Source organism: Raoultella sp. T31, from assembly GCF_002806725.1.
In the GTDB taxonomy this organism is placed as follows: domain Bacteria; phylum Pseudomonadota; class Gammaproteobacteria; order Enterobacterales; family Enterobacteriaceae; genus Klebsiella; species Klebsiella electrica.
In genome coordinates this window covers 1-57,671 of sequence record NZ_PIBO01000005.1, presented here as the reverse complement: position 1 = coordinate 57,671, position 57,671 = coordinate 1, and the positions used below count along the sequence as shown (strand labels likewise).

The following is a 57,671-nucleotide window of genomic DNA, read 5'->3' as shown; positions in this document are numbered from 1 at the left end:
GTGTCCTGTTGCTGATTACCGCTGCGGAACTGTCCCACCGTGGCGGCGTATTTAACCCGTCCTTCACGCTGCAGGACCGGCACAGAAGACCACGGCACGCTGAACACCTGCGTGGAGCCATTGGCTTCCTGCACGGTCACCTGCAAATCACCGCTGTTCCCCGCCGCATAAAGATCACCGATAGTGAACGGACCCGGCGGTACGGTGGTCTGGTAAATCTCATACCCGTTTTGTTTAATGCTGACCCGCGCCGTTCCCCTGGCGACACCATGAATAACCGGGGCGAACCCCCGCAGGCTGTCTGCCAGCATGTTATCGTCTGAAGCTATCTGCACACCGCGGAAGTTCAGCCCATCGAAAACATCTCCCGGGGTGTAGCTGTCCCCGAGCGTCAGCCGCGAGCGCCAGGACGCAATGTCACGCTCGGCATAAGTGTTCACATGCGTCCATTTATTCTGCGCCCCGGTGTTGCCACCGCTGCTGTAATTCCAGGTACTGTTGTCGCGAAACCGCCAGGCCCCAAGATTGAAACCACCATCCAGGCTCAGGTAGGCATAGTTGCTGTTTGTCCCCTGTGAGGTCACCGTGTTGCCATTGAAGCTGTAATTCAGCAGGGCGGCATTAATCCCGTTATCCCACAGTTCAGGCGGTACGGCGCCCCGCGCGCTGGCGGACATAAATGTCTGGGGAACGCTGACATACAACCGTTGCCGGCCGACATCAAAGCGTGTCGATGCATCCGCTATCAGCGTCGTCAGCGGTACACAGGCATCCGCCGCCAGGGCGGCTATCCCCGGAACCGCCGCCGTTTTCACCCCCATCGCCATTATCTGGCCCCGCGTCAGGCACGGCTCCAGGTGGCCGCCTTTCGCCGGTGCGCTGAACGTCACATCCCGGGTAGTGAAGTAACCGTCATTGATGTAGATATCCACCCGGTAACGTCCCGGTGGAGCCTCCAGTCCTTTTTCAAATGCCGACAGGTCAGCCACCGCCGACGGGTCATCAGACAGAAAGCGTGGGTTAAAATAACTGTCAGCGCGGACAGGCTCACAGCCTGCAGCCATCATCATCAGCACCAGAGGCGCTATCAGAAAACGAGGGGATCTCCCCGTCACTCCTGCGATTCTTCGTTGTTTTTTCATTCTTTCGCCCTGCGTACCTGCTGACTGTGTAGAATTCATCTTTCATGCCGGCCGGACCGTCTTACTGCATGATGCCCCGGGTCTTCGGCGTCAGCGCACCGTAATCATTAATGGTCTGGAATGTGATGTCCTGCCCGGCATCCGCCGGCAGCTTCACCGTACTCTCCCCTTTCGGGGCGACCATGGTGTTTCCCAGGATGCGTGTGCCTGCATTCAACTGAACCACTGTCAGAAAATAGGGAGTGGGGTTGATCACCGTCAGCACGCCCGCACTGCGGCGAAAGCGTAGCTGTTCCCATGCTTTATCCGGTGCGGGGTTCAGCCCCAGCGGCCGGTAAAACAGCTTGATACGGCTGGTGATAGCCAGTTGCAGGGTGTTAGCTTTCATCTGGCTTTTGTCCACAGATGGAATGGCTTTAACGTTGACCCAGAACAGGCTTTCCCGATCCGCAGGCAGACTGTGGTTTGTCGCGTCAATAATCCGCAGGGTGTTCTCTTTTTTACCCTGCATCACGAACAGGGGTGGCGTTATCACAAACCGACCATCTTTCTTCCCGTCACTGTTTTCCACCCATGACTGGATGAGAAAGGTGTTGCGGTCATCACTGTTGTTCACCCCCAGAGAAACCTGCTTCTGGTCTGCCTGATAAATCACCCGTGTTGCGCCCAACGCTACACCAGCCTGCGCCTGTGCCGAAACGGCCACCATCAGAGCGGCTGCGACTCCTGCCACTGTCCTGCGTATTGTCATTGTGATGTTCTCGTCCTGCTCTTTTAATCCGGACAGGCGGCGGCCCGAGCCATCCCCTGCGCCACTCACCGGTATCACCGGTCATTTATTCATATGTGAGATAAAACCATGCCTGGGCATTCGCCTGACCGCCGGTTACGACCCGCCCCGTCGCCCGGTATTTCGCCACCAGGTCAAGCGTCACGGGTCCCGCCTGTAGTTTCTGCCGGGTTGTTGGCACCGGACTGTTGACGGGAATAAGCACCCCCTGACGATCAAACAGCGCCACCCCCACGTTGGTGGCAATCCCCGGCCCCTCTCCGATGGAAAGCACATCCGGCTGTTTGCCATCACCCACTCCACGAAACTGAATAGCCACATAGCGGCTGACGTTCGTATTACAATTCAACAGCTGAATATGAAAAGGGACCGGATCAGTATCCTCACCAACCCGATGAAAACGGTTGCTGCTGACCTGTCCCATTGAAACCGTCAAAGTCCGGTCACCGGCCTGTACCTCGCAAGCGTCAGCAATGACTTCCCCCTGAAAACGCATCTGCCCACCAGGCAGATAAACATGCCAGCCTCTGGACATGGCGGTGGAAGAAGCCAGCAGTAACAGCAGTGCCATTCCGGCACTGTTTCGTAGCTTTAGCATCATTCACTCCCCCGACGAGTTGCGAAACGGGCACTCCCTTGCCCGGCATATTTTTCGCTGGATAAATTACTGGTACTGCACTTTGAAGTTTGCCTGGCCGTTGGCGTTACCTGCCGTCGCCGCGCCGGTCGCATAGTACTGGGCTTCAAACGGAATAAGGTTAGTGCCGGTGCTCAGCGTGGTGGTCGCGCTGAAGGTGTTACCATCCAGCCCCAGAGCAGCGCCGGTACGGTCAAGGATCTGGATACCTACGTTGGTGGCATTACCCGCTGCAGAGCTGTCCAGCGACAGCACCGTCGGGTTGGCGCTGTTAATGGCCACGCCGCTGAAGCCGACGGATGCCAGAGTGGAAACAGTAAGGTCGCAGTCATCCAGTTGGATATTGAACGGAACTTTGGAGCTGGTTTTACCGGCTGAGCCCAGAGTGCTGGATTTAACCTGTCCCATCTGGACGGTCTGGTTCACGGAGTTAGCGTCCACGGCACAGGCAGCGTTTACCACCGAACCAGTGAAGTGCACAGTACCGCCATTGACGATGTTTGTAGCCGCCTGCGCAGAAACTCCGGCGAAAGAAAGGGATGCCATCAGAGCGGAGAGCGCAATAATTTTTTTCATACTGTTTTCCTTGATTAAATTAACGTTTCATGAACATGAAATGCGTGACGGTCGCACTTCGTCCTGACAGCCTGTCAGAGTCCCCCGGACTTTTTTCGCAGCCCGTTTTACCCCTTCAGCTGGACCGCCATATTCCGTTCAGTTTTCACCCAACAATGAAACAGTTAGGACCAAACTGTTTACTGTTATTCCATGCTAAGGAATAGAAAAATTTAAAAATTAAATACTATTAAAAAGATAAAAATTTATTATTTAAGGAATAAAATGCTGACAAAATGGAATGAAATGGAAATGGACGGAGGTGCGATGATTTAAAGTCCGGAAAAACATGGCGAGATGTGGCTGAAATGTAAGGTCTGTGTAAATTCAGTGGAAATTTAATTTGTTAACATTCATATAGTTAAAGTTAGTTTCTGAAGAAATACTGAAATGACTATTGCAAAATTTTACAGTTCAATCCAGACTGTAGACAGTTTGGTCCTAATTGTTTACACCTCGCCTTTTTTTTATACGAAATATCAATCACTTATTCCTCCTTTTTTTCTTGTGTAAATCAATGTCAAGACGGTTTTCTCGCTCCCATAATCCGGTAAAACGCGCAGCATTGCTGGCCGTATAGCGGACCGTGTGGCGTATATTTCTGTGCCCGAGATAGTCCTGAATCAGCCGGGTATCAGTGCCCCGCTCTGCCAGTTCGTAACCACAGGCATGTCGCAGCATATGCGGGTGAGTGGCGGTATTCAGCCCGCTACGCTCGCCGCTATTGCGGACAATGCGCCACGCCTGCTGGCGCGACAGCGGCGTTCCACGAGTGGAGATAAACACGATTTCCGGCAGGATCGGCTTCTGCCAGGTCTCCCTGACCCGCATCCAGGCCTCCAGAGCCCGTCGTTCATCGGGCATCAGCGGGTGAACAGTGGAAAAGCCTTGTTTGAGGCGGCTCACGATAATGCGACCTCCCTGCAGATCAAGATCCCGGAACCGTAGTCCAAGAAGTTCACTGATGCGCAAACCATGACGGAAGGCCAGCAGTATAAGGCAGCAATCGCGGGCGCCGGTTTGCCCGCCGGAGACGGCCTGCATCATGTGGCTGACTTCACGCCAGGTTAGAAATTTACGTTTGCTCATGGAGCACCTCCGTGACGGTCGCTGACCGTCAGATAAAAAACATTAATAAAAACATGGAAATATCCATTCTGATACTGGACGGGGCGCATAATACACCAGACGGCGTATTTTTCAGGAAAGTATCCAGGCGCGGAGAACGGGTCAATGACCTGGACAGAAGAAAGGTCAGGCAGCAGGAGAAATTAGTCAGTAAAATGCTATTCCGTTTATTCAAGTATTTCGAACAATGCTTCCCAGGGACAAGCAAACTTGATACGCCCCCTTAAGGAGCGAATTTTTCTCTCCATGTCATGTCAATCCTGGCTTTTTCCTGGAGGTATTTTTGAGCGTATCCGGTGTGAGATGAAATGCATTGAAATCCCGCGATGCTATTAACCGCATCCGGTCTGAGCATCTGCCCCTGAAATACAAAACGCCTGATGATATTCATCAGGCGTTTTACAGGCAGAAAACTGTCAACCGATATCAGGACTAGCCACGGCAAAAATTAACATCAACACGGAAATATGTACGCCAGGTACGGGACCGTGAAGGCGCCGTTCTCCGCCGATAACGGTCACGATATTAACGATCCGCGCAAAGTTATCCGGCAAGGCTTGCTGCCCGTGCGCGAGATGGTCGCCCGCCGGATCCCGCTATTTGGCTCTCAGAACCGGGGCTAAGCCCGGCATATCGTTGATGCGTCATCAGATGGTCGCGCTACGCACTCCCCCGGAGTCTCGCCGGGGGAGTGCGCTAACCTGTCAGAGGCTAAAACGCGAAGCAGGAGCAGCCCATCACGCCCCGGAACGCCTGCTCGTCCGACACCGGCAGCGACGACTGACGGGCAATATCATGCTGATGACCGTGCGCGCCGCAGCTGCCGCAGCACTGGTGCATCTGGGCTATCGCCCCGACTTTCGCCGCCGCAGGGTCCCCAGTCCCACCGGCACCTCCAGCGCCAGCATTTTCGCCACCGGTGGCGTATGCTTAAGCGCCTCTTTGCCATAGCGATCGACAAAATATTCGCCCTGGAAAGCCATTCGGTGCTGCACCGCGATACCGCCGCCGAGCGCCTTCACGCGCTCAATATTCCGCTCGGTAATGGTCTCCGCATGGTCAAAGAACCAGTGCAGGCCGTTAAACGGAATATCGCGGTTCACCTTCTCAAAAACATCCAGCATCCGGCTGATGGATTCATCATAGGTGGCATGCAGGCGGAACGGCCAGCGGTGCTCCACCCGCTCCAGCTCATCGTCCATCCCTTCCGGCAGGTCAGGGCGCGATTGCAGGAAATCTTCAAAATCCGCCGCCGGGAAGACCAGCATTTCACCAGCGCCGTTGGCGCGGAAAAAATCGGTCCCCTGCCCCGGTTTCAGCATATCGGTCCAGCGTTCGAAATCATCCAGCTCCTGTTTTGGCCGCTGGGTAAACAGGTTATAGGCAATACGCACGGTCATCTGCTGTTGCGCATGCAGCTGTTCAATAATTTCATAATCTTTCGGATAGTTCTGGAAACCACCCCCGGCATCAATCGCGCTGGTAAGGCCAAGCCGGTTCAGCTCACGCATAAACTGGCGCGTCGAATTGACCTGCTGCTCCAGCGGCAGTTTCGGCCCTTTCGCCAGGGTCGCGTAGAGGATCATCGCGTTAGGTTTAGCGATCAGCATCCCGGTGGGGTTACCGCGGCCATCGCGCACCCACTGCGGAGACGGCGTGCGATCGGCCTGATCTTTCAGCGTCCGCAGCGCGTCCGCCAGCGACGGAACCCCCTCCCAGCGCAACTCGAGATTATAATTCAGCCCGCCGCGGATCAGGTGCAGGTGGGAATCGTTGAGACCGGGGATCACCGTATGGCCTTGCAGATCGACTATCTGCGTCCCCTGGGCAGCAAAACTCATGATCCGATCGCTGCTGCCGGTAGCGAGGATCTTGCCGTAGGCGATCGGCCTCATTGAGCAACGCCGCAAAAGATCTGGAAAAACAGTCCGTACAGCTAGGAGCTGGCTGGAGCCAGGGAAGAGCGGACCGGCGCAGATATGATTCTCGGCGCCATCAACAAACCACCACCTACGCCCTACGGTCGTTGAATATCGCCTGGCGTAGCGATAACGACGGCCTCGCCCAGCGCTGGTGGCGGGAGGCGATTCTCCACGACCCGTTTCTGAACCCGCTCTACGGCTAACGGCTAAACCAGACGCAGGCGGAAATAGCGGCCAGGCTCAGGACGCCATCATGCAACGCGCCGACGCCCTCTTTCACCTGCCACTCGCCAACGTCCAGCAGCGGCGAATCCTCGACAACCACTTCGCAGGCCTCGCCGCGGTTGATGGCGACCAGCACGCGCAGCTGCTTATACACGCGAACAAAGACCACCGCGTTCTCTTCGGCATAAATCACCTGACAGCCGCCGTATCGCAATGCCTTACTGGCTTTGCGCAGCTTCGCCATTCGCTGATACAGCCCCAGCAGCGCGGTATCCTGCAGGGCGGGATCCCACGGGAAGGGTTTACGACAGAAGGGATCGTTGTTGCCATCGACGCCCACTTCATCGCCGTAGTAGATGCACGGTACGCCCGGCCAGCAAAACAGCCACACGACCGCCAGCGGCAGGCGGGCGATATCTTTGCCCAGCAGCGACTTAAAGCGCGCGGTATCGTGGCTGTCGAGCTGGTTAAACATCCGCAGCTGCTGTTGATGCGACAGCCCGGCGCGATAGTTATCCATCCAGGCGACGCAGGTCTGCGCATCAATCTTCTGCGGGTCGTAAGAGATATCGGTATTGGCGAGGAACCCCCACAGCGGGAAGGTAAAACCGCGGTAGTTCATGGCGGCATCTTCAGCGTCCGCCTGGAGCCACTGGCGGGCGTCGCCAAAATGTTCGCCAAAGACAAAGGCGTCGGGCTGGGCCTGCTTCGCCGCTGCGGTAATACCGGCAATATGGCGCAGGTTGTTGCGCGCCCCGCCGCCTTCGCCCAGCATATGCACCACGTCCAGCCGCCAGCCGTCCATGCTCCACGGCGCCTTCAACCAGTGGCGGACAATGCTGTCTTCTCCGGCGTAGATTTCATTCACCAGGCTCGCGGACTGGTAATCCAGCTTAGGCAGACTGGCGTAGCCCAGCCAGCTATGCGCTTCCCCTTCTGGCGAGAGGGTAAACCAGTCGCGCCACGGCGAATCGGCATGGTGACACGCCCCGCTGCTGCTGCGCTGGTGGCGGTCGAACCAGGCGTGCGAATCGCCGGTATGGTTAAACACGCCGTCGAGGATCAGACGCATCCCTTCCCGCTGCGTATTGTGGCGCAGACGCAGCAGCGCGCCATCGCCGCCGAATTGCGGATCGACGCGGCGGTAATCTTCGGTATCGTATTTATGCACGCTGGGGGCGACAAATACCGGGTTCAGATAGAGCGCGGTCACGCCAAGCTGTTTGAGATACGGCAGCTTCTCGCTGATCCCATCCAGGTCGCCGCCGTAGAATGTCGACCCGCCCGCTTCGCCGGTTAACGGCTGATCCCACGATTTCCGCACGATGTCGTGCCCGGCGGCGTGATGATAATAGACCCGATCCTGCTCCGCTTCTCGCGGCTCGCTGCGCGCAAAACGGTCAGGGAAAATTTGATAAAAGACCTGATCGGCCACCCACTGCGGGCCGCTATCCGGTAGATCGACGGCGAACTGTTCCAGTCGCGCCGGCGGGAAACGGTTAAAGCCCTGCGGCGTAAACCAGCGCTGACGATCGGCCCACAGCAGCTTAAAACTGTAGCGCCGACGCGGCTGACCGCCTGCAAGATTGAGTTCGCCCCGCCACGCTACGACGCCCGGATACGGCTCCTGGCGCAGTCGGCGCATCGGCAGCGAGAGCTCTTCATTATCTTCTTCCGCACGCAACGTCACCAGCTGCGGCAGATTATCGCCGCTGAGCCATAAAGTGATAAAGAGTCGTTCCTGCTGCTCCTTGATAAACGGAGCCACAGGCAGGTGCCATGCCTTCAACATCGTCATTCCTCTCTCTTTAGAATGGGCACACCTTGCCACAGCCCACAGGCGTATGACTCATCATCACAGAAATTATTGGGGGAGGATAACGGGGGTGGAGAACGCGCCTGCCAAATCCGGCAGGCGCGGGGACGCGTTACTGCACCTGCGCCAGCTGACGGTCGCGGCGAGTTTTCAACTGCCAGCCAGCCAGCAGCAGCACAATCCAGGCGAAACCGACGTACAGCGAGATACGGGTATCCGGATGGTAGCCAATCAGCGCAATAATAAAGACGAGGAACACCAGGCCCACGGCGGTGGTGGTTATGCCGCCCGGCACTTTAAACTTCAGCGCTTTCGCCTCTTCCGGCGACAGACGACGGCGGAAAGCAATCTGCGACAGCAGGATCATTATCCACACCCAGACGGTGGCGAAAGTGGCCAGCGACGCAATCACCAGGAAGACGTTTTCCGGCATGATGTAGTTAAGATAGACCGCAAACAGCAGCGCAACGGTCATCACCATCACCGTCACCCACGGGATCCCGCGACGCGAGGTTTTGGCGAAAATCTTCGGCGCGCTGCCCTGCTCGGCCATCCCGTGCAGCATACGCCCGACGCCGAATACGTCGCTGTTAATCGCCGACAGCGAGGCGGTCAACACCACAAAGTTAAGGATACTGGCAGCAAACGCGATACCCATATGCTGGAAAGTCAGCACGAACGGGCTGCCGTCAGTACCCACCTGACTCCACGGATAAATGGACATAATCACGAACAGCGTGCCCACATAGAACACCAGGATGCGCATCGGAACCGAATTAATCGCGCGCGGAATGGATTTCTCCGGGTCTTTCGCCTCGCCGGCGGTGATGCCGATAATCTCTATCCCGCCGTAGGCGAACATCACCATCTGCAGCGACATGACCATTCCCAGCCAGCCGTTGCTGAAGAAGCCGCCATTGCTCCACAGATTATGGATGCCGGTAGGCTGCCCGCCGTTACCGATACCCCAGATAATGATGCCGAAACCGGCAATAATCATGATGATGATGGTGGCGACTTTAAAGAACGAGAACCAGAACTCCAGCTCGCCGAAAACCTTAACGCTCATCAGATTGACGGCGCAGATAACCAACACCACGCTGAGTACCCAGATCCAGTGCGGGACCGTCGGAAACCAGACGCCCATATAAATCCCGAACGCCGTCACGTCGGCAATCGCCACAATCAGAATTTCAAAACAGTAGGTCCAGCCGGTGATATAGCCCGCCAGCGGGCCGAGATAATCCTGCGCATAGCGCGAAAATGAGCTGGCGGCAGGGTTATGTACCGACATTTCGCCCAGCGCGCGCATAATGATATACGCGGCCACCCCGCCGATAATATAGGCCAGCAGGACGCTCGGGCCGGCCATTTTAATGGCGTCGGCTGAACCATAGAACAGGCCGGTACCAATCGCGGATCCCAGCGCCATAAAGCGGATATGCCGGGTACTTAGCCCGCGCTTAAGTTTGTTACTACTTTCCATCGTATTCCATGCCGTTTTTCTCTTCAGGTCTTCAGCGGAGCAAGCCCTAAAAGAGGATTACCTGAAAAACAAAAAACCACGGGACCCAAAGCCCCGTGGCTTAACACTGATTAAAACCGCCGCTTAATGCGCGCTGGAGGTCACCTGCCGTCCTGCCGCGCGGTCCCAGATCGCCGCCAGAACCATCATCACCGCGGTAGGCATCAGCCAGGCCAGACCCTGTTCAGCCAGCGGCAGACGCGAGGTCCAGGCCGGTAACATGTCGGCGAACGCCGACGATTTAATACCGTCGATGATACCAAACATCAGGCTGATAAACATGGCCGGCGCAATGACGCGGGACGAATTATGCCACCAGTTGCGGGTAAAGCTTAAGACCACCAGGGCGATACAAGGCGGATAGATAGCCGTCAATACCGGAATCGAAATCTGAATCAGATGGCTCAGACCGAGATTGGAGACCGCCATCGAGAAAATACCGAGGATAAACACCAGCGTACGATAGGATAACGGCAGGTACTGCGCAAAGAACTCTGCGCAAGCGCAGGTCAGGCCCACCGCGGTCACCAGACAAGCGATGAAAATCAGCGCCGCCAGCATAAAGCTCCCCGCGCCACCGAAGGTGTGCTGGACATAGGCATGCAGAATCGCCGCGCCGTTGGCGGATTGCTCCACCAGCGTTGCGCTATCAGACCCGAGGCGGAACAGCGCCAGATACAGCAGCGTCAGCCCTACGCCGGCCATCAGCCCGGCCCAGACGGTGTAGCGAGTCAGCAGGCGCGCTTCACTTACGCCGCGGGAACGCGCGGCGTTAACAATGACGATACCGAAGACCATTGCGCCAAGCGTATCCATGGTCAGATAGCCGTTGACGAAGCCGTTAGAGAACGGCGCGGTGCGGTAAGCTTCCAGCGCATTGCTGATTGGGCCAGCAGGCCAGATCATTGCCGCCACGGACAAAATGATCAGGGCGATAATTTTCAACGGAGCAAGGAAATTGCCCACCGTATCCAGCAGTTTGCCCGGATAGAGCGAGACGAGGATGACCAGCGCGAAGTAGATCACGCTGTAAATCATCAGCGGCATCTCGCCATCGCCGGTCAGCGGGGCAATCCCGACTTCAAAAGAGACCGTTGCGGTACGCGGCGTCGCAAACAGCGGGCCAACGGCCAGATAGCAGACCACGGCCAGCAGGATGCCGGCCACTTTGCCGATCGGCGTACTCAGGCTTTCCACGCCACCGCCGACTTTCGCCAGCGCCACCACCGTCAGCACCGGTAAACCCACGGCGGTAATCAGAAAGCCAATAGCGGCGGTCCAGACGTGTTCACCAGCCTGTAAACCGACCATCGGAGGGAAGATAATGTTGCCTGCGCCAACGAACAACGCGAAGGTCATAAAGCCCAACGCGATAATGTCGCGAGATTTTAACTGATGGGTCATAAATTCATTACTGCCTGTGGATGTGGTGTTGTTAACAAACGGAAAAAAACCGTGTCTTCCCCTGAGGGAGGATACCGCGGTGGTTGCCGGAAAAATCAGCGGGATATGCTCCCGAATACGCGTGGGAAAGAATTGTTTTTTGAATTACCACGCAAAAACAGTCTGTCTGCGACAGCATGGGGGGCAATTTAAACGCTTATAACGTTTTAATGCAAGGCGGGATCGCAAAAGCAGATGATTATGCTAAGTCTACTTTAAGGAGTGGGATTATTGACCATATCATAGGAAAACCTCCGGCTAATCATGCGAACAAAAAAGCAGCGGACGTTCATTAATTACGCGGCTAAAAAGTGACGACAAACGAAAATGACCAGCCGAAGCTGGTCATTGGCAAGTCATGTTGACAACGGCGCGCTCAGGCGCTTTTTTTGGCAATTAAACGTTCCGGGAGTAAGAAGCTAAACCGCGTCCCCTGGCCTACCGTACTCTCAATTTCCAGGCGACTATCGTGATGATTCACCGCATGTTTCACGATGGCCAGCCCAAGGCCGCTGCCGCCGGTTTGCCGCGAACGCGCCTTATCCACGCGATAAAATCGCTCGGTCAGACGCGGAATATGCTCAGGCGCAATCCCCGGACCATTATCCTCAACGCTGAACAACGCGCCATGCGGCGCCCGCTGCCAACTGACGGTAATCTCCGTCCCCGCAGGCGTATGGTTGATCGCGTTATACACCAGATTGGACACCGCGCTGCGCAGTTGCTCTTCGTTACCCAGTACCAGCAACGTCTCATCGACGTGGAAGTGGATCGTCTGCTTCTGCTGGCTGAGCGTCTGCGCTTCTCGCTCCACCACCCGCAGCATCATCGGCACGTCGATTTTGTCATTCATGACCAGCGTCGGCGCCGCTTCAATCCGCGACAGCGTCAGCAGCTGTTTGACTAAGCCCTCCATGCGCTGGGTTTGTTCGCGCATCGTATGCAGCGCTTTTTCGCGCGTCGTCCCTTCCAGCTCCTGCTCCTGCATCATCTCCAGATAACCCTGCAGCACCGTTAACGGCGTGCGCAGCTCGTGGCTGACGTTGGCAAAAAAGTTGCGCCGCGCGCCTTCCAGCTGATGCATCTGCGTCACATCGCGCGCCACCATCAGCCACTGTTTGTCGCTGTAGGACATCACGCGGATCTCCAGATGACGGGAAGTATTGAGGATCAGATTGAGCGGTTTTGAGAAATTCCTGTTTTTGAGGTAGTTAGCAAATTCAGGATAGCGCAGAAGATTGAGAATATTTTGGCCGCTGTCGTCCGGCCAGCGCAGATTCAGGATCTGCTGAGCCAGGCCATTACACCAGAAAATAGCCCCCTCTTCCGTCGTCAGCACCACCGCATCGGGCAAAGATTCCGCCCCGCTACGAAAGCGTTTGATCAGATTGCCCAGCTCGCGTCGGCGCTTTTTATTGCGCATCTGCATCTGGTGAAGGCCGTAGAGCAGCGGTTCCCAGCTGCCTCGCCCCGGCGGCGGCGTCATGCTACGGTCGACCCATAGCCACCATGAAAGACGTAATAAATTCCAGAAATGCCAGATGAGAAGTCCGGTGACTGCCGCCAGCAAAAACCACGGCAGATAACCCACTACCGCCCCGAGAATCAGGGCCGGGATACAACATAAGAAAAGCTCAAGCGCCAGCCTTTTCCATGACAGCCGTTCCAGCACGGTTCACACTCCTGTCGAGATTCAGAAACGGGCGGAGAAACGATATCCCGTGCCGCGGACCGTCTGTACCATCCGGTCATGTCCGCTATGTTCCAGCGCTTTGCGCAGACGACGAATATGCACATCCACCGTTCTGTCTTCTACATACACATTGGTCCCCCAGACGTGATTCAGCAGCTGTTCGCGGCTGTAGACGCGTTCCGGGTGAGTCATAAAGAAGTGTAATAATTTAAACTCCGTCGGCCCCATGTCCAGCGGACTTTCACCGGTCATCACGCGGTGGGAGGAAGGATCAAGGCTAAGCCCTTGCATTTCAATCACTTCTTCCACTGCCATCGGCGAAATACGGCGCATCACCGCTTTGATACGCGCCACCAGTTCTTTCGGTGAAAAAGGCTTGGTGATGTAATCATCGGCGCCGGTTTCCAGACCACGCACGCGATCCTCTTCTTCGCCGCGCGCGGTGAGCATGACCACCGGAATATCGCGGGTCATCGCCTCACGCTTCAGCAGCTTGATAAACTGCAGACCCGATCCGCCCGGCAGCATCCAGTCGAGGAGAATCAAATCAGGCCAGGGTTCATTGAGTTGACTCACCGCACTGTCATAATCTTCCGCCTCGACGGGCTGAAAGCCGTTTTGCTCCAGAACAAAGCAGACCATTTCGCGGATCGGAGCTTCATCTTCAACGACCAGAATTCTTCTCGCCATTATTTACCCTGTATTTTTTAGCCATCAGTATAGAGTGCGGCGCCATTATGCGTCAGTTTTGTGACAGATTTATGAAGAAAATGACCGTCATATGATAGCGGATTTTGAATAATGACAAGGAGTAACAATCGATCCTGCCGGTGTTTAGAGGGCAACCTGCGGGATGACAGGTATATAATGCGCCAATGCTTTTTCGCCAGGGAATACTTATGCGCATCATCCACACCTCTGACTGGCATCTTGGCCAGAACTTTTACAGCAAGAGTCGCGCCGCCGAACACTCGGCCTTTCTCGACTGGCTGTTGACCAGCGCGCAGGCGCACGAGGTCGATGCCATTATTGTCGCCGGCGACATCTTTGATACCGGCTCGCCGCCAAGCTACGCCCGCGAGCTGTATAACCGCTTTGTGGTTCAGCTACAGCAGACCGGCTGCCAGCTGGTGGTACTGGCGGGCAACCACGATTCGGTGGCGACGCTGAATGAATCCCGCGATATTCTGGCCTTTCTGAAAACCACGGTGGTAGCCAGCGCCGGCCATGCCCCCTTTATTCTGCCGCAGCGCGACGGCACGCCCGGCGCCATATTTTGCCCGGTCCCCTTCCTGCGCCCGCGTGAACTGGTCACCAGCCAGGCCGGCCACTCCAGCGGCGAAAAGCAGCAGCTGCTGTTAAGCGCCATCAGCGACTATTATCAGCAGCAGTATGAAGCGGCCTGCGCCCTGCGCGGCGATCGTCCGCTGCCGATCGTCGCTAGCGGCCACCTGACCACCGTCGGCGCCAGCAAAAGCGATGCGGTGCGCGATATCTACATCGGCACGCTGGAGGCGTTTCCCGCCAGCCATTTCCCGCCCGTTGATTATATTGCCCTCGGCCATATTCACCGGGCGCAGAAAATCGGCGGCAGCGAACATATTCGCTACAGCGGCTCGCCTATCGCCCTCAGCTTTGACGAGACGGGAAAAAGCAAAAGCGTCAATCTGGTGACCTTCAGCGACGGGCATCTGAGCGAGGTCCATCCTCTGACGGTGCCGGTAACGCAGCCGCTGGCGGTGCTGAAAGGCGATTTCGCCAGCATCAGCGAACAGCTCACCCAGTGGCGGGATGCGCCGCAGGAGCCGGTCGTCTGGCTGGACATCGAAATTACCAGTGACGAATATCTCCATGATATTCAGCGCAAAATTCAGGCTCAGACCGAAGATCTGCCGGTGGAAGTGCTGCTGGTTCGCCGTAGCCGCGCCCAACGTGAACGCATCCTGGCGGGAGAGCGGCGGGAAACGCTGAGCGAACTGCGGGTCGAGGAAGTGTTTGAACGCCGTCTGGCGCAGGAAACGCTGGAAGAGGCGCAGCAGCTGCGTCTGAAGCAGTTATTCAACGAAACGCTGCATAGTCTGAATGGTGAGGAGCACCTGTGAAAATTCTGAGTTTGCGCCTGAAAAATATCAACTCGTTAAAAGGCGAATGGAAAATCGACTTCACCGCCGAACCGTTCGCCAGCAACGGGCTGTTTGCCATCACCGGCCCCACCGGCGCCGGGAAAACCACGCTGCTGGACGCTATCTGCCTCGCGCTGTATCACGAAACGCCCCGTCTGAGCAGCGTATCGCAATCGCAAAACGATCTGATGACCCGCGATACCGCCGAGTGCCTGGCGGAAGTGGAATTTGAGGTCAAAGGGACGGCCTATCGCGCCTTCTGGAGCCAGAATCGCGCCCGCAATCAGCCGGAGGGCAACCTGCAGGCCCCGCGCGTTGAGCTGGCCCGCTGCGACGACGGGCAGATCCTCGCCGATAAAGTCAAAGATAAGCTCGAACTTACCGCCTCGCTCACTGGACTGGATTACGGCCGCTTTACCCGCTCAATGCTGCTTTCCCAGGGTCAGTTCGCCGCGTTCCTCAACGCCAAACCGAAAGAACGCGCTGAGCTGCTGGAAGAGCTGACCGGCACCGAAATATACGGCCAGATATCCGCACAGGTGTTTGAAAAACATAAGCTCGCCCGCAACGAACTGGAGAAACTTCAGGCTCAGGCCTCCGGCGTTGTGCTGCTGAGCGATGAGCAGCAGCAGGCCCTACAGCAAAGTTTGCAAGCGCTTACTGATGAAGAACGCCTACAGCTTACGGAGCAAGCCCGCCTGCAGGCGACGCAGCAGTGGCTGCTGCGTCAGCAAGAGCTGAGCGCGGAAGCCTCGCAATCTCAGGTCCGGTTACAGGACGCACAGCAGGCGCTGGAACAGGCCCAGCCGCAGCTTGCCGCGCTGCTCAACGCCCAGCCGGCAGAGCAGCTTCGCCCGCTGTGGACCCGACAGCAGGAGCAAACCGCCGCGCTGGCGCAAACCCACCGCCAGGTGGAGAAAGTAAATACTCGCTTACAGGACAGACTGCGGCTGCGCGCCGGGATACGTCTTGCCGCCAGCCAGCAGATGGCGCGCTTACAGGATGCCCATCACGCCCTCAACCTGTGGCTTAAAGAGCACGATCGCTATCGCCAGTGGGCCAACGCGCTGGCGGGCTGGCGGGCCGCTTTCCAGCAGCAGGCGCGCGATGAACAGCAGCACAACGTCGTACAACAGAGCCTGACGGAAACCATCCGCCAGCTGGCGGAGCTGCCGCCTGCAACGCTGATGCTGGATGCCGACCAGGTCGCCGCCAGCCTGGCACAACATACCGCCGCCCGTCCGCTGCGCCAGCAGCTTTCGACGCTGCATAGCCGCCTGTTGCCGCTTCGCCAGCGCCAGCAGCAGCTGCAAACCACGGAGCAGGCCCGTCGCGAGGAACAGGAAAAGCTGGAAACAACCCTGGCCCAGCGCCGCCTGGCATACAAAGAAAAACATCAGCAATTCAGCGATGTGAAGACTATCTGTGAGCTGGAAGCGCGCATTGTCGGGCTGGAAGAAGAGCGCGCTCGCCTGCAGCCCGGCGCCCCTTGTCCGCTCTGTGGTTCCAGCGAACACCCGGCCGTCGCGCAATACCGGGCGCTGGAGCCCGGCGTGAATCAGGCCCGCCGGGATAGCCTTGAACGTGAAGTCAAACAGCTGGCGGAAGAAGGCGCCCAGCTACGCGGCCAGCTTGAGGCGCTGCTTAAACAACAGGTTAAAGAGAAAGAGGAGCTGGACTCACTCCTCCAGCAGGAGCAAGCGCTCACCTCGCAGTGGCAGACAACCGTCAGCGGACTGCATTGCGACCTGCAGCCGCAGGATGATATTCCCGGCTGGCTGGCGTCCCAGCAAGAGAACGAACAGCAGTTGTACCAGCACCAGCAGCGGCTGGCCTGGCAGGCCCAGCAGCAGGCGGGCGAGCAACAGCTGCGGCAACTCCGACAGGAACAGGAACAGCGTCGCACGCAGCTGGAGGCGGAACTCTCGCCCTTCGCGCTCAGCGTTCCGCAGGCCGATCGGACGGCGGAGTGGCTGGAGCAGCGGGAAGCGGAAACCCGCTTGTGGCAGGAAAAGCAGAACCAATTCGTCGCCCTTCAGGAGCCGTTGCAACAGCTGACGCCGCTGCTGGAAACGCTTCCGGAGACAGCGCCGGAACTCCTGTCGACGGACGAGGTAGCCTCCCCGGCGCCGCTGGCGGGCTGGCGTCAGGTGCATGACGACTGCCTGGCACTGCACAGCCAGTGGCGGACGCTGAGCCAACAGGAAAGCCAGCAGCAGGAAGCGCTGCACGAGACGCACGCTCAGTTCGCTGGCGCACTCTCCCGCAGTCCGTTTGCCGACCAGCAGGCCTTTCTCGCCGCTCTGCTCGATGAAGAGACGCGCCAGCGGCTGGAGCAGCTCAAACAGACGCTGGAAAATGCCTTACAGCAAAATAATGCCCTGGCGCTGCGCGCCCGCGATGCGCTCACCCGGCATCAACAACAGCCGCCGGCCGATGTCGACCTCACCCTCCCGCTGGAACAGGTCCAGGCTCGTCTGCTCCAGCTGGCGCCGCAGCTGCGAGAAAACAGCGCCCGCCAGGGAGAACTCCACCAGCAGCTGAAACACAACGCCGTGAACCAACAACGCCAGCAAACATTGCAGCAGGAGATCGCGCTTGCCGGGCAGCAGCTCGAAGACTGGGCATGGCTTAATGCGCTGATCGGTTCTAAAGAAGGAGATAAGTTCCGTAAATTCGCCCAGGGGCTAACGCTGGATAACCTGGTCTGGCTGGCGAACCATCAGCTGAATCGCCTGCACGGGCGCTATCAACTCCAGCGCAAGGCCAGCGAGGCGCTGGAGCTGGAAGTGGTTGATACCTGGCAGGCGGATGCGGTACGCGATACCCGCACCCTCTCCGGCGGTGAAAGCTTCCTGGTCAGTCTCGCGCTGGCGCTGGCGCTGTCCGATCTGGTGAGCCACAAAACGCGCATTGATTCGCTGTTCCTTGATGAAGGGTTCGGCACGCTCGATAGCGAAACGCTGGATACGGCGCTGGATGCGCTCGACGCTCTCAATGCCAGCGGTAAGGTGATCGGCGTGATAAGCCACGTTGAAGCCATGAAAGAGCGCATTCCGGTGCAGATCAAAGTTAAGAAAATCAACGGGCTTGGCTACAGCCGGCTGGATAAAGCATTCTCCGTGGAGTAAGACCGGAGCCCTCTCCCTGCGGGGAGAGGGCCTGGGCCGCTTAATATGCTACAGCGGCCACAGCCAGGCCGCGCCGCGCACGCCGCTGGAGTCGCCGTGTACGGCTTTTCGAATCGGCGTCTCGCACTCCCCGCCGAATACCCATGATTTCACCAGCTCAGGCACCGTCTGGTAGAGACGTTCGACGTTGCTCATCCCACCGCCGAGGACAATCACATCCGGATCGAGGATGTTGACCACGTGGGCCAACGACTTTGCCAGACGCCTCTCATAACGCTTTAACGCCTGCTCGGCCAGCGGGTCCTGCGCGCCGACTCGCTGCATAATCGCATTGCCCGTTAGCGACTGGCCGCTCAAACGCTGGTAATCGGTGGCAAAACCGGTCCCGGAGATAAAGGTTTCAATACATCCCTGCTTACCGCAATAGCACGGCACTTCGGCGCGATAGCGCAGTTCATCATCATCCATCCACGGTAGCGGGTTGTGACCCCACTCCCCCGCGGTGCCGTTGCCGCCAATATGGGAACGACCCTGTATCGCCACGCCGGCCCCGCATCCGGTGCCGATAATCACCGCAAACACGGTCTGCGCCCCGGCGGCGGCACCGTCTACCGCTTCGGAAACCGCCAGGCAGTTGGCATCATTTGCCAGGCGTACTTCGCGGTTTAAGCGCTGGCTCAGGTCTTTGTCAAACGGCTGACCGTTGAGCCAGGTGGAGTTGGCATTTTTCACGACCCCGGTATAGGTCGAAATCGACCCCGGGATCCCGACGCCAACGCTGCCGCGCTGCCCGGTCGCCTGCTCGGCCATCTCCACCAGCGTGGCGATATTCTCGATCGTTTGCCGATAATCCTCGCGTGGAGTCGGCAAACGGTGGCGAAATAACTGTTCTCCATGGTCACTCAGGGCAATGACTTCCGTTTTCGTGCCGCCCAAATCGATACCAATACGCACTGTAAGCTCCTCTCCCCGATTAACAATGCAAGCATAGCGACAATTCGCTATTATGCCCGCTGGATTTAACGATAACGCCGTGGAAATTATCATGCTGTGGTTCAAAAATTTAATGGTTTACCGTCTCAGCCGCGACATTTCATTGCGTGCCGAGGAGATGGAAAAACAGCTGGCCGGGCTGACATTTACCCCTTGCGGTAGCCAGGATATGGCGAAGACCGGCTGGGTATCGCCAATGGGATCGCACAGCGATGCGCTGACGCATACCGCAAATGGCCAGATCGTTATCTGCGCACGCAAAGAAGAGAAGATCCTGCCGTCACCGGTTATCAAACAGGCGCTGGAAGCCAAGATCCTCAAGCTGGAAGCCGATCAGGGCCGTAAGCTGAAAAAAACCGAGAAAGATTCGCTGAAAGACGAAGTGCTGCATTCTCTGCTGCCCCGTGCTTTTAGCCGCTTCAGCCAGACCATGATGTGGATCGATACCGTCAACGGGCTGATCATGGTGGATTGTGCCAGCGCGAAGAAAGCGGAAGATACGCTGGCGCTGCTGCGTAAAACATTAGGATCGCTGCCGGTCGTTCCGCTGGCGCTGGAAAACCCGATCGAGCTGACGCTCACCGAATGGGTCCGCTCCGGGTCCGTCGCTCAGGGCTTCCAGCTGCTGGATGAAGCTGAACTGAAGGCCATGCTGGAAGATGGCGGCGTCATTCGGGCGAAGAAACAGGATCTGGTCAGCGATGAAATCGCCGTACATATTGAAGCGGGCAAAGTGGTCACTAAGCTGGCCCTCGACTGGCAGCAGCGTATTCAGTTCCTGATGTGCGAAGATGGTTCGATCAAGCGCCTGAAGTTCTGCGACGAACTGCGTGACCAGAATGAAGATATTGACCGGGAAGATTTCGCTCAGCGTTTTGACGCCGACTTTATTCTGATGACCGGCGAACTGGCGGCGTTGATTCAGAATCTGGTAGAAGCTCTGGGTGGCGAAGCGCAGCGCTAATCAGCGCCCGACAAAGCGGGCAAAACGCCTTCCTGCCGCGGCAGGAAGGCGTTGAATCACAGATAGCGGCACAGATAAGAGGTTGGCTCAGCCACCTGCAGATGAAACTCGCTATTGCCTGGTACATTGAATACTTCACCGGCGGCATACACTTTCCACTCGGTCTCCCCCGGCAGCAGCACATTCAGCGCACCGCTCACCACCGTCATCTCTTCCGGCTGCGCGGTACCAAAGGTATATTCCCCTTCTGCCATCACCCCGACGCTCGCGCGACCGATGCTGCTGCTGGTGAAGCCAATAGATTTCACTTTTCCGTCGAAGTATTCATTGCTTTGAAGCATAAACAAGCCCTTATGATCTTTTGTTGAAGCCTCAATATAGGGGGCGCTCCTTGCCCCTGTCACGCAAAATTACGCTATCGGACCATGTTAAACTAATAGTTCTGCAGCCAGCCGGGAAACCAGCACATTTGACAGCAGAACCGGCACATCCAGCGCTTTTTGCAATACGTCGCGATGATGCTGGTGGTAACCCAGGCAGTCCAGCACCAGCACATCGGCGCCCTGCTCCAGCAGCGCCCGTCCGGCGCGTAATAAATCGCTATCGCTGATCGGGTTGGCTAACGCATAGTAAGGCGCGTGTTCTAACGACAGCCATTTTTGCTGCTGCATGGGCAGCACCTCCTCAACGGGAACGATAACCCCGACCTGATGCCCGTCTACAATCGACGCCACCAGCGGCGGAATAATCCGCTGTGGTTCCAGTAAAATAGCCTTGCGCGCCGTGAGGCCGCTGAGCATTTCGGAACTCAAAAACAGAATGACATCATATTCTTGCCTGTCGAGCATCGCGATAATATGCTTTAAATCACGCTCGACCTTCTGGCGCGAAACCTCGACCGGCAGGTTATCATTCAATAACGTCAGCAGGCATTCATCGCCGGAATCAAGGGCATAATCTTCCATAACGTCTTCACGCGTCATTTTGCCTAACAGGCTAATATGAGTGATCTGCTCTTCCCTGATATGTTCGGTTAAAAGCGGCAAAACTTCCGCCACCGGTACCACACCAACGGTTAAAATCGCCATCGTTGTACTCATATCACGTACCTTTTCACTACCACTGCTTCAGCACAGGCTTACTACATACGACATCCGCCCCCCTGTTGACTAAAAATCAACCGTCCAGAAGCGTAGCAGCTTAGCGCCGCCGTTGAATGTAAAGATTAATATAGCCTCAAGCACTGCCTGAAAAATCCGTACGTTAGGGAATCATCAGCAGCGCTGATGAATGAAAAATGTGATGGAGGCCCGGTATTCCTCTGCGCAAAGGGCATTCCGGGCGGGCGAGATTATGATTTATCCGGGTCTTCGTAGCGCTGTTTAGCATCCAGCGCTTCCTGTTCCGTAGGGTGTTCACTGATCAGTGAATCGGCAGTCGGGAAATCGGCGCGCAGCTGGTACCAGGTCTCCCCCTGGCCTGCGGGACCTTTCACAACGGCAACGATACGCGCTTCTCTCGGATAGGGAGGTTGGGTGGGCATAGCTCTTCCTTCTTCGGCCATCAGAGCTATTAAGTATAGGAGCCCCTGCGCCCTTTACCGTCAGTAAAGTCTTAACTCGCAGCGCGGGACAGCGTCCCTTACTCTCTTGCAGCCTCAGCGCACTGCGCTTCTTGCGGCGCGAAGACATTCTGCAACGTCGCCAGAATTTGCCCGACGACGTCATCCGGTGTCGCAGTGGCATCGATAATATGATGCGCGGTGGCGCGATACAGCGCTTCTCGCTGCGCCAGCACTTCGCCGACTTCATCGCGCACCGGTTTGCCGGTCAGCGTCGGACGCTGCTCGGTTTTCGGATACGCTTCAAGACGGTCAATCAGGGCCGCAACCGGCACCTGCAGGTAAATCACCACGCCGTTTTCGCGCATGAACTGGCGGTTACCTTCAGCCAGAATAATACCGCCGCCGGTCGCCACCACCGTTTGCGGCAGCGTGGCCGCTTCCAGCGCCTCTGACTCCAGCTCGCGAAAACGCGCCCAGCCCTCCTGCTCAACAATGGTCGCGACCGTACGCTGCTCACGCTCCTGCAGCGCATGATCGGTATCGGTGAACTGGTAATGACGCGCCCGCGCCAGCGCATGGCCGATTGTCGTTTTACCGCAGCCGCGCGGCCCGATGAGAAAGATTGGCAATGTCATTACCGAAGACCCCCTGGTTCCGCATATCGCGGGAAAATGAATACGAATAGTAAGCAATGGTGCCTGCAAAATCGCCGGCAATAATCGTAAAAAAAACGTTACATTAATATGAAAAATCCACGCCACTACAGATAGCAAAAGGATTTATCGCGTAAACCTATCATTGCATTAAGTGTTATTCCAGATTTACTTATTCAACAAGGTTATTTTTCAGCCGCCGGCTGGCGTAAACGGTAACACATTTATGCATAGCTTTACGCATCAACATATTTACAACATGGTACGTTCAGCCGCACTCTGACGTTAAATGACCAGTATGACAGAGGAAAGTACCATGCAATCTGAAGAACAACGCCTTATTGATGGACTGTTTTCCCGCCTGAAAGAGGCCGGGACGCAGAGCGCTTCGCGCGATGCCAGCGCCGAGGAGCGGATTGCGCAACACATGAAAGAGCAGCCCGCCGCGCCCTATTATATGGCGCAAACGATACTGATCCAGGAAGCCGCCATCAAGCAGCTCAACGATCGTATCCAGGCGCTGGAAAGCCAGGTAACGCAGCTCCAGGCGGCAAAACCGAGCAGCGGTGGGTTCCTCTCCGGCCTGTTTGGCGGCGGTCAGACCCGCGGATCCGACCCCATTCCCGGGGCCGAACAATATGGCCGCCCGCAGGCCAGCGCGCAACCGCAGTATGCGCCGCAAGCGCCGCAGCAGAACTATGCGCCACAGGCGGCGCGCAGCGGCGGCGGCTTTATGGCCGGGGCGCTACAAACGGCGGCAGGCGTGGCAGGCGGCGTGGTGCTGGGCAATATGCTGACCAATATGTTCAGCGGCTCGCATCCGCAGGAGATCGTCAATATTATTGAAGAAAAACCGCAGCCCGACCTCAGTCAGACGCAGGAGTTGTCCGGCGCCGACGATCCGTTCCGTCAGGACGATAATCAGTTCCTCGCGGATAATAACACCTGGAACTCTGACTTCGACGCCGGTATGGGTAACGACGACGATTTCGGCGGCGATGACGACAGCTGGGTTTAACCCTGCTGGCGTTTCGTCTCTGACAGCCACTTCTCCAGCGCGGCGGCAAATTGTTGCCGGTCGCGCTGCGACAAACTATCCGGGCCGCCGGTTTGTACGCCGCTGGCCCGCATCGTTTCCATAAAATCGCGCATCGTCAGACGTTCGCGAATGGTCGCCTCGCTGTAGCGCTCGCCGCGCGGATTTAAGGCTGCGCCGCCCTTGGCCAGCACTTCCGCCGCCAGCGGAATATCGGCGGTAATCACCAGGTCGCCCGGTTGACACAAGCGGACGATTTCGTTATCGGCCACATCAAACCCCTGCGGCACGCGCAGCGTGCGGATCACCCGTGACGGTGGTACCCGCAGCGGCTGGTTGGCAACCAGCGTCAGCGAGGTCTGCGTACGCTCGGCGGCGCGGAATAAAATCTCTTTAATGACGTTCGGACACGCGTCCGCATCAACCCAAATAGCCATTCCGGCTCCTGTCGACGAAAAAGGGAGGCGTCATTGTCACCTGCTTTTGTCCCCCGGGGAAGCGCTGGAGTGATAAGCTAGATAACTCACGACAAAATAAGCAAAGGGGAAAGGTGATGGAGAAGAAAATTGGCTTTATCGGCTGCGGGAATATGGGTAAGGCCATTCTGGGCGGTCTGATCGCCAGCGGACAGGTGCAGCCTGGGCAAATTTGGGTCTACACCCCGTCGCCGGACAAAGTGGCGGCCCTGCACGACCAGTACGGCATTAATGCCGCGCAGAGCGCGCAGGAAGTCGCTCAGATCGCCGATATCATCTTCGGCGCGGTTAAGCCGGGGATCATGATTAAAGTGCTCAGTGAAATCGCCTCCAGCCTGAATAAAGACTCGCTGGTTATCTCAATTGCCGCTGGCGTCACGCTCGATCAGCTGGCGCGGGCGCTGGGCCACGATCGCAAGATCGTCCGCGCGATGCCGAACACCCCGTCGCTGGTTAACGCCGGGATGACCTCTGTGACGCCTAACGCGCTGGTCACCAGCGAAGAGGTCGCCGAAACGCTGACGATTTTCCGCTGCTTCGGCCAGGCTGAAATTATCGCCGAGCCGATGATCCACCCGGTGGTGGGCGTGAGCGGTTCCGCGCCAGCCTATGTCTTCATGTTTATTGAAGCGATGGCGGATGCCGCCGTTCTCGGCGGTATGCCGCGCGCTCAGGCGTACAAATTTGCCGCTCAGGCGGTGATGGGGTCGGCCAAAATGGTGCTCGAAAGCGGAGAACATCCGGGAACGCTGAAAGACAGGGTCTGCTCGCCAGGCGGGACCACCATCGAAGCCGTGCGGGTACTGGAAGAGAAAGGGTTCCGCTCTGCGGTCATCGAGGCCATGGTCAAATGCATGGAAAAATCAGAGAAGCTCAGCCGCTCCTGATCCCCTCCTGTCGAGAACGGGTGAGGAGACTCCTCACCCGTTTTTATCGCGTCAGTTTCGATACCCGCGCCGTTAACCCTGTTTCTTCAGGCAGGCACTCATAAACTTGTTACGATCGTCCCCTTTCAGAGACTGCTGGGTCGCCTGACCGTTGCACTCGCGCATTTTTTGCTGCTGAGGCGTCAGACCCTTACTTTCCGGCGCTGGCGCTTCTTTCTTGAGACACTGACTCATAAACGCTTTACGCTCGTCCCCTTTCAGCGTTTTCGACGAGGCCTCTTTGTTGCAGGTCGCCATTTTTTGCTGCTGGGGCGTTAACGTTTTTTCCGCAGCATTCACCGCCGTCATGAAGATAAGACCAAAAAGCAGGGTCACCAACATTGTTATTTTCATCACACCATCCTTTTGTCAGTCAATCACTGTAAGCCTGGTCACTGGCGGGAAAAAAAACCAGCCGATGGCAATAATTCACCATCGGCAGCGGCTTATTTCAGGCCCAGTGCGGCTTTCATAGTGTAAAACAGATCGGTCTGATCGGTTAAGCCCACAACGTTAGCGGCATGCGGACCATAAGCGGCAATACGCAGCTGCGTGCCGGTATGTTCCATCGACTCCTCTTCCGAGTTGCCGTAGCTGATGACCATCACCGAACCGTCTTTGGTCGTCAGCGCCTGAGTCAGGCCCGGAGCTTTGGAATCAGCCGGAATAATCTGGCTGGCGTGCGCGTGGTCAGCGGTGACCACAACCAGCGTATTCCCCTCTTTTTTGGCAAACTCCAGCGCTTTTTGCACCGCTTCATCAAGGTCGACGGTTTCGCCAATCTGACCGCACGGGTTCGCCGCGTGATCCTGTTTATCGATGGAGGCGCCCTCAACCTGCAGGAAGAATCCTTTCTCGTTGCTGCTCAGAAGACCGATCGCTTTCTCGGTCATCTGCGCCAGCGTCGGCACCGAAGCGTCACGTTTGCTGTTCGGGGTACAGGTTATCGCCGGCTTATCGATATTGCCGTGGTAAGACGCTTTCGGTCCTTCCCAGCGAACCGGCATGTTGCCGTCGGCGAAAAGACCCAGCAGCGGTTTGCCCTGGTTGGCTTCGCTGACAGCGGCCAGCGAGCTGGCATCGGTAACAATCTGGTAGCCGCGGGCAATAGCCTGCTCATGCAGCGTTTTGCCCTGCCATTCACCGGCCGTCGCGGTTTCGGCGAATGTTTTTGCCCCGCCGCCTAAGGTCACATCAGCGCGGGCATTCAGCAACTGCTCGGTAATCGAGCCTTTACCGCCCTTCTCCAGCGCGTTGCCAGGACATTTTTCGCTGGTGACGCTCGGACCGTAGCATTTACGTGAAGTCACATGTGCGACCTGAGCTGCTGGCGTGGCATCCTGCAGTTCTGCCGTAGAGACGTTGCCGGTGGCAAACCCTGCGGCTTTCGCCAGTTCGAGGATGGTCTGATGATCTTTTTCATGAATATCGACCCCCAGCGCGCCGTTATAGCTTTTGACGCCGGTCGTCCAGGCGGTGGCGGACGCGGCGGAATCGGTCACGTAATCCGGTTTGCCGGTTTTTTTATCCAGAGAATAATGCGTGTACTGACCGGTCAGCGGCAGCGCATCAATGCCCTTAAAGAAACCGCCGGCGCCTTCGGCATAATTGCGCGCCGCCGTAATTTCAGAATCGCCCATCCCGTCGCCAATCAGCAGAATAATATTTTTGGCGGGTTTGTTGATTAACGAAGCCTGCAGCAGGGCCGTTTGATCGCCGGTTAAACGACGCGCGCCGCCGGGCGTCGTGATATCGCCCTGAGCGGCACGATTTTCCAGAAGCGGGGCAGTCGTGGTTTCAGCATGAATAACCGGGGAGCCCAGCAGAGGTAACAGGGCAATAAAGAGGGCGTTGAATTTCACTTTTGTCGTCTCCATGTAAAAAATACTTAAAAAACAAAACGAGGGAGACTTTATAAAAGCGAGATGACAGTAAAATGACAGCATCCATGTCCTGTCAAAAGAACTAACTACGCGGATGCCGCAACAGCTTTTTTATATATTGCTGCAACAGCTGAGCATCGCGATCGTCCACCAGCGGACCGGGGCTTGCCTGCTCAATAGCGTGCTCAATATCGTTAATTAATGCCTGCTGCGCATCCTGCGCCATATGGCGAAGCAGCGCCGTCACGACAACTTCCAGCGCCTCAACCTGCACCGTCAGTTCCTTTGCTTCTTCCTCCTTTTGCGCCAGGTTTACCAGTAGTTCAGCAATGAGATTCTTCACAGCACTGTATCCTTATGCGGGTTCCATTATTTGCTAGTTATGTCATACATTCGCCTTCGGATACCAGTATTATTTTTTAAAAATGATTGTTTGTCTCGCAATATAATAAGCGAAACGTTTTGCTCATTCGACGATCGCCACCAGGAATAAACTCAAGGTGAGAACAATACTTTTCATAACTAAATTCAATAGATAATAATAAAAAAGAATATTGCTATTGCGGTAATAATTATAACGTATCGCCATAATATATCTGATAGGCCAAATTCACGCTATCTGGCGCATCTTTCCCCGCCAGACGGGCAATCAGGATTTCACTCGCCGTTTTACCGATGTCATAACGAGGAGTAATGACGCTGGCGATTTTTTGCAGCCGCGCGCGACCAATTTCCAGCCCGTGGAAGCCAGCAATCGCTATCTCCTGCGGCACCGCAATCCCCTGCGCCTGACACTCCAGCAGCACGCCGACTGCCAGATCGTCATTGGTACAAAAAATCGCGTCAATATCCGGGTGCGATTGCTGCATTTGCAGGAACATCTGACGGCCCAGCGCCACCGAGGAGATGGTACGCGGCGTGATGTGATACGCCTTCAGGCCACAGGCCGCCACCGCCTGTTCAGTCCCACGGAAACGACTCAGATCGCGGGGATCGTCCATCGAACCAAAAAAGGCGATTTTTCGTTTGCCGCTTTCGAGAAACGCATGAGCCATATCCCAGCCGGCTTTCTCGTTATCAAACCCCACCTGGATATCGAGCGGCTGCCCGCCGATGTCCATCAGCTCCGCTACCGGGATGCCGCTGGCGCGGACATACTGGATCATGCGGTCAGTGTGCTGCTTACCGGTGAGAATCAGCCCATCGATATTGTAGGAGAGCAAATTGAGCACTTCGCGCTCTTCACGCTGCGGATCGTAGCCGTAATTGGCGATCAGGGTCTGATACTGGTGGGCGGAAGTGACGGATTCAATGCCGGCGAGCACATCGGCGAATATCTGGTTGCGAAAGGAGGGAATCAGCACGCCGATGGTTTTACTGCGAGCATTGAGCAGGATTTCCGGCGCCCGGTTAGGAATATAGTTGTTCTCTTCCATGACCTTAGCGATCAATTCACGGCTACGCTGCGATACCTGGCCCGGGTCTCGTAAATAACGGCTGACCGTCATTTTATTAAGTCCGGCCAGGTTCGCGATATCCTGTAATGTCATCCGGTTGTTTTTCATCGGGTTCTCTGCGACAAACGACTCATATGCTCGCAGAGAACCTTACCACAGCCGCTTCGATTCTGTTAACCCGCAAGCTTTTTTGTCGTCATCAGCGCAGAAGTTCGATCGTCGTTGGCCCGCACGTTGTACATCAGCACCACCGATGCCAGCAGCGCGATGGCCATAAAGGTGTACGACGCGCCAGGCCCGCCCATGATGCCATTGAGGTAGCCCACCAGCCAGGCGCCAAGGAAAGCACCGAGCGCGCCGAAGCTATTAATTAACCCCATCGACACCCCCGATACGTTGCGCGGCAGCAGCTCCGGGATCAGCGCGAAGAAGGGGCCATATGGCGCATACATGCAGGCGGCGGCGAGAACCAGCAGCCCGTAGGAGAACCAGAAAGACTGATTGCCGATCATCCAGGAACCGAAGAACGCCACGGCGGCAATCAGCAACAGCGGCCAGATGAACAGTTTACGATTCTGGAATTTATCCGACAGCCAGGAGACCGTCAGCATCAGACAAATCGCCGCCAGATACGGCACCGCCGCCAGCCAGCCTACCGCCACGATATCCATCTGTGCGGCATTTTTCAGAATCGACGGCATCCACATCATGAAGCCATAAACCCCGATACTCCACAGCGCATGGACGGCGCAAAGCATAATCACATTTCGTGAACGCAGCGCCTCGCCATAGTTACGCACCGGTTTGATATGGCTCTGTTCGCTATCCATCGCCTGTTGCAGAACCTGCTTCTCCTGCGCAGTCAGCCAGGAGACTTCCGACGGTTTATCGCGCACCAGAATCCACCAGCAGATAGCCCATAGCACCGCCGGAATGCCTTCGATAATAAACATTTCCCGCCAGCCCCAGGACTGAATCAGGTAGCCGGAGACAATCGACATCCACAATACCGTCACCGGGTTGCCAAGAATCAGGAAGGTATTAGCACGTGAACGCTCGGTTTTGGTAAACCAGTTGCTGATGTAAATCAGCATCGCCGGCATCACCGCCGCCTCGACTACCCCGAGAGTAAAGCGAATAACCATTAACATCGGAATATTGCTGACAAACCCGGTGGCCGCCGCGCAAAAGCCCCATAATACCAGGCTGAAGAAAATCATTTTTCGCACGCTGCGTTTTACGGCGTACATCGCACCGGGAACCTGAAAAAAGAAATACCCCAGGAAGAACAGAGCGCCAATAAGCGATGATGTCCCTTTAGTTATTCCTAAATCACTTTCAATACCGGCAGCGGCGGCAAAACCATAATTCGCACGATCGAGATACGCCAGACTATAGGTAATAAAAATCACCGGCATTAAATACCACCAGCGACGCGCTGGTAATTTCGCGAGCATTTGCATATGCCATCCTCAGATAAAGTGCATAATCAAACGGGGGTCATTATTTTATCTATTCGTCAGCTTTCTGGCGGCCGGACCCGGCCGCTAAAAGGCGACGCACGGCTCAAACAGCGGCGAGCATCCCGCCATCAACAAACAACAGATGTCCATTGACAAAATTGGCCGCCGGGGAGGCCAGATAGACCGCGGCGCCAATTAATTCTTCCGGTTTTCCCCAGCGCGCGGCCGGGGTCCTTTGATAAAGCCAGGCAGAAAAATCCCGATCGTTAACTAATGCCGCGGTCATTTCTGTGGCAAAATAACCCGGCGCAATACCATTAACCTGAATATTATATTCTGCCAGCTCCACACACATGCCACGCGTCAGCATTTTGACCGCCCCTTTCGACGCGGCATACGGTGTAATCGTCTTACGACCTAATTCACTCTGCATTGAACAAATATTAATTATTTTCCCCGAGCGGCGCGTCATCATATATTTAGCCACCTGCTGTGATACAAGGAAAACTCCTTTCTGGTTAACCTCAATCACCTGGTCCCACTCTTCTTCTGGAAACTCGGTGAAGGGATAACGACGCTGGATCCCGGCGTTGTTAATCAAAATATCAATCGCCCCAATCTGCGCCTCAATCCGCGCAATGGCCTGTTCAACCTCAACGCTGCGGGTGACATCAAAAGCCACGCCCGTCGCACGATAGCCCTGCGCACGCAGCGCCTGCGCCGCGTCATCTGCTTTCTGCTGCGTGCGGTCATTGATAATAATCTCCGCCCCATACGCAGCCAGGCCTTCCGCCAGCAGATAGCCAATCCCCCTGGCCGATCCGGTGATCAGCGCGCGTTTGCCGGATAAATCGAATAAATTTTTCATAAAAAACTCTTTCCCATGTACTGTTATGCGTAACTGTATACGCGTAACAGTTGTATTTTAAAGAGGAAAAAGAAGAGAAATGATTAATTTGTGATCAGGGCTACATTTGTAGGAAGCGGAGATCTGAGGGCGGCATTCACGCTCGGGCGTCAATGCCGGGAGAAAGAGGCTAGGCGGCGATACGGCGACTGCGTTGCAGCATCACGGCCAGTTGCCAAAGGTTAATCAGCACGATAACCGCGGTGGCAATAAAGACCCAGCGAAAACCGGCCATTGCCGATACCGACGCGCCAATCAGCGGCCCGACCACATTGCCCAGGTACATAAACGACTGGTTATAACCGAAAATACGTCCGGTCACCTTATCACTGCTGTATTTGAGCAGCAGAGTCTGCACCGCTGGCAGCATTGCGCCGTCGGCAAAGCCCAGCAGGAAACGCAAAATGCCCAGCTGCAGCGGGGTGGTGACGAACGACATGGCGAAGAACATCACCACCGCGCAACACAAGGTGGCCAGCAAGATGCGCGAGGTGCCGATGCGATCGCCAAGTTTGCCTAAACGCGGCGCGGAGATCAGCGCGGAAACCCCGGGCACGGCGGCAATCATCCCGGCGAGAAAGGCGATATTGTTGCTGTCCGGCGCCATCGATTTGATAAACAACGCCAGTATGGGACCGATAGAGCCATTGCACAGTTGAATGACCAGGGTTGTGAAAAACAGGCTAATCACCAGCCCCGGATAAGGCAGCGACGCCAGCACTTCCCTGCCGCTTAAGCGTAAGGCCTTGCCGGTTTGCGGCCTTACGCCCTCTTTAATCAGAAATAGCGTGACGAGAAAACTGACCGTCAGCAAAATCGCGGTGATAAAAAAGACCGCCCGCAGCCCGACATGGTCGGCCAGAAAACCGCCCAGCAGCGGTCCGCCGATAACCCCGCTGATTTGCGCCGTCGAAAGCGTACTGAGCGCCCAGCCGCTGCGTTCCCGTGGCACCTGGGAGGCCACCAGCGCCATCGCGTTGGGAATATAGCCTGAGGTCAACCCCATCACCGCACGCAGGATAAACAGTTGCCAGACGTTAGTGGCGAAGGCCTGAAGCAGAATGGCAATCGCCATGCCCAGGGAGGCGCGCAGCAGCATCAGCTTACGCCCTTTACGATCGGCCAGACTGCCCCACATGGGTGAGACAATAGCCGACACCAGGAAGGTGACGCTGAACGTCAGCCCCGACCACATCGATAGCGCCTCGTGAGACGTCACGCCGAGCTGGGAAACATAAAGCGGCAAAAAAGGCAGAATTTGACTGATCGCCAGGCCGGTGAAAAAACAACCAAACCAGACGGAGATGAGATTGACCTTCCAGGATTCCATAACTACACGTATTCATTAATTTTTTGTGAATTATTACCTAGCTTAGCAATTTCCACTCATCGACGTATTACCAGAGATGCGCTGATGCTGAGTTTAGTGTTTTATCGCTCGATAACACTTTTTGTCGAACATTATCAGGACTAACCGCCTCCCCTCAGCGCGTTCTGCTGACGCGCCGGGCATCGGGGACGGCAATCGAACAGCTTTTAGCCTGCCGTTTTCCGCATTCAACATTCTGGCAGCCATGCGTGCATTGCACATGCTATGTTATGTGTTTTGTTGTCATCAGGATGGAAGTTGAAATGGCTAAGCTGAGGGTTGGGATCGTTTTTGGCGGTAAGTCGGCAGAACATGAAGTGTCGCTGCAGTCGGCGAAAAATATCGTTGAAGCAATTGATAAAACACGCTTTGATGTCGTTCTGCTCGGCATTGATAAACAGGGGCTCTGGCATATCAACGATGCTGGTAACTATCTGTTAAACCCGCAGGATCCTGCCCGTATCGCGCTGCGCCCTTCCGACATCACGCTGGCGCAAATTCCCGGTCGTGACGCGCAGCAGTTGATCAACGCCGACAGCGGCCAACCGCTGGCCGCCATCGACGTGATTTTCCCGATTGTCCACGGTACCCTCGGGGAAGACGGCTCGCTACAGGGCATGCTGCGGATGGCTAATCTGCCCTTCGTCGGTTCCGACGTCCTCGGCTCCGCCGCCTGCATGGACAAAGACGTCACTAAGCGCCTGCTGCGCGATGCCGGACTGGCGATTGCCCCATTCATCACTCTGACCCGCGCCAACCGCCAGCAGTTCAGCTTTACGCAGGTGAAAGACAAGCTTGGCCTGCCGCTGTTTGTCAAACCGGCCAACCAGGGCTCTTCGGTCGGCGTCAGCAAGGTCAACAGCGAAGAGCAGTACCAGCAGGCGGTCGCGCTGGCCTTTGAATTCGACCATAAAGTGGTGGTGGAACAAGGAATTAAAGGACGGGAAATTGAGTGTGCGGTGCTGGGGAACGATCATCCTCAGGCCAGTACCTGCGGCGAAATCGTCCTTAACAGCGAGTTCTACGCCTACGATACCAAGTATATCGACGATCAGGGGGCGAAAGTGGTGGTTCCTGCGGCCATTGCCAGCGATATCAACGATAAAATCCGCGACATTGCCGTTCGGGCCTACCAGACGCTGGGATGCAGCGGCATGGCGCGCGTTGATGTTTTCCTGACGGAAGAAAACGCGGTCATCATCAACGAAATCAATACGCTGCCAGGTTTTACCAACATCAGTATGTATCCGAAGCTGTGGCAGGCCAGCGGCCTGGACTACACCAGCCTGATCAGCCGGCTGATTGAACTGGCGCTGGAGCGCCATGCGGCAGACCGTGCGCTGAAGACATCGATGAACTGATTGTCTTCCCGGGTGACGGCGCGTGGCGCCTTACCCGGGTTATCTGAGGCGCTGCGCCTCAGTCCCGGCACAGCTCCCGCCACGGCGGGCGTGTCCGGCCTACGCTTCCTCAACCCCGGTCTGGCGGCGGCGGATAATCTTTCCGGCAATCCAGAAGCTAATCACCCAGGTCACCAGCCCGACGGCATAGGATTGCCAGCCTTGCGTTTCAAAGCCCAACAGCCCCACCACGCCGTTCAGTATAAAAATTAATCCCAGCGCAAACGCGTAGTAATGCCAGTCACGGCGGATTTTTTCAGTGAGTTTCATAACCCCTCCGACAACAAAAAAGGCATCTTCGCACAGCCGGAATCCGCGGTCTGTAGCCCCGGAGAGAATTATCACACATTGGGATATCGCTCTAAGTTCCGCAAAATGATCCGCCCACCCGCTCCCGGCCAGAAAACAGGAATATTCCTGGTCGTAAATTACCAGCAATCTGATACTGAGAACCCCTTCCCGCTGCCAGAATCATCGCTATGCCACGATGCAAACCAGCAGATCAGTCAAGTTCGGAGGGGAAGATGGCTGAGTTCGCCTTTTCAAAATCACTTATTGCCGCGAAAAAAAGAAGCGCCATCACCCGCAGCAATATTGCCTATGCCCTGTTTGTGCTGTTCTGTTTCTGGGCCGGCGCGCAGATGTTAAGCATGCTGGTACATGCCCCCGGTGTTTTCGAGCACCTGATGCAAATCGAAGACAGCAGCTCGCCGCGAATTAAGATTGGGCTGGCGGTGGGGACCCTGTTTGGCCTGATCCCCTTCCTGTTCGGCGGCCTGTTGATCGGCATGTTGGGGCTTATCCTGCGCTGGAGCGATAACCGCTAGCGACGCGCCATACAGCTGGCCCGCCTTTCATCGACCCGTTTCGCAAACCAGGCCGTGGTCAGATTACGCGTAATCTTAGGGCTCTCAAGCTGAATCCCCGGCAGTATCTCTCGCGGTAGCACTTTGCCTGCTTTCTTATCCGCCAGACGGAAAACCTGCTGATACAGCTCGGTTTTCTCAAACGCCAGGCTGTCGCCTTTTTTCAACTGCCGGTGGATGTCATCATCGCTCATCGCCAGCTGCCCAGCTAAACGGCGTACCGCCAGCTCCGTCGTCCCTGCGTCATCGCTATCATAACGAATTAAATCACCGTCCAGCGCCAGCTTCACACCGCTCGCTTTACTGACGGCATTCTGAAACGCCGCATTGCGGCTGGCATACCAGCCCGCGTTAAAGTCGGCAAAACGATACAGCGGCGCGCTGTAATTCGCCGGATAGTTGAGCAGGTGCCAGGTACCAAACCACAGGCCGCCGCGCAGGCTGAACACTTCCTGGCGCACGGTGCCGCTGATTTTCCACGGATAGCCATCGGTATGCTGTTCGGCAAACGCAATGCTCACCTGCATCGGGCCGCCGGTATGCACCGGGTTAAGTGAGCCGAACAGTTTCTGCCCCATGGGCACCATGCCGATAAAATCGTCAAACACAGCGCTAAGCTGCTTTTCCGTTTTCACGTTATCCAGCCGCTCGCTGTAGCTTTTGCCGTTGGGTGACGGAATTTTCAGCGCCGTGTGCACAAGGAAAACCGGGATGTGCATCTTCCCGGCCCGGCGGTCTATCTCTTGCCAGGCGATTCTGCTCAGCCCCGGCACTACCGGATCGGCTTGATAGTTGGACTCCTGCTGCGCGACGGCCAGCACCGAACAGACGTTCTCCTCCGTCGGCGCCAGCTTCTGGCTGGCGAAGGTTTTGGCAATCGCCTGCGCCCACTCGTCCCTGTCCTTCACGCTGGCGGGCATCTTTTGCCGCACCACGGCGGCCACGTCAACGGCCTTTTCGCCCTCTTTCAGCGCCGGCGCTGTGTTGCTGGTACAGGCACTCAGAATCCCCCCAGCCAACAGCGTCAGAGCGCAGGAAACCCGACGTGGTACCGCGGTTGTTCTGCACTGTCCTTGTCTCTGTATCATCCTTCAATCTGCCTCTGCTATGGGTAGGGTTCGCTAAATCAGTTCAACGTCTGGGTGACGGGCTGCAGCTCTTTACCATCGAGTTCGTGTTCAAAACTACGCAGACGTTTGTAGATGGACATCAGTTCCACCAGCGTCGTCCACGAGCTAATCAGATACTGGAACGAGCCGCGTACCTGGCCGAACACGTTGGTAATCTGCGTCATCAGGCCCAGCGTAATCGTACCGGCAACGATCGACGGAAACAGCAGGAACAAACCGAAAACATTATCCACCTGCAGATAAAGAATGCGGGCGATGTTGAAATACATGTAGTGGAAATAGAGGCGGAAATAGTTGTGACGAACGGCGCTAAACAGCTCGCGCACCGTCGGCGGCGTGGCGCGGGATTCATCATCTTCGCCGTACACCAGCTCTTTACGATACGCCGCTTCCACGCGCTGGTTTTTAAATTCCAGCCCCGGCAGTTTGATCCCCACGACCGCCAGCATACCGGTGCCCATCAGTGACCACACCACCGCAGCAATCACCAGGCCATACGGCAGATGACCCACAATCGGCAGATCCGGCACATGTTCAGACAGCGTAACCAGCACCGGCAGGAAGGCAATCAACGTCATCACGGCGTTGATAAAGCTCACCCCCATATCCTCGAGAGTGGAAGCAAAGCGCATGGTATCTTCCTGCACACGCTGAGCGGCACCTTCGATGTGGCGCAGGTGATGCCAGTGGGCCATATAGTGTTCGTTCATCGCCGTACGCCAGCGGAAAACGTAGTGGCTGACGAAGAAGTTGTTCATCACGCCGATAATCACCGCGATCACCGCGATCCCGAGGAACACGCCGGTTTCCTGGTAAAACTGGTTAATGCTGACTTTATGCGGTGTCGCCAGCGCGGACTGAATCAGATCGTAGAACGGCGCATACCAGGCGTTGATCGCCACCCCGACTTCCACCAGAAACCAGGTTACGAAGATGATCAACGAGGTGCCAAGAATTGACCAGTATTGCCAGCGGTGTGGACAGAAGGTAAACCAGAACAGCGCAAAAACGCCCACGCAGAAAACGTAGTAGGCGTAAAACACCAGATAGTTCAGCGACCAGAATCGCGCAGCGCTGATGGCAACATTTTGTGATGCCCCGGTTAAACGCAGCAGCCAGTCGCCACCGCCCGCCTGCCAAAAGATCACTGCAAGCAGCGACCAGACAAAGGCAGAGAGAAAAAACGGCCCCGGTTTGGGGAAAAAAGATTTAAACATCATGTACTCCTGCTAACTTCTTTATCGTTCTGGCTATGCTGTGTGCCACGAGAGCGCCCGCCGCATTGCTGTAGCAGTCTGGGGAGGACGGTCGGATGATGAGACCAAATATCAGCAGCTTAGTTCGTCTGCCATTCGGCCAGAATTGTTTCTATGGATTTCACGCGGACAGGATTGCCGGGTAGGGTAAGCGTACGCCAGACATCGTTGTAGTGATCGATAAGCGTTGTGGCCTGCGCAGCCGGACGGTTGGCAGTGGTATGCGCATCTTCGGCAACGGTAATTGCATAGCCGCGGCTGGCGCCGTTTTTGATGGTGGTATCGACACAATAATCGGTCGCACAGCCGCAAACCACGAACTGCTGGATCTGCTGCTCGCTCAGAACCTGCGCAAGACGTGTTTTATAGAACGCATCGCAGGCGGTTTTGGTGACATAGAGGGCGTCTGCGGGTTGTTCCAGCTCCGCCAGCAGCGCAAAACCTTCACTCCCCTCTTCCAGACCATCGTCCTCGGCATGCTGGATAAAAATCACGCGATCCGCGGCGCGAATCAGACGGTTAATATGCGCGACGCAGCGTTCGCGCTCAATACGCGGCGTCGCAAAGACGCCATTTTGCATATCTACTACCATCACTACTCGTTGAGCCGCCATATTTCTCTCTCGTCACCCGATAAATCAAACGCTCATCATACCCGCCCGCCGGGGAAAGAGGATGTCCGAAAGCATAAAAAAGTCCTTTTTACGCACGGTTACGTTTTTATGCTAAATATTGCCGTTATTCCACTTCGTTCAGCCGCGCTTCGTAGTATAAATATGCCCTATATATTTTCTTATGATTATGGATACCCCAGTTGAAACGTAGTCTGCTTATTTTTGCTGCGCTGTGTGCAGCGTCATGGACATCGGTCCAGGCAGCTCAACCGATCGTTGACCCGGAATTTGCCGCTAATGTTGTCGATCGTTACGCAAACCATATCTATTATGGTAGCGGCGCCACCGGCATGGCACTGGTGGTGATCGACGGCAATCAGCGTGTGTTTCGCAGCTTCGGTGAAACGCGTCCGGGCAATAATGAGCATCCGCAGCTGGATTCGGTTATCCGCATTGCTTCGCTGAGTAAACTGATGACCAGCGAGATGCTGGTAAAAATGCTCGATCAGGGCGTCGTGAAGCTCAACGACCCGCTCAGCAAATACGCGCCGCCGGGTGCCCGGGTGCCGACGTATCAGGGCACGCCGATTACGCTGGTCAATCTGGCGACTCACACCAGCGCGCTGCCGCGCGAACAGCCCGGTGGTGCTGCCCATCGTCCGGTCTTCGTCTGGCCAACGCGCCAGGATCGCTGGTCGTGGTTGTCGACTGCCTCGCTGAAAGCCGCCCCGGGTTCGCAGGCCGCCTACTCCAATCTCGCGTTTGATCTGCTGGCAGACGCCCTTTCCACCGCGGCGGGAAAACCTTATCCGCAGTTGTTTGAAGAACAAATTACCCGGCCGCTGGGTATGAAAGACACCACCTTTACGCCCTCACCGGATCAGTGCCGCCGGCTGATGGTCGCCGAGAAAGGCGCCAGCCCGTGCAACAATACGCTGGCGGCGATCGGCAGCGGCGGCGTCTACTCGACGCCAGGCGATATGATGCGCTGGATGCAGCAGTTCCTTTCCTCCGATTTCTATACCCGCGGGCAGCAGGCTGACCGTATGCAGACATTGATTTATCAACGTAGTCAGTTAACACGGGTTATCGGTATGGATGTGCCGGGCAAAGCCGACGCTCTGGGACTTGGCTGGGTCTATATGAAACCGAAAGATGGCCATCCGGGGATTATTCAAAAAACCGGCGGCGGCGGTGGATTCATTACCTATATGGCGATGAATCCGCAGGCGAACGTCGGCGCGTTCGTGGTGGTCACCCGTTCATCGCTGACCCGCTTTAGCAATATGAGCGACGGTATTAACGATCTGGTCAGCGAACTCAGCGGCGGGCAGCCGGCGCCGATCCCGGAATCCTGATTTAGTCTCGCGACCAAATTAATAATCTGCAGGCAAATGGTTGATGCTAATCAGTTTGCCTTTATCCATCTCGATATATCCGCCCTTGCGCAGGGCGGCAAGTACTTCGGCAACAACAGAGCGTGAAATACGCGTTTTTTGATGAATATAATTCATTACCCCAATACGAAAACGCAATTGTTCATCCCAGTCAATCATCGACAGCAGCGTCGCGCGAATTTGTTCATAGGAATTATGCCCAATCAATTGCAAATCGCGTTGTTCCATAATACGACTATGCCATACCAACCAACAGAATGCGTCGCGCCACAAATTATTCTGTTCAACTATTTTAAGCGCTTGTAAAGAAGGAAGATGGTAACCCTTACATTTCCCTTCCGTCATTAATTGATATCGCATCTCATTTTTCATCACGCTATCAGCCAACCCGATAATAAAAGGAGCCTGGGTGATGCCAATGAGGATATTTTCGTTTCTACGCAGAGAAATCACGCCTTCCAGAATGACAACCGTTTCGGCGCAATGTATATCATTAACGAATATAAGCTGTTTTTCACGACAAAATTCGAAGTGAGTGCCATATCTGGACAAGTATTGATCTAGCTGACCAAATGCATCAAGCGGTTTACTCAGCGATAACATTGATACGTTCCTGACAATAATGCCCGTCAAATCCTTGACGGGCATAGTCTTCGATTAAATATCTACAATGCTTTTCTCACTGTAAATAATCTTACCAGGTATATTTAACGCCCACGTTAGCGGCCCAGTCTTGATCCACATCACCACCACCGAGATAGCTAACATCCGAGTAGGCGCTGAAATTGCGGGTAAAACTGAACTGCGTACCCAGCCCAACACGAACCGCAGAACCTTCGGTACCGTTATTGATAGAATCACCGTTTACGTCAGCGTGGTTGCTGGCGTCGTCATACACGTAAGCCAGCTTGAAGTAAGGCGTCAGCGCCTGATCGTTACCGTAGGTGAAGGTATAACCCGCATCAACGCCCAGTTCATAGCGCATACTGTCGTAAGACTGACCACCCACTTTCAGGCCATTGCTCAGGCGATAGTCGTCACCAGACTGGAACAGACCCGATATGCTGCCGTACGGCGTCACATAGCCGGCATTACCCAGCTTCGCGTCATAGCCCAGTTTCAGACCAAAGCCCCAGGCATCTGAAGAGGTACTGCCGTCAACGTACTGACCGTTACTCATGTTTGCCGACAGTTCGTTGTTGAAGTGAGAGTAGTTAACAGAACCGTCAACAAAGAAGTTGTTTGCAAAATGAGCAGAAGTGTAGAGGTAAGCCGTCTGGCTGTCCTGATCCACCTGACCGGTACGATCGCTCAGATCCCCTTTCACAAAGCCCGCAGCGGCACCGACGATCCACTCAGCATCGTTACCGTCAATTTTGCTATCAAGACCCACCATGACGCCGTTAACATTCTGATCGTAGCCGATAGTGCCATTGTCGCCGTTGAAACTACCGCCGAAGTAGCTTCCCCAGGCGCCGCCGTTATCGGCCAGGCCATGACGCGACTGGGTCAGACGAGTTGCCACGGTATCCTGCTGCAGGTTCCAGATATTGCTGTTGGCAGACGGGATGCTCAGCGCCATGTTCGCATAGTCGGTCAGCCTGCTCTGCTCCAGAACAACGGTGTTGCCTTCCTGCTTAGCCTGGTAGGTGTAAGCACCGAGATCGGCTTTGTTAGCCGCAGAAAAGGTAGCCGTGCTGTTTTTGTCGTTCACATAAATCAGCTCTTTGCCTTTGTAATCAGCAATGGAGCCCTTACCATCCGCATTATCAATACGAACTCTGTAGTTGCCTGTCGCGGCCGCAACGCTGTCGCCTGCGTTATCCACTTCGGACTGATCGAAAGAGGTGTCGGCGTCGCCATTACCGTTCACGGTCAGGTGGCCATCGGAGTTCATCGCGATTGTGCCGTAGCCGTAGTTAGCCTTAGTGGCGTCATGAGTACGATCGTTCGTGAGATCGGCATTCAGCACGAAGCTATTGCTGCCGATATTAAGCACACCAGAGTACACGTTCCCGTTTGCATCCGTCGAACTGGTCAGATTCAGCGTATCGGCCTGCAGCGCGTACGCCGTGCTGTTGCCCACATCCAACATACCATTATTCGTGATGTTGATAGTGTTGGCATACAGTGCGGCATCGTCCACACCCCAGCCGGCGGAGACATCATCGGCAATCGTTACGTTACTGTTATCAATAGTCAGTGCGTTGGTCGCCACATGACCATCTTCATTGATCTTCAGGGCAGAGCCGCCGGTCAGAGAGATGGTGTCAGAAACCAGGGTGGAATCCGCGACGCTCACGACAGAACCGCTGTTGATGCTCAAGGTATCAATCAGAGAAACTTTGGTGGTATCCCAGCGCGAGCCGCCGTTCAGCGTCACATTAAACAGACCACTCTGGTAGACTTCGTTGCCAATAACATGACCGCTTTCATCATAGGCGGTGTCGCTGTTATTGATACCATAAGTTGACCATGGCCATAGGCTATTCGCGGCAATATCAAGCAGCGTAGCCGTTGCTTCAGTGCCCACGTCAAAGCTGTCATAAACGCCATCGCCATCAGAATCTACCTGATGCATGGACATCGCTGCCCCAACCCACTTACTGCCGTTATTTAACGTGACATCCATACGGTCAGTGCCATCCCAGCCGTTAGTGTCTACCGCAGTATCGGTATCACGATAGCTGTCTGCGCCATTCGGGAAGAAATTCTCGTCAAAATTGCTGGAAAACAGGATATCGCCCATGAGGGTAGAATGGTTGAGGTTAACGGTCGTCTGCATCGCGTTATCCGCATTCGGATTTGCGATGGCAGAGATCGCAATATCATCAGCATTAAAACCGTTACCGCTATAATCGCTGGCGTTATTGTTGTTACCGAACCAACCGGAGGTGCCTTCATCTGACCATGAACCTGACGTCACGGTAGAATCCATCACATTGATTGTATTATGAAACACTTCGCTGCTGTCGACGCCCGTGCTGACAGTATTATCGTCAATATCTCTCCACTCATAACCCTGAGTCAGGTCAATACCCGCGACATGGGAGTTATTTTTGATAACCAGATCCACCTCTTGATCCAGCGTAATGGCCGTCCCCAGATCGTAAACGTCAACAATATGGGTATCTACGGTGCCATCAGCCTGCGTACCGTTATAGGTATAATGTTCATAGTTATCATCAATGGTTGAGTTATCAACGGTCAGCGCCAGACGGTCATAAACATAACCGGTCGCATCGCGATCTACACAAACGGTAGTCATGCACTCAGAGGTGATCATCCCATGAATTGTGCTGTCTTTAATGGTCAGACTATTGCTATTGGTGTTGGTCGCAAGCCCATCATCAAGATAGTAAGTAGAGATCACGCCATTGACGACAGCTTTATTAATTACCGGATAAATATCACCGTTATAAATACTATCAGTCGCGTAATTATTCCAACCGACATAACCATTATAGTAAACACCGTCAGCATAGGCAGCGTCATTATAATGTTTAAATGTTGTGTAGGCGGTTCCAGAAATATCATTAGAAGCATTTGCCTGAGAGGTGACTGCCAACGTACAGGCTAATGCTAATTGTGAAACTACAAATTTCTTTTTCCAGGGGTGCATTTGTCATCCCTCCTCGGGACGTAATATCGTTGATCCATCAATTATTTATGCATAGAAGAATATTATTATGCTTCGCGACAACGATTATGCGGTATCACCAGAGAAAGGTTCAATTATTCTTCACCTAAAGTCCGAAACCGGACAATGGCCTCATGATACAAGTCGTTAGTTTAGAAAAGAAAATAAAAAATTTCAGTAAATTAAAGGGGAGCAGACATATCATACAACAAGTGAATATTTAAACCTAAAAACAAAATTCCAATGAATAAATTAAAAGCAGATTCTATCTTCGTCAACAATCAATAAATTCATCAATAGTTAATACATACCAAAAATAAAAACATCATCTGCAAATATATTTAACGCTATCACACACAGTAGCTTCACACTCTCATTATCCCTTCCTTCTGCACAGGCAGCTTTTGAGCCACTTTCGTAAAACACCCGTACGCAAATTCAGGTATACTGCGCGCTTTCATTTCACAAAATCAGGCAAACACATGACAGATTTAATCACTCGCCCCCGCCGTTTGCGTCAATCCGCCGCGCTGCGCGCCATGTTTGAAGAGACAACACTGAGTTTGAATGACCTCGTGTTGCCGATCTTTGTTGAAGAAGAAATCGACGATTACAAAGCCATTGACGCGATGCCAGGCGTGATGCGAATTCCCGAGAGATACCTGGCCCGTGAAATCGAACGTATCGCCAACGCCGGTATTCGTTCGGTCATGACCTTTGGTATTTCCCATCACACCGATGCCATCGGCAGCGATACCTGGAACGAGAACGGCCTTGTCGCACGCATGTCACGCATCTGTAAGGATACCGTACCGGAGATGATCGTCATGTCCGATACCTGTTTTTGCGAATACACCTCGCACGGTCACTGCGGCGTGCTCTGCGAACACGGCGTGGACAACGATGCAACCCTGGAAAATCTTGGCAAGCAGGCGGTAGTTGCCGCCGCTGCTGGCGCCGACTTTATTGCGCCTTCCGCCGCAATGGATGGCCAGGTGCAGGCGATTCGCCAGGCGCTCGATGCCGCCGGTTTTACGCAGACGGCCATCATGTCCTACTCCACCAAATTTGCTTCTTCGTTTTACGGCCCGTTCCGCGAAGCCGCCGGTACCGCGCTGAAAGGCGATCGTAAAACCTATCAGATGAGCCCGATGAATCGCCGCGAAGCGATTCGTGAGTCGCTGCTGGATGAAGCTCAGGGCGCAGATTGCCTGATGGTCAAACCCGCCGGCCCATACCTTGATATCCTGCGCGACCTGCGCGAGCGTACCAACCTGCCGCTGGGGGCTTATCAGGTGAGCGGCGAATACGCGATGATTAAATTTGCCGCCCAGGCGGGGGCTATTGATGAAGAGAAAGTGGTGCTGGAAAGCCTCGGCGCTATCAAACGCGCTGGTGCCGATCTGATCTTCAGCTACTTCGCCCTCGATCTGGCCGAAAAGAAAATCCTGCGTTAATTCCCTGCCATTCCCCCGGTGGCGCTACGCTTACCGGGGCTACGACCTGCTCCGGTAGCCCTGTAGCCCGGGTCAGGCGTCAGCCGCAACCCGGGACTGATCCGGCATTTAAATACGGCTCCTGACTTCCCCCGGTGGCGCTGCGCTTACCGGGGCTACGGCCTGCTCCGGTAGTCCTGTAGCCCGGGTCAGGCGTCAGCCGCAACCCGGGACTGCTCCGGCATTTAAATACGGCTCCTGACTTCCCCCCGGTCGCGCTGCGCTTACCGGGGCTACGGCCTGCTCCGGTTGCCCTGTAGCCCGGGTCAGGCGTCAGCCGCAACCCGGGACTGCTCCGGCATTTAAATACGGCTCCTGACTTCCCCCCGGTCGCGCTGCGCTTACCGGGGCTACGGCCTGCTCCGGTTGCCCCTGTAGCCCGGGTCAGGCGCCAGCCGCAACCCGGGGACATGAACTCGCGCCAATCCCAAATCTTCACTCAACTGTAATCTGAGCGACATCTGCACCTTCTACTGTCAGGGCAGGACGGAGGAGGAAGCGCTATGTTTAGTCTCGACAATGTACTCGACGACCTGTGGCCTCAGGCGAGGCCTGCACCCTGGCAAAAAAAACTACTCAAAAAATTACTTCATGAGGAAGAGTTTCAACAATTTGCCGCTCGCCATCGCCACCTGAAAGGGCTTGATACGGTCGAACAGGTGCTTGAACATCTCAATATCCGCTGCGCGATTCCGGCGCACGATCTGGAACAAATCCCTGAATACGGTCCGCTGGTGATCGTCGCTAACCATCCCACCGGCACGCTTGATGGCCTTGCGCTACTCTATGCCGTTTCCCGCGTACGCCGCGATGTCAAGGTCGTGACTAACCGCCTGTTGACTCATCTTGAACCATTGAGCTCGCTGTTTATTCCCGTCGATAATATCAACGGCCGTACCGCCAAAGCCGCGCTGCAACAGATGGATCTCCAGTTGCAAAACGGCGGCGTGCTGATCTTTTTCCCGGCAGGGGAAGTCTCACGCCTGACGCGCCGCGGTATCCGCGATAAAAAATGGCACTCTGGCTTTATTAAACTGGCGGCCAAATACCGCGCCCCGCTCCTGCCGGCGTGGATCCGCGCGCACAACAGCGCGCTGTTTTACGCCAGTACTCTGGTTTCAGAAAACCTCCCCCTGCTCCTGCTGATGCAGCAAATGTTCCGCCGTCGCAACAGCAGCCTGCCGGTCAATATTGGTCAACAGATTGCCTGGTCAAGCTGGTTCGACCCTCAGAGCTCTTCTCGCGAGCTGACCGAGCGTTGCTATCGCCACCTGGAGCAATTCGGCAAGGGGCTTGCGGGGGTATTCAAAACCGAAAGCGCAATTGCGCGCCCCGAGGATCGCGCCCTGCTTAAACGCGAACTCAACCAGGCGGAGTGTCTCGGGCGCACGGCAGATGGCAAAATCATCTACCTGTGGCAGCGCAGCGGTCAGGAAGATGCGCCGCTGCTGCGTGAGCTGGGTCGCCTGCGCGAATTTGCCTTTCGCGCAGTCGGTGAAGGCAGCGGCAAACGCCGCGACGTCGACGGATATGATGACGATTACCTGCACCTGATTCTGTGGGACGAAGAGGACCTGGAAATCGTCGGCGCCTATCGCTTTATGCCCACCGCCATGCAGCTGGAAAAACGCGGTCTGGAAGGTATCTACAGCTATAGTCTGTTCCACTACGACGAGCGCATGGATGATATTCTCAAGCACGGCATCGAGCTCGGGCGCAGCTTTATTCAGCCGCGCTACTGGGGACGTCGCGGTCTGGACTATCTGTGGTCGGGCATCGGCGCCTGGCTGGCGCGGTATCCGCACTACCGCTATCTGTTCGGTCCGGTATCCATTTCCGGTGGCCTGCCGCCCGCAGCGCGCGATCTGCTGGTGGCTTTCTATCGCCTGTGGTTCCCGGCGACCCATTCGTTAGCAAAGTCTCGTCGCCCTTATCCGGCCTCACTCCCCGATGTGCTGGCGCAGTTTGGTGGCGAGGATTACAACGATGACTTAGCCAGACTGAAATCCCTGCTCGGCAACCTCGGTTGTGCGATTCCGCCGCTGTATAAGCAGTATTCTGAAGTGTGCGAACCGGGCGGCGTGCAGTTTATCGATTTCGGCAGCGACCCGGATTTCAACAATTGCGTCGATGGTCTGGTGCTGGTGGATTTGACCTATCTGAAGGCCAATCGCTATCAGCGCTATATTGGCACCCATTTAGACGCGCCAAAATCGGCATAAAAGCCTCTTCCCGGAGGCGGCGCGTTGCGTTTGCCCGGTAACTTGCTCATTTCCCGGCTTGCGGCGCATTGCGCCTTAGCCGGGTACAGGGCGATAAAAATTACCCCGCCCGGTAATACGGCTTATCCCCCAGAATCGTCGCCCGGTGCATAATCCTGCGCTGCGGCAGGTAATCCGCATTCGCATAATGCTGCGTCACGCGGTTATCCCAAATCGCCACGTCGTTCGGCTGCCAGCGCCAGCGCACCTGAAACTCCGGCTTCGTGACGTGGGCAAACAGGAAACTGAGCAGCGTCGCGCTCTCTTTTTCCGTCACGTCGACAATGCGGGTGGTGAACCCTTCGTTAACAAACAGCGCCTGCTTGCCGGTCACCGGATGAGTCCGCACCACCGGATGCAGCAGCGGCGGGTTTTTCACGACCGCCTCCTGCCAGCGCTGATGTTCCTCTTCGCTTTTGCGGTATTTATACTCCTGGAACGATTTACGGAAATCATGTTCCGCCCGCAGGCCGCCTAGCAGCTGGCGAAAGGGTTCAGAGAGCGCCTCATACGCCGCAACACCGCTGGTCCACAGGGTATCGCCGCCGGTTGCAGGCAGCTCTTTTGCCGCCAGGATCGCCCCGGCGGGCGGCGTCTCGATAAAGGTGACATCGGTGTGCCAGTTATCGTTATCCGGCGGATTATCGTCGTGGGTATCGAGAACGATAATCTCATCCACGCCCGGCGCATGGGGATAAACCGGATGAATATGCAGGTCGCCAAAACGCAGGGCGAGATCCCGCTGCTGCCGGGGGGTGATATTCTGCTCGCGCAGGAACACCACCTGATGGCGCAGCACCGCGTGATACAGCTGCTCAAACTGGTTGTCGCTCAGCGGGCGGGTGATATCGACGCCGGATATCTGCGCGCCAATATATGGCCCCAGCGGGGTAATGCTTAAACGTTCGCTCATTGGACTTCTCCATGCCAGGGCGTCAGGCGACGCTGCAACGCGCGCAGCCCCAGTTCCAGTAAAAAGGCGATGATCGCAATCACCGCGATGCCGGCCAGCACCACATCGGTGGCGAGGAACTCACCGGCGGACTGCACCATAAAACCTAATCCGCGGGTGGCGGCAATCAGTTCGGCAGCCACCAGCGTTGACCAGCCCACCCCCAGCCCGATGCGCAGGCCGGTGAGAATTTCCGGTAATGCACCGGGCAAAATCACCAGCCACAGCACCTGCGCCCGGCTGGCGCCTAAAGATTGCGCGGCGCGAATACGCACCTGCTGGGCGCTTTTCACTCCCGCCAGCGTCGACATCACCACCGGCGCAAAAATCGCGAGATAAATCAGTAAGATTTTGGGCGTTTCGCCAATGCCGAACCAAATGATCACCAGCGGCAGCCACGCCAGCGGCGGCACCGGTCGATACAGTTCGATCAACGGATCGAGAATCCCGCGGATCGTCGGACTCAGGCCCATGGCGATCCCGACCGGTACGCCCAGGATCGTCGCCGCGACCAGAGCGATCGCGATCCGCGCCAGACTCGCCGCCAGATGTTGCCAGAGGGTGGCATCCATAAAGCCCTGCGGACCGGCAATGGCGATCAGTTTCTGTAATACCTGCTGCGGCGGCGGCAGAAACAGCGGGCTAATCAGCTGTAGGGCGGTAACCCCCCACCAGATCGCCAGCAGCACCGCCAGCGTGGCGAAACTCAGCGTCAGCTGGCGGGAGAGCGGCCAGCGCCACTTCAGCGTCCGCGGCTGTGGTTTGTCATGAATCACCACGCTCATGAGAAGGCCTCCCGTTGTTCAAATACCCGGCTCAGGACATATTCACGCTGTGCGATAAATTGCGGGTCCGATTTGATGCTGCGGCAGGATTCGCCGGCGACAAAGCGGCGGCCAAAATCGAGCGGCAGCCGCTCCAGCACCCGGCCCGGTCCCGGCGATAGCAGCACCAGTTCGGTGGCCATAAATACCGCCTCTTCAATATCATGCGTAATCAGCAGCACCTGCTTGCCGGTCTCGTGCCACAGGCCAAGCAGCAGGGTTTGCATCTGTTCGCGGGTGAAGGCGTCCAGCGCGCCAAACGGCTCATCCAGCAACAGCAACTGCGGGTTTGCCGCCAGCGCGCGGGCGATGCCGACCCGCTGGCGCTGGCCGCCGGAGAGCTGCCAGATAAAGCGCTTTTCCGCGCCTTCGAGGCCGACTTTTTTCAGCATCCGCGCCGCGGTTTCCCGGCGGACGGCTTTATCCTCGCCCGCCAGCTGGAGTCCCAGCGCGACGTTATCCTGTACGTTGCGCCACGGCAGCAGCCCTTCATGCTGAAACACCACGCCGCGCTCGGCGCCCGGCCCTTGTACCCGCTGGCCTTCGAGGGTGATGCTGCCGTGCTGATAAGGCACGAATCCGGCAATCAGATTCAGCAGCGTGGTTTTCCCGCAGCCAGAGGGGCCGAGGACCACCAGCAGTTCGCCGCTGTCCAGCGTCAGGTTGATATCCGCCAGCGCCGGTTTGCCGCCGTAGTCGGCGGAAAGATGCGAGATTTGCAGCATCGTGGCCCCCTTACTTCACAAAACGGTCGGTAACGTACTGGCTGTAATCGTTCCCGGCGGCGGGCACTTTGCCCTGTTCTTTAAGAAACTTCGCGGTGTCGATAATGGCTTGATTCACCGGCCCGTTCAGTTCCTGCACCTGCTGGGCGGCGGTCAGATAGGTATTGCCTTTTACCAGCCCCGGAACATCGGCATCCGGCACGCCGCTCAGGCGCGACAGCTTGCTGATATTATCCGCCTGCTTCAGCCACGCATCCGGGTTGGCAATATACGGTTGCTGGGCATCAATAGCGCTTTTGGCAAAGGCTTTCACAATCTCAGGGTGTTTCTCGGCAAAATCTTTGCGTACCACCCAGACATCCAGCGTCGGCGCGCCCCATTCCCCCACCTGGGATGAGTCGGTCAGCACTTTGCCCTCTTTTTCCAGTTCGTTCACTGCCGGCGCCCAGACGTAGGCGCCGTCGATGTCGCCGCGCTGCCAGGCGGCAATAATCGCCGGCGGCTGTAGGTTGATAATCTGCACCTGGCCCGGCTTAATGCCCCAGTGTTTGAGCGCCGACAGCAGACTGTAATGGGTGGTGGAGATAAAAGGGACAGCGATGCGTTTGCCGATCAGGTCTTGCGGTTTGCTGATGCTCTTCTTCACCACCAGCGCTTCAGAGTTGCCAAGCTTTGACGCCAGCAGGAACACTTCAATCGGCACCTGCTGCGTGGCGGCGACCGCCAGCGGGCTGGAGCCGAGGTTGCCGATTTGCACATCGCCGGAAGCCAGCGCCCGCACGATGCTTGAACCGCTGTCGAATTTGCGCCAGTCGACGGTGGCGCCGCTCGCTTTGGCAAAGGTGTTATCCGCCTGGGCGACTTTCGCCGGCTCAGCGGAAGTCTGATACGCGACGGTGACGTTGACCGCCTGCGCCTGAAATGCCGCCAGCGCCAGTGTGGCGATAAGTGTGATACGCGATGATAGTGCCATAGAGTCTGCTTCCCATAGTTGTTATGGGTGCAGTATTTCCGGTGCGATACGTTTGATGAAGTAATTAAAAATTCTGGCTAAGAACAAAGCGTTTTTAGAAAAAAAACGGCAATGCTTATACACAAAATCATTCAAGATGCGTCGAGGCGGCAAGGGAACGAATTTGTACAGCCGCAGGCTGCCCTCGCAGAGAGGCAGCCTGAAGGATGACGTGTATTAAGATTTCGTTACATTCGTTACATATCCGCACCTCGAAGATTGCCAGCACAGCGGCGGCAGGCATCATAGGGCCATGATTCAGTAAGAGAGCAGAAACATGATTCGTGTGGTGCTGGTCGATGACCATGTGGTGGTGCGTTCCGGTTTTGCGCAGCTACTCAGCCTCGAAGAGGATCTTGACGTTGTTGGCCAGTTCAGCAGCGCGGCGCAAGCCTGGCCTGCGTTATTGCGCGATGACATCAACGTGGCGGTGATGGATATCGCCATGCCGGATGAAAACGGCCTCAGTTTGCTCAAGCGTCTGCGCGCGCAAAAGCCGCAGTTTCGCGCCATTATTCTCAGCATTTACGACACCCCGACGTTCGTACAGAGCGCGCTTGATGCGGGCGCCAGCGGCTATCTGACCAAGCGCTGCGGACCGGAAGAGTTAGTGCAGGCGGTACGTTCCGTCGGCATGGGCGGCCATTACCTGTGCGCCGATGCACTCAGGGCGTTGCGCGGCGGGCAACAGCCGGCGCAGGTGCTGGAAGTGCTCACCCCGCGTGAGCGCGAAGTGTTTGATTTACTGGTCAAAGGCGACAGCGTAAAAGAGATTGCCTTCCAGCTCGACCTCAGCCACAAAACGGTACATGTTCATCGCGCCAACGTGCTGGGCAAGCTGCAATGCCAAAGCACGATTGAACTGGTGCACTTCGCTCTCGACCATCAGCTGCTGGCAGGGCATTGATGTCGCGCAGCCTTCGCCATGGGGTCATTTCGCTGTTCATCGTCCTGGCCTGGGGTAGCGGCTGGCTGATGCTGTGGACACTCGGTTTTTATCTGACCCATAACGGCCAGCAGGCGGCGCTGTTTTTGCCGCACGGCGTTTATCTGGCGCTGCTGATCCTGCTTTCGCGCCGCTACTGGCCCGCACTGGTGATCCCCCCTCTGTTGATGCTGCTCTGGCTGCGCGGCGAACAGCTGCTGAACGGCTATATTCTGCTGACCGCGCCGTTGATTAGCCTGCTCCCAGCCGCTCTCGCCCAACAGTTCTGGCATCGTTTTCCCCTCTACTGGCAGCGGCTGACGCTGCTGCTGGCGACGGTAACCGCAAGTTCGTTAATCAACACGGTCCTGCTCTCGCCGTGGGTCAAAAGCCCGGCGATGATGCTCGGGCTGGCCTCGTTTACCGGCGGCGTACTGCTGACCCCGTTCGTCTATCTGGTTTTTGAATTTCTGCGCCAGCAGCACCGCTATCATCTGCTGGGGCTGGATACTAACAACCCGCCGCTGCGTACCTCGTTAATTATCTGGTGCAGCCTGTTCTTTATCATCGGCATCGGCACCCAAATGGTGCTGTCGCCGGAAATCGAGCGCCTGCTGTTAATTGTGGTGTTTTTGCCAAACGTGGTGATGGCGTGGAAGTTCGGCTGGCAGGGCGGCGTCCTCTCCGGCCTGCTGGGCAGCATGATGATCACCATCGCCCGCCAGGTTGGCGTCGGCTTCAGCAATCTGGTGGAGCTGGAAATTTTCCTGGCGACCCAGGCATTACTGGGAATTGGTCTGGGGATCGCCATCAGCCGCCAGCAGCACCTGGCGCAAAACCTGCACCACTACCGCCAGCGGCTGGAAACGGAGCTGGCGGCGCGACGGGCGCTGGCCGAGAAACTGGTGCATACCGAAGAAGATACGCGCAAGAGTCTGGCGCGCGAACTGCACGACGAAATCGGCCAGAACATCACCGCCATTCAGATCCAGTCGCAGCTGGTGAAACGGGCGCGCGATCCGGCGCAAGCCCAGGCCGCCGCCAGCCAGATCAACGATCTCGCCCGCCGGATCCACCACTCTACCCGCCAGCTGTTGCGCCAGCTGCGCCCCCCGGCCCTGGACGAACTGTCGTTTAAAGAAGCGTTGCACCATCTGCTCAACGAGTTTGCCTTTGCCGAGCGCGGTATTCGTTGCCAGTTTGACTATCAGCTTACCGCCACGCCCGAAAATGAAACGGTGCGCTTCACTCTCTACCGGTTGTTACAGGAGTTGCTCAACAACGTCTGTAAACACGCCGGAGCCAGCGAGGTGCGGATTGTCCTGCGTCAGCAGGGAGATGTGCTGCATCTGGACGTGACCGACAACGGTGTGGGGATCAGTGCCGACAACATGGCCGGTTTTGGCATTCAGGGGATGCGCGAGCGGGTCAGCGCCCTCGGGGGCGAGCTGACGCTGGAATCGCAGCGCGGGACGCGGGTAAGTGTTAACCTGCCCACAAATTTGCAACAAATCACCTTCTGACCAGGAAAAAGTCTTAGCCACTGCGGACTTTCTCTCATCCCCTTTCGAATTCACTTTCTTATAGTCAGCAAAACGGAGACGGCCATGCACGCACGCTCAGCAAGTGACATCACCCAACATTACCGGACGCTGCGTCCACAATTGCTGATGTACATGGTGATCGGCTATGCCGCGTTTTATCTGACGCGTAAAAGCGTCAACTACGTGCTACCGGCGCTGCAAACGGATCTCGGGCTGGATAAAGGCGATATCGGCCTGCTGGGGTCGCTGTTTTACCTGGCCTACGGTCTGTCGAAATTTACCGCCGGGCTGTGGCATGACAGCCACGGGCAGCGCGGGTTTATGGGCGCTGGCCTGTTCGCCACCGGCCTGCTGAACGTGGTGTTCGCCTTTGGCGAGTCGTTACCACTGCTGCTGGCGGTCTGGACGCTGAACGGCTTCTTTCAGGGCTGGGGATGGCCGCCCTGCGCCCGCCTGCTGACCCACTGGTATTCGCGCAACGAACGCGGCTTCTGGTGGGGCTGCTGGAATATGTCTATCAACATTGGCGGGGCGATTATCCCGCTGATTAGCGCCTTTGCCGCCCACTGGTGGGGCTGGCAGGCGGCGATGCTGATGCCAGGGATAATCAGCATGGCTCTGGGAATCTGGTTAACGCTGCAACTGAAAGGCACGCCAGAGGAAGAGGGATTGCCGTCAGTGGGCACCTGGCGTAACGACCCCTTAGAACTGCGTCAGGAGCAGCAAAGCCCGCCGATGGGACTGTGGCAGATGCTGCGTACCACGATGCTGAAGAACTCCATGATCTGGCTGCTGGGCGTCTCTTACGTGCTGGTCTACCTGATCCGTATTGCGCTCAACGACTGGGGCAACATCTGGCTAACCGAGAGCCACGGCGTCAATTTACTCAGCGCCAATGCCACGGTGATGCTGTTTGAAGCGGGCGGCCTGCTTGGCGCGCTGTTCGCCGGTTGGGGGTCGGATCTGCTGTTCAGCGGCCAGCGGGCGCCGATGATTTTGCTGTTCACCCTGGGGCTGATGGTCTCCGTCGCCGCCCTCTGGCTGGCGCCGGTGCATCACTACGCGCTGCTGGCAGTCTGTTTCTTTACGGTGGGCTTCTTCGTTTTTGGCCCGCAAATGCTGATTGGCCTCGCGGCGGTGGAGTGCGGACACAAAGCGGCGGCGGGTTCAATCAGCGGATTTCTCGGTCTGTTCGCCTATCTGGGGGCAGCGCTGGCGGGCTGGCCTCTGTCGCTGGTCATTGAACGCTACGGCTGGTCGGGGATGTTCAGTTTGCTCTCGGTCGCCGCGGTACTGATGGGTTTATTGCTGATGCCGCTGCTGATGGCGAGCATTACTACCTCTGCTGCTCAAAGGATAAAATAATGAAAAAAACTCTGCTCACTACCCTGATAGCTTCCGGCATGGCGCTGGCGACATTAAGCGGCGCGGCGCAGGCCAAAGGTCGTCTGGTGGTCTATTGCAGCGCCACCAACGAAATGTGTGAAGCCGAAACCAAAGCCTTCGGCGAAAAATATGACGTGAAAACCTCGTTTATCCGCAACGGCTCCGGCAGCACGCTGGCGAAGGTCGATGCCGAGAAGAAAAACCCGCAGGCCGATGTCTGGTACGGCGGTACCCTCGATCCGCAGTCCCAGGCCGGTGAAATGGGTCTGCTGCAACCCTATAAGTCGCCCAATCTTGCGCAGGTGATGGCGCAGTTCCGCGATCCGGCGAAGCTGAAAGGCAACTACTCCTCGGCGGTGTACGTCGGCATCCTCGGCTTCGGCGTGAACACCCAGCGTCTGAAAGAGAAAAACCTGCCGGTGCCAAAATGCTGGAAGGATCTGACGAAAGCGGAATACAAAGGCGAAATCCAGATAGCCGACCCGCAAAGCTCCGGCACCGCCTATACCGCGCTGGCGACCTTCGCCCAGCTGTGGGGAGAAGACCAGGCCTTTGATTACCTGAAACAGCTCAACGCCAACGTCTCGCAGTACACCAAATCCGGGATCGCCCCGGCGCGCAACGCCGCCCGCGGTGAAACCGCCATCGGCATCGGCTTCCTGCATGACTACTCGCTGGAAAAAGAACAGGGCGCGCCGCTGGAGCTGATCTCGCCGTGCGAAGGCACCGGCTATGAAATTGGCGGCGTCAGCATCCTCAAGGGCGCGCGTAACCTCGACAACGCCAGACTGTTCGTCGACTGGGTGCTGTCGAAAGAGGCCCAGGAGCTGGCGTGGAAAAAGGGCAAGTCCTATCAGATCCTGACCAACACCAGCGCCGAAACCTCGCCGAACTCGCTGAAGCTCGACGACCTGAAGCTTATCAACTACGACATGGATAAATACGGCTCAACCGACGTCCGTAAAGCGTTGATCAATAAATGGGTCAGCGAAGTGAAGATGGGTAAATAAGCCCACACCATGACTTCCTGACGTTAAGGTTACGTAGGCCGGGTAAGGCAACGCCGCCACCCGGCAATCATCGTCACCCTGAATGCCGGATGGCGCTCACGCTTATCCGGTCTGTTCGGGATTGAACAGCGGAAAACGTATGTCACACACACTTGCACTCCATCCCGTGAAAAAACGGGATGCGATATTCCTTTGGGTTTTGTTCGGCTGGCTGGCGTTCGCCCTGCTGCCGAGCTGGAGCCTGGATTACGGCCTGCAGGAATCCACGAGCGATGAAATCGTCGCAGCTTACGGCTGGTCACAGTTGAATGTCAGCTGGCTGTGGTATCTCTTACCGAGCCTGCTGCTGCTTCGTCCATGGCAGGAAGCCGCGCGGGAGCAGCGCAGCCGCCACTACCTCGACGCGGGCTGGGCGTTGTTATGTATGGCGTTTATCGTCATCAGCGCCACCGTTGAAGGGCGCGGGTTAGGCTATGCCACCATCGTGCTGTTTGTCGCGCTGGGGGCCATCATGACCCTGGCGCTGACCCGCCTCGAATGGCTGGGCGGCGACCGCTTTGTGATCGGTTCGCTGGTCACCATCGTGGCGTTAATCGGCGTCTTTATCGTCTGGCCGAGCATCGCCATTTTCATCCCGATGTTCACCAACGACGCCGGCGAGTTCGCCCCGCTGGCATTTATGACCGTGCTGTCGCAGGCGCATATTATCCAGGTGATCCTCAACTCGATTGCCCTGTCGATTGCGGTAGGCATCGGCTGCACTTTCTTCGGCCTGGTGCTGGCGATTTACACCACCCGCATCGCTCAACGCAGCGCCGTTATCGGCCGTATCTTCTCGATTCTGCCGATCGTCACGCCGCCGTTCGTCGTCGGCCTCGGCGTCACCCTGATGATGGGCCGTTCCGGCTACGTCACCGAATTGATGGTCGAGTGGTTCGGTTTGACCAATACCAACTGGCTGTACGGGTTTACCGGCATCTGGCTGGCGCAGGTGCTGGCGTTTACCCCAATGGCGTTTATGATCCTCGACGGGGCCATTAAAACCATTCATCCGTCGCTGGAAGAGGCGTCATACACCCTGCGCGCCAGTCGCTGGCAGACGTTTAACGGCGTGTTTGTCCCACTGCTGAAACCGGCGCTGGCGAATGCGTTTTTGATCGTCATCGTCCAGTCGCTGGCCGACTTCAGCAACCCGCTGGTGCTCGGCGGCAACTTCGATGTGCTGGCGACGCAGATCTACTTCTACATCACCGGTTCGCAGCTCGATTACCAGGCGGCGAGCACGCTGGGCGCGTTCCTGCTGCTGTTCTCGCTGCTGGTGTTCTGCATTCAGTATATGTGGATCGGCAAGCGCTCCTACGTCACGGTCTCCGGTAAATCCTATCGCGGCGACGTACAGCCGCTGCCGGTGACGCTGGTCTGGGGCGTGATCGCTATTCTGGCGGTGTGGGTGGCCTTCAACGCCCTGCTCTACGGCAGCATTTTCTACGGCAGTTTCACCGTGAACTGGGGCGTGGACTACACCCTGACGCTGGATAACTTTATCAAGCTGTTCGGTCAGGGGATGAGCGACGGCGCATGGCCTTCGCTGCTCGATACCCTGCTCTACGCCGGGATCGCCGCGCCGATCACCGCCGCCTTCGGCCTGCTGATCGCCTGGATCGTGGTGCGCCAGCAGTTTAAAGGCAAAAAGACCATCGAGTTCACCACCATGCTGTGCTTCGCGGTGCCGGGCACCGTGGCAGGCGTTTCCTACATCCTGGCCTTTAACAGCGCCCCGGTGTACCTGACGGGAACCGCGGCGATTGTAATTATCTCGATGGTGATGCGTAACGTGCCGGTCGGTATTCGCGCCGGGATCGCGGGCTTAGGGCAGATAGACAAATCGCTGGATGAAGCCTCGCTCAGCCTGCGTGCCGGGAGCCTACGCACCATTACGCACATTCTGCTGCCGCTGCTGCGTCCGGCTATTCTCTCGGCGCTGATCTACAGCTTTGTGCGCGCCATCACGACCGTCAGCGCCATTGTGTTCCTCGTCACGCCAGATACCCGCGTGGCAACGGCCTACATCCTGAACCGCGTGGAAGACGGCGAATACGGCGTGGCGATCGCCTACGGGTCGATTCTGATCGTGGTGATGCTGGCGATTATTTTCATCTTTGACTGGCTGATTGGGGAAGCGCGTATCTCCCGGTCTAAAGCCAAAAACCAGGCGTAATGGAGCGCACTATGAGTCAGAAAAATTTTGTTGAGCTGCGCAACGTCACCAAGCGATTCGGCAGCAACACAGTCATCGACACAATCAATCTCACCATCCCGCAGGGGCAAATGGTGACGCTGCTTGGTCCGTCCGGCTGCGGCAAGACCACGATTCTGCGCCTGGTGGCCGGGCTGGAAAAACCGAGCGAAGGGCAGATTTTTATCGACGGCGAAGACGTTACCCATCGCTCGATTCAGCAGCGCGATATCTGCATGGTGTTTCAGTCTTACGCCCTGTTCCCGCATATGTCGCTGGGGGATAACGTCGGCTACGGTCTGAAGATGCTGGGCGTGTCGCGCAGCGAAGTGAAAGCGCGGGTGAAAGAGGCGCTGGCGATGGTCGATCTGGAAGGATTCGAGGACCGCTATGTCGATCAGATCTCCGGCGGTCAGCAGCAGCGTGTGGCGCTGGCGCGCGCGCTGATCCTCAAACCGAAGGTACTGTTGTTTGACGAGCCATTGAGTAACCTCGACGCCAACCTGCGGCGCAGTATGCGCGATAAGATCCGCGAACTGCAAAAGCAGTTTGATATCACCTCGCTGTACGTGACCCACGATCAGAGCGAAGCCTTTGCGGTGTCCGACACCGTGCTGGTGATGAACAAGGGGCATATCATGCAGATCGGCTCGCCGCAGGATCTTTATCGTCAGCCCGCATCGCGCTTTATGGCAAGTTTTATGGGCGATGCCAACCTGTTCCCGGCCGCCTTCAGCGAGGATTTTGTCGATATCTATGGCTATCGGCTGCCGAGACCGCCGCATTTTGCCGCCCAGGGCGAAGGCAGCGTCGGCGTACGTCCGGAGGCGATTACTCTGAGCGATCGCGGCGAGGAGAGCCAGCGCTGCACCATCCGCCACGTGGCCTATATGGGGCCGCAGTATGAGGTGACGGTGGAGTGGCACGGGCAGGAGATCCTATTGCAGGTAAATGCGACGCGGCTGCAACCGGACGTCGGCGAACAGTATTATCTCGAAATCCACCCGTACGGGATGTTTGTGCTGGCCGATGCGGCGTAACTGACGCCGGGTGGCGGCTTGCGCCTTACCCGGCCTACGGTTCGTGTACGTTGCAGGACGGGTGAGCTGTGTTATC

At 56.4% G+C, this 57,671-nt stretch carries 49 protein-coding genes and 3 pseudogenes (1 of these 52 running past the window's edge); 18 read left to right on the top strand and 34 right to left on the bottom strand.

Annotated elements, in window-relative coordinates:
- From CWM52_RS05045 to CWM52_RS05025, 5 genes are all read right to left on the bottom strand, one after another.
- On the bottom strand, positions 1–1,142 hold the 5' end (the start) of the coding sequence (locus CWM52_RS05045; RefSeq protein ID WP_100683088.1) for a fimbrial biogenesis usher protein. It extends 1,471 nt beyond the left edge of the window; only the first 1,142 of its 2,613 coding nucleotides appear in the window; its start codon is at positions 1,140–1,142; its stop codon lies beyond the left edge, outside the window.
- 61 nt (positions 1,143–1,203) lie between these two features.
- Positions 1,204–1,851: a fimbria/pilus periplasmic chaperone gene (locus tag CWM52_RS05040; RefSeq protein ID WP_407081241.1), complete on the bottom strand. Its 648-nt coding sequence runs from the start codon at positions 1,849–1,851 to the stop codon at positions 1,204–1,206.
- A 127-nt stretch (positions 1,852–1,978) separates the two neighbouring features.
- Complete coding sequence (locus CWM52_RS05035) at positions 1,979–2,530, bottom strand: fimbrial protein (protein WP_100683205.1); 552 nt, start codon at positions 2,528–2,530, stop codon at positions 1,979–1,981.
- 66 nt (positions 2,531–2,596) lie between these two features.
- Positions 2,597–3,145, bottom strand: a complete 549-nt coding sequence (gene fimA, locus CWM52_RS05030; RefSeq protein WP_100683086.1) for a type 1 fimbrial major subunit FimA — start codon at positions 3,143–3,145, stop codon at positions 2,597–2,599.
- Between the two features lie 522 nt (positions 3,146–3,667).
- Complete coding sequence (locus tag CWM52_RS05025) at positions 3,668–4,273, bottom strand: tyrosine-type DNA invertase (protein ID WP_100683085.1); 606 nt, start codon at positions 4,271–4,273, stop codon at positions 3,668–3,670.
- A gap of 477 nt (positions 4,274–4,750) precedes the next feature.
- Here CWM52_RS05025 and CWM52_RS05015 point away from each other — a divergent pair.
- Positions 4,751–4,935, top strand: a pseudogene (locus CWM52_RS05015) (fructose-bisphosphate aldolase); the annotation flags it as partial.
- A gap of 88 nt (positions 4,936–5,023) precedes the next feature.
- Here CWM52_RS05015 and CWM52_RS05010 read toward each other — a convergent pair.
- Positions 5,024–6,198, bottom strand: a pseudogene (locus CWM52_RS05010) (amidohydrolase family protein); the annotation flags it as partial.
- Positions 6,199–6,344: 146 nt separating this feature from the next.
- Between CWM52_RS05010 and CWM52_RS27060 the strand changes: the two are divergent.
- Positions 6,345–6,437, top strand: a pseudogene (locus CWM52_RS27060) (hypothetical protein); the annotation flags it as partial.
- Here the strand turns inward: CWM52_RS27060 and malZ are convergent.
- The 5 genes from malZ to phoB all read right to left on the bottom strand — a co-directional run bounded on the left by malZ (position 6,434) and on the right by phoB (position 13,626).
- The gene (gene malZ, locus CWM52_RS05000; protein WP_100683082.1) at positions 6,434–8,251 is read right to left on the bottom strand and encodes a maltodextrin glucosidase; all 1,818 of its coding nucleotides are present in this window, start codon (positions 8,249–8,251) and stop codon (positions 6,434–6,436) included. The pseudogene CWM52_RS27060 and the gene malZ overlap by 4 nt on opposite strands.
- Positions 8,252–8,387: 136 nt before the next feature.
- On the bottom strand, positions 8,388–9,761 hold the full coding sequence (gene proY / locus CWM52_RS04995; RefSeq protein ID WP_100683081.1) for a proline-specific permease ProY: 1,374 nt from the start codon (positions 9,759–9,761) through the stop codon (positions 8,388–8,390).
- 123 nt (positions 9,762–9,884) lie between these two features.
- Positions 9,885–11,204, bottom strand: coding sequence for a branched-chain amino acid transporter carrier protein BrnQ (gene brnQ / locus CWM52_RS04990; protein WP_100683080.1), 1,320 nt, complete (start codon positions 11,202–11,204; stop codon positions 9,885–9,887).
- 415 nt (positions 11,205–11,619) lie between these two features.
- Positions 11,620–12,915: a phosphate regulon sensor histidine kinase PhoR gene (gene phoR, locus CWM52_RS04985; RefSeq protein ID WP_100683079.1), complete on the bottom strand. Its 1,296-nt coding sequence runs from the start codon at positions 12,913–12,915 to the stop codon at positions 11,620–11,622.
- Positions 12,916–12,936: 21 nt separating this feature from the next.
- Positions 12,937–13,626 carry a phosphate response regulator transcription factor PhoB gene (gene phoB, locus CWM52_RS04980; RefSeq protein ID WP_100683078.1) on the bottom strand — a complete coding sequence of 230 codons (690 nt, stop codon included), beginning with the start codon at positions 13,624–13,626 and terminating at the stop codon, positions 12,937–12,939.
- Between the two features lie 209 nt (positions 13,627–13,835).
- On the opposite strand from phoB, the gene sbcD reads away from it, so the two are divergent.
- Positions 13,836–15,038, top strand: a complete 1,203-nt coding sequence (gene sbcD, locus CWM52_RS04975) for an exonuclease subunit SbcD (protein ID WP_100683077.1) — start codon at positions 13,836–13,838, stop codon at positions 15,036–15,038.
- Entirely contained in the window at positions 15,035–18,190 is a 3,156-nt protein-coding gene (gene sbcC, locus CWM52_RS04970; RefSeq protein ID WP_100683076.1) for an exonuclease subunit SbcC, read from the top strand. Before sbcD ends, sbcC begins: the two co-directional genes overlap by 4 nt.
- Before the next feature lie 48 nt (positions 18,191–18,238).
- Here the strand turns inward: sbcC and mak are convergent, their stop codons facing one another.
- On the bottom strand, positions 18,239–19,144 hold the full coding sequence (gene mak, locus CWM52_RS04965; RefSeq protein ID WP_165785342.1) for a fructokinase: 906 nt from the start codon (positions 19,142–19,144) through the stop codon (positions 18,239–18,241).
- Between the two features lie 91 nt (positions 19,145–19,235).
- On the opposite strand from mak, the gene rdgC reads away from it, so the two are divergent.
- Positions 19,236–20,147: a recombination-associated protein RdgC gene (gene rdgC / locus CWM52_RS04960; RefSeq protein WP_100683074.1), complete on the top strand. Its 912-nt coding sequence runs from the start codon at positions 19,236–19,238 to the stop codon at positions 20,145–20,147.
- A gap of 56 nt (positions 20,148–20,203) precedes the next feature.
- Here the strand turns inward: rdgC and ppnP are convergent, their stop codons facing one another.
- The 4 genes from ppnP to aroL all read right to left on the bottom strand — a co-directional run bounded on the left by ppnP (position 20,204) and on the right by aroL (position 22,346).
- The gene (gene ppnP, locus CWM52_RS04955; RefSeq protein ID WP_100683073.1) at positions 20,204–20,488 is read right to left on the bottom strand and encodes a pyrimidine/purine nucleoside phosphorylase; all 285 of its coding nucleotides are present in this window, start codon (positions 20,486–20,488) and stop codon (positions 20,204–20,206) included.
- Between the two features lie 87 nt (positions 20,489–20,575).
- Complete coding sequence (locus CWM52_RS04950; RefSeq protein ID WP_100683072.1) at positions 20,576–21,247, bottom strand: AroM family protein; 672 nt, start codon at positions 21,245–21,247, stop codon at positions 20,576–20,578.
- Positions 21,248–21,498: 251 nt separating this feature from the next.
- Positions 21,499–21,690 carry a YaiA family protein gene (locus CWM52_RS04945; protein WP_100683071.1) on the bottom strand — a complete coding sequence of 64 codons (192 nt, stop codon included), beginning with the start codon at positions 21,688–21,690 and terminating at the stop codon, positions 21,499–21,501.
- 98 nt (positions 21,691–21,788) lie between these two features.
- Entirely contained in the window at positions 21,789–22,346 is a 558-nt protein-coding gene (aroL, locus tag CWM52_RS04940; RefSeq protein WP_100683070.1) for a shikimate kinase AroL, read from the bottom strand.
- Positions 22,347–22,680: 334 nt separating this feature from the next.
- Between aroL and CWM52_RS04935 the strand changes: the two genes are divergently transcribed.
- Positions 22,681–23,382, top strand: a complete 702-nt coding sequence (locus CWM52_RS04935) for a DUF2076 domain-containing protein (protein ID WP_100683069.1) — start codon at positions 22,681–22,683, stop codon at positions 23,380–23,382.
- Here CWM52_RS04935 and CWM52_RS04930 read toward each other — a convergent pair.
- Positions 23,379–23,837, bottom strand: a complete 459-nt coding sequence (locus tag CWM52_RS04930; RefSeq protein WP_100683068.1) for a YaiI/YqxD family protein — start codon at positions 23,835–23,837, stop codon at positions 23,379–23,381. The two genes, CWM52_RS04935 and CWM52_RS04930, sit on opposite strands and share 4 nt — an antisense overlap.
- Positions 23,838–23,953: 116 nt before the next feature.
- Here CWM52_RS04930 and proC point away from each other — a divergent pair, with 116 nt between their 5' ends.
- The gene (proC, locus tag CWM52_RS04925) at positions 23,954–24,763 is read left to right on the top strand and encodes a pyrroline-5-carboxylate reductase (protein ID WP_100683067.1); all 810 of its coding nucleotides are present in this window, start codon (positions 23,954–23,956) and stop codon (positions 24,761–24,763) included.
- 72 nt (positions 24,764–24,835) lie between these two features.
- On the opposite strand, the gene psiF is transcribed toward proC, so the two are convergent.
- From psiF to CWM52_RS04890, 7 genes are all read right to left on the bottom strand, one after another.
- Positions 24,836–25,156, bottom strand: a complete 321-nt coding sequence (gene psiF / locus CWM52_RS04920) for a phosphate starvation-inducible protein PsiF (protein ID WP_100683066.1) — start codon at positions 25,154–25,156, stop codon at positions 24,836–24,838.
- A 92-nt stretch (positions 25,157–25,248) separates the two neighbouring features.
- The gene (phoA, locus tag CWM52_RS04915; protein ID WP_160702211.1) at positions 25,249–26,679 is read right to left on the bottom strand and encodes an alkaline phosphatase; all 1,431 of its coding nucleotides are present in this window, start codon (positions 26,677–26,679) and stop codon (positions 25,249–25,251) included.
- An 88-nt stretch (positions 26,680–26,767) separates the two neighbouring features.
- Positions 26,768–27,028: an anti-adapter protein IraP gene (gene iraP, locus CWM52_RS04910; protein WP_004858488.1), complete on the bottom strand. Its 261-nt coding sequence runs from the start codon at positions 27,026–27,028 to the stop codon at positions 26,768–26,770.
- Between the two features lie 229 nt (positions 27,029–27,257).
- Positions 27,258–28,250 carry a DNA-binding transcriptional regulator IdnR gene (gene idnR / locus CWM52_RS04905; RefSeq protein ID WP_032689294.1) on the bottom strand — a complete coding sequence of 331 codons (993 nt, stop codon included), beginning with the start codon at positions 28,248–28,250 and terminating at the stop codon, positions 27,258–27,260.
- A gap of 65 nt (positions 28,251–28,315) precedes the next feature.
- The gene (locus CWM52_RS04900) at positions 28,316–29,605 is read right to left on the bottom strand and encodes an MFS transporter (RefSeq protein WP_100683064.1); all 1,290 of its coding nucleotides are present in this window, start codon (positions 29,603–29,605) and stop codon (positions 28,316–28,318) included.
- 103 nt (positions 29,606–29,708) lie between these two features.
- Complete coding sequence (gene idnO, locus CWM52_RS04895) at positions 29,709–30,473, bottom strand: gluconate 5-dehydrogenase (protein WP_100683063.1); 765 nt, start codon at positions 30,471–30,473, stop codon at positions 29,709–29,711.
- Between the two features lie 169 nt (positions 30,474–30,642).
- Complete coding sequence (locus CWM52_RS04890; RefSeq protein WP_100683062.1) at positions 30,643–31,842, bottom strand: multidrug efflux MFS transporter; 1,200 nt, start codon at positions 31,840–31,842, stop codon at positions 30,643–30,645.
- Positions 31,843–32,144: 302 nt separating this feature from the next.
- Between CWM52_RS04890 and ddlA the strand changes: the two genes are divergently transcribed.
- Positions 32,145–33,242 carry a D-alanine--D-alanine ligase gene (ddlA, locus tag CWM52_RS04885; RefSeq protein WP_100683061.1) on the top strand — a complete coding sequence of 366 codons (1,098 nt, stop codon included), beginning with the start codon at positions 32,145–32,147 and terminating at the stop codon, positions 33,240–33,242.
- 99 nt (positions 33,243–33,341) lie between these two features.
- Here ddlA and CWM52_RS04880 read toward each other — a convergent pair whose 3' ends face one another.
- The gene (locus CWM52_RS04880; RefSeq protein ID WP_004858472.1) at positions 33,342–33,551 is read right to left on the bottom strand and encodes a DUF2754 family protein; all 210 of its coding nucleotides are present in this window, start codon (positions 33,549–33,551) and stop codon (positions 33,342–33,344) included.
- A 254-nt stretch (positions 33,552–33,805) separates the two neighbouring features.
- Between CWM52_RS04880 and CWM52_RS04875 the strand changes: the two genes are divergently transcribed.
- Entirely contained in the window at positions 33,806–34,108 is a 303-nt protein-coding gene (locus CWM52_RS04875) for a DUF2755 family protein (RefSeq protein WP_100683060.1), read from the top strand.
- On the opposite strand, the gene CWM52_RS04870 is transcribed toward CWM52_RS04875, so the two are convergent.
- The 3 genes from CWM52_RS04870 to CWM52_RS04860 all read right to left on the bottom strand — a co-directional run bounded on the left by CWM52_RS04870 (position 34,105) and on the right by CWM52_RS04860 (position 37,147).
- The gene (locus CWM52_RS04870) at positions 34,105–35,235 is read right to left on the bottom strand and encodes a DUF1615 domain-containing protein (RefSeq protein ID WP_100683059.1); all 1,131 of its coding nucleotides are present in this window, start codon (positions 35,233–35,235) and stop codon (positions 34,105–34,107) included. The two genes, CWM52_RS04875 and CWM52_RS04870, sit on opposite strands and share 4 nt — an antisense overlap.
- 38 nt (positions 35,236–35,273) lie before the next feature.
- Positions 35,274–36,494 carry a peptide antibiotic transporter SbmA gene (gene sbmA / locus CWM52_RS04865; protein WP_100683058.1) on the bottom strand — a complete coding sequence of 407 codons (1,221 nt, stop codon included), beginning with the start codon at positions 36,492–36,494 and terminating at the stop codon, positions 35,274–35,276.
- A gap of 119 nt (positions 36,495–36,613) precedes the next feature.
- On the bottom strand, positions 36,614–37,147 hold the full coding sequence (locus CWM52_RS04860) for a cysteine hydrolase family protein (protein ID WP_100683057.1): 534 nt from the start codon (positions 37,145–37,147) through the stop codon (positions 36,614–36,616).
- A 200-nt stretch (positions 37,148–37,347) separates the two neighbouring features.
- Between CWM52_RS04860 and ampH the strand changes: the two genes are divergently transcribed.
- Positions 37,348–38,505: a D-alanyl-D-alanine-carboxypeptidase/endopeptidase AmpH gene (ampH, locus tag CWM52_RS04855; protein ID WP_100683056.1), complete on the top strand. Its 1,158-nt coding sequence runs from the start codon at positions 37,348–37,350 to the stop codon at positions 38,503–38,505.
- An 18-nt stretch (positions 38,506–38,523) separates the two neighbouring features.
- On the opposite strand, the gene iprA is transcribed toward ampH, so the two are convergent.
- Together iprA and ehaB are read right to left on the bottom strand one after the other, a co-directional pair.
- Positions 38,524–39,147 carry a hydrogen peroxide resistance inhibitor IprA gene (iprA, locus tag CWM52_RS04850; RefSeq protein ID WP_100683055.1) on the bottom strand — a complete coding sequence of 208 codons (624 nt, stop codon included), beginning with the start codon at positions 39,145–39,147 and terminating at the stop codon, positions 38,524–38,526.
- Between the two features lie 91 nt (positions 39,148–39,238).
- Positions 39,239–42,166 carry an autotransporter adhesin EhaB gene (ehaB, locus tag CWM52_RS04845; protein ID WP_100683054.1) on the bottom strand — a complete coding sequence of 976 codons (2,928 nt, stop codon included), beginning with the start codon at positions 42,164–42,166 and terminating at the stop codon, positions 39,239–39,241.
- A gap of 500 nt (positions 42,167–42,666) precedes the next feature.
- Between ehaB and hemB the strand changes: the two genes are divergently transcribed.
- Together hemB and CWM52_RS04835 are read left to right on the top strand one after the other, a co-directional pair.
- The gene (gene hemB, locus CWM52_RS04840; protein WP_100683053.1) at positions 42,667–43,641 is read left to right on the top strand and encodes a porphobilinogen synthase; all 975 of its coding nucleotides are present in this window, start codon (positions 42,667–42,669) and stop codon (positions 43,639–43,641) included.
- Positions 43,642–44,183: 542 nt separating this feature from the next.
- Complete coding sequence (locus CWM52_RS04835; RefSeq protein WP_100683052.1) at positions 44,184–45,902, top strand: lysophospholipid acyltransferase family protein; 1,719 nt, start codon at positions 44,184–44,186, stop codon at positions 45,900–45,902.
- Between the two features lie 100 nt (positions 45,903–46,002).
- On the opposite strand, the gene tauD is transcribed toward CWM52_RS04835, so the two are convergent.
- Genes tauD through tauA form a run of 4 tightly spaced genes read right to left on the bottom strand, consistent with a single transcriptional unit; the run spans position 46,003 to position 49,415 of the window.
- Positions 46,003–46,854 carry a taurine dioxygenase gene (gene tauD / locus CWM52_RS04830; protein ID WP_100683051.1) on the bottom strand — a complete coding sequence of 284 codons (852 nt, stop codon included), beginning with the start codon at positions 46,852–46,854 and terminating at the stop codon, positions 46,003–46,005.
- Positions 46,851–47,678, bottom strand: coding sequence for a taurine ABC transporter permease TauC (gene tauC, locus CWM52_RS04825; protein ID WP_100683050.1), 828 nt, complete (start codon positions 47,676–47,678; stop codon positions 46,851–46,853). The genes tauD and tauC overlap by 4 nt, the downstream gene beginning before the upstream one ends.
- Entirely contained in the window at positions 47,675–48,442 is a 768-nt protein-coding gene (tauB, locus tag CWM52_RS04820; RefSeq protein ID WP_100683049.1) for a taurine ABC transporter ATP-binding subunit, read from the bottom strand. Before tauB ends, tauC begins: the two co-directional genes overlap by 4 nt.
- Before the next feature lie 10 nt (positions 48,443–48,452).
- On the bottom strand, positions 48,453–49,415 hold the full coding sequence (tauA, locus tag CWM52_RS04815) for a taurine ABC transporter substrate-binding protein (RefSeq protein ID WP_100683048.1): 963 nt from the start codon (positions 49,413–49,415) through the stop codon (positions 48,453–48,455).
- Between the two features lie 316 nt (positions 49,416–49,731).
- Here tauA and CWM52_RS04810 point away from each other — a divergent pair, with 316 nt between their 5' ends.
- From CWM52_RS04810 to fbpC, 6 genes are all read left to right on the top strand, one after another.
- Positions 49,732–50,361: a response regulator transcription factor gene (locus tag CWM52_RS04810; RefSeq protein WP_100683047.1), complete on the top strand. Its 630-nt coding sequence runs from the start codon at positions 49,732–49,734 to the stop codon at positions 50,359–50,361.
- The gene (locus CWM52_RS04805; protein ID WP_100683046.1) at positions 50,361–51,902 is read left to right on the top strand and encodes an MASE1 domain-containing protein; all 1,542 of its coding nucleotides are present in this window, start codon (positions 50,361–50,363) and stop codon (positions 51,900–51,902) included. The genes CWM52_RS04810 and CWM52_RS04805 overlap by 1 nt, the downstream gene beginning before the upstream one ends.
- Positions 51,903–51,962: 60 nt before the next feature.
- A complete protein-coding gene (gene uhpC, locus CWM52_RS04800; protein WP_227521261.1) occupies positions 51,963–53,288 on the top strand; it encodes an MFS transporter family glucose-6-phosphate receptor UhpC in 1,326 nt (441 codons plus the stop codon).
- Positions 53,288–54,319 carry an ABC transporter substrate-binding protein gene (locus CWM52_RS04795; protein ID WP_100683044.1) on the top strand — a complete coding sequence of 344 codons (1,032 nt, stop codon included), beginning with the start codon at positions 53,288–53,290 and terminating at the stop codon, positions 54,317–54,319. Before uhpC ends, CWM52_RS04795 begins: the two co-directional genes overlap by 1 nt.
- Positions 54,320–54,458: 139 nt before the next feature.
- Positions 54,459–56,537, top strand: coding sequence for an ABC transporter permease (locus tag CWM52_RS04790; RefSeq protein ID WP_100683204.1), 2,079 nt, complete (start codon positions 54,459–54,461; stop codon positions 56,535–56,537).
- 11 nt (positions 56,538–56,548) lie between these two features.
- Positions 56,549–57,595: a ferric ABC transporter ATP-binding protein gene (fbpC, locus tag CWM52_RS04785; RefSeq protein ID WP_100683043.1), complete on the top strand. Its 1,047-nt coding sequence runs from the start codon at positions 56,549–56,551 to the stop codon at positions 57,593–57,595.
- Positions 57,596–57,671 lie beyond the last annotated feature (76 nt).

Bases quoted from the DNA above. Each gene is read 5' to 3' on its own strand.
- CWM52_RS05040 (WP_407081241.1), bottom strand. From the start codon at position 1,851: ATGGTGGCCGTTTCGGCACAGGCGCAGGCTGGTGTAGCGTTGGGCGCA.
- CWM52_RS05035 (WP_100683205.1), bottom strand. From the start codon at position 2,530: ATGCTAAAGCTACGAAACAGTGCCGGAATGGCACTGCTGTTACTGCTG.
- fimA (WP_100683086.1), bottom strand. From the start codon at position 3,145: ATGAAAAAAATTATTGCGCTCTCCGCTCTGATGGCATCCCTTTCTTTC.
- CWM52_RS05025 (WP_100683085.1), bottom strand. From the start codon at position 4,273: ATGAGCAAACGTAAATTTCTAACCTGGCGTGAAGTCAGCCACATGATG.
- malZ (WP_100683082.1), bottom strand. From the start codon at position 8,251: ATGTTGAAGGCATGGCACCTGCCTGTGGCTCCGTTTATCAAGGAGCAG.
- proY (WP_100683081.1), bottom strand. From the start codon at position 9,761: ATGGAAAGTAGTAACAAACTTAAGCGCGGGCTAAGTACCCGGCATATC.
- brnQ (WP_100683080.1), bottom strand. From the start codon at position 11,204: ATGACCCATCAGTTAAAATCTCGCGACATTATCGCGTTGGGCTTTATG.
- phoB (WP_100683078.1), bottom strand. From the start codon at position 13,626: ATGGCGAGAAGAATTCTGGTCGTTGAAGATGAAGCTCCGATCCGCGAA.
- sbcD (WP_100683077.1), top strand. From the start codon at position 13,836: ATGCGCATCATCCACACCTCTGACTGGCATCTTGGCCAGAACTTTTAC.
- rdgC (WP_100683074.1), top strand. From the start codon at position 19,236: ATGCTGTGGTTCAAAAATTTAATGGTTTACCGTCTCAGCCGCGACATT.
- ppnP (WP_100683073.1), bottom strand. From the start codon at position 20,488: ATGCTTCAAAGCAATGAATACTTCGACGGAAAAGTGAAATCTATTGGC.
- CWM52_RS04950 (WP_100683072.1), bottom strand. From the start codon at position 21,247: ATGAGTACAACGATGGCGATTTTAACCGTTGGTGTGGTACCGGTGGCG.
- CWM52_RS04945 (WP_100683071.1), bottom strand. From the start codon at position 21,690: ATGCCCACCCAACCTCCCTATCCGAGAGAAGCGCGTATCGTTGCCGTT.
- aroL (WP_100683070.1), bottom strand. From the start codon at position 22,346: ATGACATTGCCAATCTTTCTCATCGGGCCGCGCGGCTGCGGTAAAACG.
- CWM52_RS04935 (WP_100683069.1), top strand. From the start codon at position 22,681: ATGCAATCTGAAGAACAACGCCTTATTGATGGACTGTTTTCCCGCCTG.
- CWM52_RS04930 (WP_100683068.1), bottom strand. From the start codon at position 23,837: ATGGCTATTTGGGTTGATGCGGACGCGTGTCCGAACGTCATTAAAGAG.
- proC (WP_100683067.1), top strand. From the start codon at position 23,954: ATGGAGAAGAAAATTGGCTTTATCGGCTGCGGGAATATGGGTAAGGCC.
- psiF (WP_100683066.1), bottom strand. From the start codon at position 25,156: ATGAAAATAACAATGTTGGTGACCCTGCTTTTTGGTCTTATCTTCATG.
- phoA (WP_160702211.1), bottom strand. From the start codon at position 26,679: ATGGAGACGACAAAAGTGAAATTCAACGCCCTCTTTATTGCCCTGTTA.
- idnR (WP_032689294.1), bottom strand. From the start codon at position 28,250: ATGAAAAACAACCGGATGACATTACAGGATATCGCGAACCTGGCCGGA.
- CWM52_RS04900 (WP_100683064.1), bottom strand. From the start codon at position 29,605: ATGCAAATGCTCGCGAAATTACCAGCGCGTCGCTGGTGGTATTTAATG.
- idnO (WP_100683063.1), bottom strand. From the start codon at position 30,473: ATGAAAAATTTATTCGATTTATCCGGCAAACGCGCGCTGATCACCGGA.
- CWM52_RS04890 (WP_100683062.1), bottom strand. From the start codon at position 31,842: ATGGAATCCTGGAAGGTCAATCTCATCTCCGTCTGGTTTGGTTGTTTT.
- ddlA (WP_100683061.1), top strand. From the start codon at position 32,145: ATGGCTAAGCTGAGGGTTGGGATCGTTTTTGGCGGTAAGTCGGCAGAA.
- CWM52_RS04880 (WP_004858472.1), bottom strand. From the start codon at position 33,551: ATGAAACTCACTGAAAAAATCCGCCGTGACTGGCATTACTACGCGTTT.
- CWM52_RS04875 (WP_100683060.1), top strand. From the start codon at position 33,806: ATGGCTGAGTTCGCCTTTTCAAAATCACTTATTGCCGCGAAAAAAAGA.
- CWM52_RS04870 (WP_100683059.1), bottom strand. From the start codon at position 35,235: ATGATACAGAGACAAGGACAGTGCAGAACAACCGCGGTACCACGTCGG.
- sbmA (WP_100683058.1), bottom strand. From the start codon at position 36,494: ATGTTTAAATCTTTTTTCCCCAAACCGGGGCCGTTTTTTCTCTCTGCC.
- CWM52_RS04860 (WP_100683057.1), bottom strand. From the start codon at position 37,147: ATGGCGGCTCAACGAGTAGTGATGGTAGTAGATATGCAAAATGGCGTC.
- iprA (WP_100683055.1), bottom strand. From the start codon at position 39,147: ATGTTATCGCTGAGTAAACCGCTTGATGCATTTGGTCAGCTAGATCAA.
- ehaB (WP_100683054.1), bottom strand. From the start codon at position 42,166: ATGCACCCCTGGAAAAAGAAATTTGTAGTTTCACAATTAGCATTAGCC.
- hemB (WP_100683053.1), top strand. From the start codon at position 42,667: ATGACAGATTTAATCACTCGCCCCCGCCGTTTGCGTCAATCCGCCGCG.
- CWM52_RS04835 (WP_100683052.1), top strand. From the start codon at position 44,184: ATGTTTAGTCTCGACAATGTACTCGACGACCTGTGGCCTCAGGCGAGG.
- tauD (WP_100683051.1), bottom strand. From the start codon at position 46,854: ATGAGCGAACGTTTAAGCATTACCCCGCTGGGGCCATATATTGGCGCG.
- tauC (WP_100683050.1), bottom strand. From the start codon at position 47,678: ATGAGCGTGGTGATTCATGACAAACCACAGCCGCGGACGCTGAAGTGG.
- tauB (WP_100683049.1), bottom strand. From the start codon at position 48,442: ATGCTGCAAATCTCGCATCTTTCCGCCGACTACGGCGGCAAACCGGCG.
- tauA (WP_100683048.1), bottom strand. From the start codon at position 49,415: ATGGCACTATCATCGCGTATCACACTTATCGCCACACTGGCGCTGGCG.
- CWM52_RS04810 (WP_100683047.1), top strand. From the start codon at position 49,732: ATGATTCGTGTGGTGCTGGTCGATGACCATGTGGTGGTGCGTTCCGGT.
- CWM52_RS04805 (WP_100683046.1), top strand. From the start codon at position 50,361: ATGTCGCGCAGCCTTCGCCATGGGGTCATTTCGCTGTTCATCGTCCTG.
- CWM52_RS04795 (WP_100683044.1), top strand. From the start codon at position 53,288: ATGAAAAAAACTCTGCTCACTACCCTGATAGCTTCCGGCATGGCGCTG.
- CWM52_RS04790 (WP_100683204.1), top strand. From the start codon at position 54,459: ATGTCACACACACTTGCACTCCATCCCGTGAAAAAACGGGATGCGATA.
- fbpC (WP_100683043.1), top strand. From the start codon at position 56,549: ATGAGTCAGAAAAATTTTGTTGAGCTGCGCAACGTCACCAAGCGATTC.